Here is a 57,671-nt window from a genome sequence, read left to right on the forward strand (position 1 = left end):
CGTTAACGGAACTTTATGGGATTGCCAACCCCACTCAGCAACCGATGGCTGAGCTGTGGATGGGCGCGCATCCGAAAAGCAGTTCGCAGGTTCTGGACGCTAACGGCCAGACGGTCGCTCTGCGTGATGTCATCGAACACGATAAATCCGCACTGTTAGGCGATGCCGTTGCGAAACGCTTTGGTGAACTGCCTTTCCTGTTTAAAGTGCTGTGCGCCGCGCAACCTCTTTCGATTCAGGTTCATCCTAACAAGCACAACTCTGAAATCGGATTTGCCAAAGAAAACGCGGCGGGGATCCCGATGGATGCCGCCGAGCGCAATTACAAAGATCCTAACCACAAACCGGAACTGGTTTTTGCTTTGACACCGTTCCTGGCGATGAACGCATTCCGCGAGTTCTCTGACATTGTCGCATTGTTACAACCAGTGTCCGCCGCGCATCCGGCTATTGCGCATTTCCTGCAGGAACCGAGCGCGGAACGTCTGAGCTATCTTTTCGCCAGCTTGCTGAATATGCAGGATGAGGAGAAATCCCATGCGCTGGCGATCCTGAAATCGGCGCTGAACAGCCAGCAGGGTGAACCGTGGCAAACCATTCGCCTGATCGCCGATTTCTATCCGAATGACAGCGGGCTCTTCTCCCCGCTGCTGCTCAATGTGGTGAAACTCAATCCTGGCGAAGCGATGTTCTTATTTGCCGAAACCCCACACGCCTACCTGCAAGGTGTGGCGCTGGAGGTAATGGCTAACTCGGACAACGTGCTGCGCGCCGGACTGACGCCAAAATACATTGATATCCCGGAGCTGGTCGCCAACGTTAAGTTTGTCGCCAAGCCAGCCAATCAACTGCTGACCACGCCAGTTAAGACTGACAGCGAACTGGACTTCCCCATTCCGGTCGACGATTTCGCGTTCTCCTTGCATGAACTGACCGCCAATGGCGCAGATATCAACCAGCAAAGTGCGGCCATTTTGTTCTGCATCGAAGGTGAAGCCGTGCTGAGCAAGGGCGAGCAGCGTCTGGTGCTGCAGCCGGGTGAGTCGGCCTTTATTAGCGCGAATGAATCGCCGGTAAACGTCAGCGGCACGGGCCGTTTAGCTCGGGTTTATAACAAGCTGTAGCAAGATACTGATATTTTTAACAACTCTTGCTAAGCTGTAGTGAGTTAAAGACATGTCACTCCTCCAGGCGTCTTCAAACGCCTGGTTTTATTTTATGGATATCAAAATGAAAAAATCGCTGGTAGCTGCGGGTGTGGTGGTTGCACTGGGTATCGTCTGGACGGGCGGCGCTTGGTACACAGGAAAGAAACTCGAAACGCATCTCGCCGAGATGGTGACGCAGGCAAACGATCAGTTAAAACGCTACTCCCCAGAGGCGGGCATTGAACTGAGTTATCAAAACTACCAGCGCGGCGTGTTCAATAGCCAACTGCAGTTGGTGGTGAAACCTGTTGCCGGGCAGGCAGATTCCTGGCTGAAACCGGGACAAAGCATCGTCCTGAATGAAACCGTGGATCACGGTCCTTTCCCGCTGGCTCAGCTGAAATCACTGAATCTTGTTCCGGCAATGGCCTCCGTGAAAACGACGCTGGTCAATAACGACGTGACGAAGCCGCTGTTTGATATTGCCAAAGGTGAGACGCCATTCATCATTAATTCCCGTATTGGCTACAGTGGGGATACCCGTTCCGATCTCTCCCTCAAACCGCTGAACTACGAGAAAGGCGACGAAAAAGTGGCCTTTAGCGGCGGGGAGTTCCAGTTTACGGCAGATAAGGATGGTAATGCGGTGTCGCTGACTGGCGAGGCGCAAAGTGGCTTGGTTAATGCCGTCAATGAGTATGATCAGAAAGTACAAGTTACTTTCAATAACCTGAAAACTGAAGGTTCCAGCAGTATTGCAAGCTTTGGTGAGCGCATCGGCGATCAGAAATTGTCCCTCGAAAAACTGTCGATTTCAGTCGAGGGCAAAGAGCTGGCGGTGCTGGAAGGCATGGGTATCGATGGCAAATCCGATCTGATTAACGATGGCAAAACCGTCAACAGCCAGTTGGATTACACCCTGAACAGCCTTAAATTGCAGGGTCAGGATATGGGGAGCGGTAAGCTGACGTTGAAAGTTGGCCAGATTGACGGTGAAGCACTGCACCAGTTCAGCCAGCAGTACAGCGCCCAAACCAAAGCGCTGATGGCGCAGATTGATGTGGTCCAAAATCCTGAGCTTTATCAGCAGAAAGTCACCGAAGCCTTCTTTAATGCGCTACCGATTCTGATGAAAGGCGAACCGGTTGTCACCATTGCTCCACTGAGCTGGAAGAATGCAAAAGGTGAAACCACATTTAATCTGTCACTGCTGCTAAAAGATCCGACCGCAAACACGGTGGAGCCGCAAACGCTGGCCCAGGAAGTGGATCGTTCCGTCAAATCGCTGGATGCGAAACTGACCATCCCTGTCGATATGGCGACTGAGTTCATGACGCAAATTGCCAAACTGGAAGGATATCAGCAGGAAGAAGCGGCTGGTCTGGCGAAGCAACAGGTTAATGGCCTGGCGGCGATGGGGCAGATGTTCCGCATTACGACTTTGCAGGACAACGTTATCGGTACCAGCCTGCAATACGCAAACGGCCAGGTGACGCTGAACGGACAAAAAATGCCGCTGGATGAGTTTGTTGGTATGTTCGGTATGCCTTCTCTTACACAGCCGGATGCCCCTGCCATCCCGCAACAATAATCACTCGTCAGTGACAGGCCCGATAACAGTGTTTATCGGGCTTTTTTATTTCGCCGCCACCAGACGAGCGGAAAGCGTCAGATTGCGTGAATGACCTTCATCGTGGGCAATGCGTTGTAGCATACGTTCAGCAAGGGTGTATCCCATTTCACGCGCGGGCGAACAGGCCCAGGTAATCGGGATATCGTCCAACGCGTTTTCCGCCACATCAGCGAATCCGGCCAACGATATTTGCTGTTCGAAATAGCGATCGACACCAATTTCGCCACTCTGACGTCCTGCTCTCATCAAGCCAAACCAGGCGCCTATGGCGATTATTTCGTTGTAGCACACCACCGCGCTGATCGTGGGATTGCGGCGTAACAGCGCCGTTACCTCTTCTGCGGCCTGCTTCTGGCTGGATGAACACTCCAGCACCCAGTCGCTATGAAACGGTAAACCATATTTTAGTAAGGTTGCACAATAACCGCCGACGCGCTCTGCGCGAGTCAATGAAGAACTCTGCCCGCCCAGCCAGGCAATACGCTGGTGTCCGTGGCGGATAAGATGTTCAACCAGTAACTGTGCAGCCTGCATGTTATCGGGCCTGACGGTGTCTGCGTCATCCATGTAGCTGGCGCGTGATGCAAATACCACCGGGATCCCTTTATCAGCGGCCAACTGTTGCAGCGCATCACTGCTGCCAGCGGCCCCGGCAATGACCACGCCATCCACCCCCTGGTTGAGTAACATCGCGAAACGCTGCGCCAGCTGCTCCCCATCTTTACCGCCGTGCAGTAAGAAGACCATGCGCCCCTGCGCTTCTAACGCTTCCGTCAGACCCGCCGTCAGCTCGGCGTAAAACGGCGTTGAAAGATCGCGTACAATCAAACCAACTACTCCGCTCTGCCCGCCGCGCAGCGCTGATGCCTGGCGGTTACGCACAAACCCCAGTTGCTCAATAGCAGCATTCACCCGCTCCCCGGTCGCTGATGAAATTCGCCCTTTTCCACTGAGCACCAATGAGACGGTGCTGACCGAAACCCCCGCAGCCAGCGCAACATCATGGATGGTTATTTTTTTGGCTATAGCCATAAAAACAGAAAACTCCCTGATAACGTGACAGATAAAACGTTTTATCAATCACTTATATTTATACCCCCTATTATCGTTCGATAATGTGATTTATACCGCACTAAAATTAGGTAAAACGTTTTATCTTCTCGCCATCATTAGTCAGCTAGCCTTTACAAGGAGTCGTTTGATGACGGCGAGAACCACACCAAAAATAACGTTATGGGAATTTTTCCAGCAGTTGGGCAAAACCTTTATGCTGCCTGTAGCGCTGCTCTCATTTTGCGGGATCATGTTGGGGATCGGCAGCTCGTTGAGCAGCCATGATGTCTTAACGCTGATCCCGGCGTTGGGGAATCCGGTGCTTCAGGCCATCTTTACCTGGATGAGTAAAGTTGGCTCATTTGCGTTTAGCTTCCTGCCAGTCATGTTCTGTATTGCCATTCCTCTGGGCCTCGCGCGCGAGAACAAAGGCGTTGCGGCGTTTGCCGGTTTTGTTGGTTATGCGGTCATGAACCTCGCCGTCAATTTCTGGTTAACCGCCAAAGGTATCTTACCCACCACAGATGCGGCGATCCTGAAAGCCAACAACGTGCAAAACATTCTGGGGATCCAGTCGATCGACACCGGGATCCTCGGTGCCGTTATTGCCGGGATCATTGTCTGGATGCTGCATGAACGCTTCCACAACATTCGTCTGCCGGATGCGCTGGCGTTTTTCGGTGGTACGCGCTTTGTGCCTATCATCTCCTCGGTGGTGATGGGATTGGTCGGGCTGGTCATTCCCCTGATTTGGCCGGTTTTCGCCATGGGCATTACCGGACTCGGTCACATCATCAATAGCGCGGGGGAATTTGGTCCTATGCTGTTTGGTACCGGTGAGCGTCTGTTGCTGCCTTTTGGCCTGCACCATATTCTGGTGGCACTCATTCGCTTCACCGAAGCTGGCGGCACACAGGAAGTCTGCGGCCATAGCGTGAGCGGCGCACTGACTATTTTCCAGGCTCAACTGAGCTGCCCGACAACGCAAGGTTTCTCTGAAAGCGCAACACGCTTCCTGTCCCAGGGTAAAATGCCGGCGTTCCTCGGCGGTTTACCGGGTGCGGCATTAGCCATGTACCACTGCGCACGCCCTGAAAATCGTCATAAAATTAAAGGGTTATTAATTTCTGGCCTGATTGCCTGTGTCATCGGCGGTACAACTGAACCACTCGAGTTCTTATTCCTGTTCGTCGCTCCGGTTCTGTATGTAATCCACGCCCTGCTAACCGGTCTTGGCTTCACCGTGATGGCGGTGCTTGGCGTCACTATCGGTAACACTGACGGTAACCTGATTGACTTCGTGGTGTTCGGCATCCTGCACGGATTGTCCACCAAGTGGTACCTGGTCCCTGTTGTCGCGGCTATCTGGTTTGCGGTGTACTACGTGATCTTCCGCTTCGCCATCACGCGCTTCAATTTGAAGACGCCGGGCCGTGAAGTCGAAATTGCCAGCAATATCGAAAAAGTAATGGCCGGAGCGCCTGGTAAATCAGGTTACAACGTCCCTGCTATTCTGGCGGCGCTGGGCGGCGCGGAAAACATTGTCAGCCTGGATAATTGCATCACCCGTCTGCGCTTGTCAGTGAAAGATATGTCGCTTGTTAACGTACAGGCTCTGAAGGACAATCGTGCCATTGGCGTAGTACAACTCAATCAGCATAACCTTCAGGTCGTTATCGGTCCGCAGGTCCAGTCAGTGAAAGACGAGATCGCGGTTCTGATGAACACCGTACAGGCTTAAGGATAACAATATGTTTGATTTTTCAAAGGTTGTGGACAGGCACGGTACCTGGTGTACTCAGTGGGATTACGTTGCCGACCGTTTTGGTTCAGCCGATCTGCTGCCATTCACCATCTCCGATATGGATTTTGCCACCGCACCTTGCATTCTGGAGGCGCTGACTCAGCGCCTGTCACATGGCGTGTTGGGTTACAGCCGCTGGAAAAACGATGAGTTTCTGGCGGCGATAAGCCATTGGTTTCTTTCGCGACATAACACCCAGATAGATCCTCAGTCGCTGGTATACGGCCCCTCGGTCATCTATATGGTGTCGGAGTTGATCCGCCAGTGGTCATCCGTGGGCGATGCGGTGGTTATCCATACTCCGGCGTACGATGCGTTTTACAAAGCGATTGAAGGTAATCAGTGCCAGGTGTGCGCAGTCGGACTAGAAAAACGCGCCGACGGCTGGTTTTGCGACATGGTTGCGCTGGAGAAAGCCCTGTCTCGACCTGAAAGCAAAATTCTTCTGCTTTGCAGCCCACAAAACCCAACGGGCAAAGTGTGGACGCGCGACGAGCTGGAAACCATGGCAGAACTGTGTCAGCGCCATGGTGTAAAAGTCATCTCCGATGAGATTCATATGGATATGGTATGGTCAGACCGGCCGCACATCCCGTGGAGTAACGTCGCGCGTGGCAGTTGGGCACTGCTCACTTCCGGCTCAAAGAGTTTTAATATTCCGGCACTAACCGGGGCTTACGGACTCATTGAAGATGCTCAAAGCCGCAACGATTACCTCAGCGCGTTAAAAGGCCGCGATGGTCTTTCCTCGCCTGCGGTGCTGGCGCTTAGCGCACATATTGCCGCTTATGAACAGGGTGCAAGCTGGCTTGATGCGCTGCGCGATTATCTTGCCAGCAATCTGCATTACGTTGCGCGTGAGCTTAATGCCGCATTCCCCGAACTCAACTGGCAGATCCCGCAATCCACCTATCTGGCATGGATTGACCTGCGTCCGCTCAATATTGATGACCATGCCTTGCAGGATGTTCTCATCCACCAGCAGAAAGTCGCTATCATGCCGGGATACACCTACGGAGAAGAAGGTCGCGGTTTTGTACGCCTCAATGCCGGATGTCCAAGATCCAAGCTTGAAAAAGGCGTTCAGAGGCTGATTAACGCCATCCGTTCTGTACGCTAATTAAGTTTGCTCAATGAAATTATTCATTGCGCAACATAGCTTTTTATCCCGATTTTTTCATATAATACGACGCACTTTACCTAAATACACGAGTGCGACCATGATTGATACTTCCCTCCCCCTGACCGACGTCCATCGCCACCTTGATGGTAACATCCGTGCCCAAACGATCCTGGATCTGGGTCGTCAGTTCAATTTAACGCTTCCGGCACAAACGCTGGAAACGCTGATCCCTCATGTGCAAGTCACATCAACTGAGCCGGATTTAGTGAGCTTTTTATCCAAGCTCGACTGGGGCGTGAAGGTACTGGCCTCTCTGGATGCGTGTCGCCGCGTGGCATTTGAGAATATTGAGGATGCAGCACGTAACGGTCTGCACTATGTAGAATTACGTTTTTCACCCGGCTATATGGCGATGGCGCATCAGCTCCCGGTTGCGGGCGTGGTTGAAGCCGTCATTGCCGGCGTACGCGAGGGCTGCAAGACCTTTGGCGTCGAAGCTCGCTTAATTGGCATTATGAGCCGTACCTTCGGCGAAGCCGCCTGCCTGCAGGAACTGGATGCGCTGTTAGCCCACCGTGACCATATTACGGCACTGGATCTGGCTGGTGACGAATTGGGTTTCCCGGGCAGTCTGTTCCTGTCGCATTTCAATCAGGCGCGCGACGCCGGCTGGCGTATTACCGTACATGCGGGCGAAGCCGCGGGACCAGAAAGTATCTGGCAGGCCATTAATGAGCTGGGCGCAGAACGTATTGGTCACGGCGTTAAAGCCGTTGAAGACCGTGCGTTGATGGATTACCTCGCCGAACACCGTATCGGCATCGAATCCTGCCTGACATCGAACATTCAGACCAGCACCGTCGCCTCTCTGGCAACCCACCCGCTGAAAACATTCCTTGAGCATGGCGTTTTAGCCAGCTTGAATACGGACGATCCGGCGGTACAGGGTGTGGATATTATTCACGAGTACACCATTGCCGCGCCAGCGGCAGGACTCACGCGCGAACAGATCCGTCAGGCGCAAATCAACGGCCTTGAAATGGCATTTCTGAGTAACGAAGAAAAACGTGCCCTGCGCGAGAAAGTCGCGGCAGCGTGACGGTTAAAGTGCCGGATGAGATGCTGAGCATCGCCATCCGGCATTTGCCTAATCAGGCAAGGCACAGCGTCGAGCGATGTTTCGCCGATTCAAGACCCAGCTCAATCAGCTCCATGATTTGAATAGCTTGTCTCGCCGGTACCGGGTTTTCACCATGACCATTTAGCGCATCACGAATGCCAGCATAGTACGCCGGGTAATTACCCGGTACAGTCAGCCAGGTCTCTTCAACCTGCTCTTCGCCTTCTATTCGCGTCAACACGCCATCGCGCATGTCGTAACCCCAGTCTTCCTGAGGCAGTCGCTCGCCATTTTTCAGGCGCTCTTCCTGCGGGTCAAGACCATACTTCACATAGCTGCCACGCGATCCATGCACGATATAACGGGCCGACTCAGCGGCAGCGAGCATGGTGCCGTGCAGAATCACACGACGCTGCGGGTAAGTCAGGATGGCATGGAAGTAATCCGTCGCTTGCGCACCTGGGCGAAGCTGAGCCAGGTCTACCGTCATGCTGACGGGCAAACCAAACAGGTTAATCGCCTGATCCAGAAGATGCGGTGCTAAATCATACCAGATGCCGCTGCCCGGCCCCCCCTGTTCACGCCAGCGGTCACGAACCTGGGGGCGGAATCGATCGAAATGGGATTCGAAATACGCCACCTCCCCCAAAACGCCATCCGCCAGCAGGGCTTTCAACGTCAGAAAATCACTGTCCCAGCGGCGGTTATGGAAAACGGACAGCACGCGGCCAAGGCTACGCGCCAACGCATCCAGTTCGCGTGCTTGTGACAGTGTCACGGTAAAAGGCTTATCAACAACCACATGTTTGCCCGCTTCCAGTGCAGCCTTCGCTAACGGGAAGTGAGTGTCGTTAGGCGTGGGGATCACAATCAGGTCGATATTCGGATCGTTAAAAAGGTGTTTAGGCTCAGCAACAACCGCCACCGTTGGCCAGTCTGCCTTCACTTTTGCTTCATCACTACTGGAAACCGCAGCCAGTTCGAGGCCCGGTGTGCCCACAATCAGGGGGGCATGGAAGGTTTTACTGGCGTAACCATAGCCAATTAGCCCAACGCGGATGTTGTCACTCATGTTATAGCCTCTCAATTCAGGACTGACCTATTTCACACCATACCCTGCAACGTCTCAATAGTTTAATAACCATTGCGCTACAAAGGTTGTTTATTAACTTAAGTCAAACATATGCCACTTATGCTTAACTTGCAGCGAAAAAGAGGGAGAAATCGTTCCCAATTATCTTGCTGTATTATTGAGAGATTAGTAACATTTGCAGCCTGTGTTTATGGATAAATCAAAGCAAATGTCATCAGTAATGAATCGTCTTATTGAATTAGCAGGTTGGATTGTTCTCACCGTCTCTGTGATCCTGCTGGGTGTTGCCAATCATATTGACAATTACCAGCCACCGGAGCCCGTTGCTGCTGTGCAGAAGAAATAAGCATCTGCAGTCCCTTATAACCCGGCAATTAACATCGAGTAACGGCAGGGTTTGGCTGCAAAAGATCGAATTTTGTCAAAAAAAGAGAATAATGCTGCATCCCGCTCCGGTGCATATTGCCTGCTGTAGCGAAGCGCGTTACCCTTACCGCAGGTGCGCATAGCGCCTGCTTTTCCACAGGTATGAACACTCTTCTCACTTTTGCGCGTCAATCCGCTTTTACCTGTGCAGGTTGTTTATTATTTATATTTACTACTCCGTTGGTATTATTTTATTAATATGGATTTCCATTTATGACTGTTCAGGATTACTTATTAAAATTCCGCAAAATCAGTTCACTCGAAAGTCTGGAAAAACTGTTCGACCATCTTAACTACACGCTCACCGACGATAGCGACATTATCAATATGTATCGCGCTGCAGACCATCGCCGTGCGGAGCTTATCTCAGGAGGTCGTCTGTTTGATGTTGGTCAGGTACCCAAATCAGTCTGGCATTACGTGCAATAAAGAAGAAAGTAGCGCTCAACGTTAAAAGCTTTATAATAATTGCCCCAAAATGAATGGCATGTTTGATTGCGCGCGTAAACCTGGAGAAGAGATGACTACCACACCGGCACAACGTATCGGGGGCTGGCTACTTGGGCCACTGGCCTGGCTGTTAGTCGCATTGTTGAGCGCTTCGCTGGCGTTATTACTTTATGTCACTGCGCTGGCTACACCGCAAACCTTCCAAACGCTGGGTGCGCAAAGTACGGCAAATTTGCTGTTATGGGGCGTCTCTTTTATTACCGCGATTGCCATGTGGTATTACACGCTGTGGCTGACGATTGCGTTTTTCAAACGCAGAGCCTGTGTGCCTAAGCATTATATTCTATGGCTGCTGATCTCCGTGTTACTGGCGATTAAAGCGTTTGCGTTTTCACCGGTTCCGGACGCCTTTGCCGTGCGCCAACTGCTGTTCCCATTGCTGGCTGCAGCACTGTTGGTGCCCTATTTCAAACGCTCGCAACGCGTTAAATCGACGTTTGTGAATCCGTAATAACCCTACAGTTAACCTGTTGTCGCCTGTTGTAGATTGTCAGATAATAGGCGGCTTTTTTATTTCAGGCCGAAAAATGACTGATTACCTGCTGCTGTTTGTCGGAACTGTACTGGTCAATAACTTTGTACTGGTCAAGTTTCTGGGGCTCTGCCCGTTTATGGGCGTTTCCAAAAAACTGGAAACCGCAATGGGTATGGGCCTTGCCACGACGTTTGTCATGACACTGGCATCCATCTGCGCATGGCTGATTGATACCTGGATCCTTATTCCACTCAATCTCATCTATCTGCGCACGCTGGCTTTTATTCTGGTCATCGCCGTCGTCGTGCAATTTACCGAGATGGTTGTACGCAAAACCAGCCCTGCACTTTACCGCCTGCTGGGGATCTTCCTACCGCTGATCACCACTAACTGCGCGGTATTAGGCGTGGCGTTACTGAACATCAACCTCGGTCATAACTTTTTACAGTCGGCGCTATACGGTTTTTCCGCCGCCGTCGGCTTCTCACTGGTGATGGTACTGTTCGCCGCGATCCGCGAACGCCTCGCCGTGGCGGACGTGCCTGCACCGTTTCGCGGTAATGCGATTGCGCTGATTACCGCTGGTTTAATGTCATTGGCCTTTATGGGCTTTAGTGGTTTGGTGAAGTTGTAATGAATGCTATCTGGATTGCCGTTGCCGCAGTGAGTCTACTGGGTCTGGCGTTCGGCGCTATTTTGGGTTACGCCTCACGACGTTTTGCCGTCGAAGATGATCCTGTCGTGGAGAAAATTGATGAAATTCTCCCGCAAAGCCAGTGTGGACAATGCGGCTATCCGGGCTGTCATCCTTACGCTGAAGCGATCGGCTCTCAGGGCGAAAAAATCAACCGTTGCGCACCCGGTGGCGAAGCGGTGATGTTAAAAATTGCCGCCCTGCTGAACGTCGACCCGCAGCCGATTGATGGTGATGAACACGATGTTACCCCCGTGCGTATGCTGGCGGTCATTGATGAAAATAACTGTATCGGTTGTACAAAGTGCATTCAGGCCTGCCCGGTTGATGCGATCGTGGGCGCGACCCGCGCTATGCACACGGTGATGAGCGATCTCTGCACCGGGTGCAACCTGTGCGTTGATCCGTGCCCGACGCAATGTATCGAATTACGCCCGGTGGCCGAGACACCTGATAGCTGGAAATGGGATTTAAACACCATCCCTGTGCGCATCATTCCCGTGGAACAACATGTTTAAGTTATTCTCTGCATTCAGAAAAAACAAAATCTGGGACTTTGATGGCGGCATTCATCCACCAGAAATGAAGACCCAGTCGAACGGTACGCCGCTGCGACAGGTTCCGCTGGCGCCACGCTTTGTTATTCCGCTGAAACAACATATTGGCGCGGAGGGTGAGCTGTGCGTAAACGTAGGCGACACCGTGCTGCGTGGTCAGGCGTTAACCCTTGGGCGTGGTAAAATGCTTCCGGTACATGCGCCAACGTCAGGCACCGTTGTTGCTATTGCGCCGCATTCTATTGCACATCCATCGGCATTAGCTGAGCTGAGCGTTATTATTGATGCCGATGGCGAAGATCGCTGGATTGAGCGAGACGGCTGGGCCGATTACCGTTCCCGCAGCCGGGAAGAGCTGATCGCACGTATTCACCAGTTCGGCGTCGCCGGACTGGGTGGCGCGGGTTTTCCCACCGGCGTTAAGCTGCAGGGCGGCGGAGATAAAATTGAAACGCTGATAATTAACGCTGCTGAATGCGAGCCGTACATTACGGCTGATGACCGCCTGATGCAGGACTGCGCGGCGCAGGTCGTCGAAGGTATCCGCATCCTGGCGCATATTCTTCAGCCACGCGAAATTCTACTGGGCATTGAAGATAACAAGCCACAGGCAATTTCCATGCTGCGCGCGGTGCTGGCTGATTCACACGATATCAGCTTACGCGTGATCCCCACCAAGTACCCGTCAGGCGGGGCCAAACAGTTAACGCAAATCCTGACCGGCAAGCAGGTTCCCCACGGGGGACGCTCCTCAGATATCGGCGTGCTGATGCAAAACGTTGGAACCGCCTACGCGATTAAACGTGCGGTGATTGACGGAGAACCGATTACCGAGCGTGTCGTGACGCTGACCGGCGAAGCCGTCAGCCGTCCGGGCAACGTCTGGGCGCGTTTAGGCACGCCGGTTCGTCATCTGCTCAACGACGCGGGCTTCTGCCCTTCCGCCGACCAGATGGTGATTATGGGCGGGCCGCTGATGGGCTTTACGCTGCCGTGGCTGGATGTACCGGTGGTGAAGATAACCAACTGTCTTCTGGCGCCCTCTGCCAGTGAAATGGGAGAAACGCCGGAAGAGAAAGGCTGCATTCGCTGTAGCGCATGCGCCGATGCCTGTCCGGCCGATCTCCTGCCGCAACAGCTTTATTGGTTCAGTAAAGGGCAGCAGCACGACAAAGCAACGGCGCACAATATCGCGGACTGCATTGAATGCGGTGCCTGCGCCTGGGTATGCCCAAGCAATATTCCACTGGTGCAGTATTTCCGTCAGGAAAAAGCCGAGATTTATGCCATTAGTCTGGAAGAAAAACGTGCCGCTGAAGCGAAAGCGCGATTTGAAGCCCGACAGGCGCGACTCGAACGTGAAAAAGCAGCACGTCTTGAACGTCACAAAAGCGCTGCCGTTCAGCCTGCGGCTAAAGATCATGATGCCATTGCCGCCGCGCTGGCTCGCGTAAAAGAAAAGCAGGCTCAGGCAATGCAGCCGGTAGTCATTCAGGCTGGCGAAAAACCTGACAATAGTGCCGTGATTGCCGCACGCGAGGCGCGTAAGGCGCAAGCTCGCGCAACCCGGATGGAAAACCCTCCCCAAACAGGAGGCAGCAGTACAGAGGTCGATCCGCGTAAAGCTGCCGTGGAAGCGGCAATCGCTCGTGCCAAAGCCCGCAAGCTTGAGCAGGAAACCGTAACGGAAACAGCCGAACCGGTCGACCCGCGTAAAGCCGCCGTGGAAGCGGCTATCGCCCGCGCCAAAGCTCGCAAGCTTGAACAGGAAACCGTAACGGAAACAGCCGAACCGGTGGATCCGCGTAAAGCCGCCGTGGAAGCGGCTATCGCCCGCGCCAAAGCCCGCAAGCTCGAGCAGCAGGCGGTTACGGAAACAGCCGAACCGGTGGATCCGCGTAAAGCCGCCGTGGAAGCGGCTATCGCCCGCGCCAAAGCTCGCAAGCTCGAGCAGCAGACGGTTACGGAAACAGTCGAACCGGTGGATCCGCGTAAAGCCGCCGTCGCGGCCGCTATTGCACGCGCTCAGGCAAAGAAAGCCGCCCAGCAGCAGGTTGTAAACGAGGAATAAATGGTATTCAGAATAGCAAGCTCCCCTTATACCCATAACCAGCGCCAGACATCGCGTATCATGATGCTGGTATTACTGGCTGCATTGCCGGGGATCGCCGCTCAGCTGTGGTTTTTTGGCTGGGGTACGTTGTTCCAGATAGTTCTGGCCGCCATCAGCGCTATCGCCGCCGAAGCGGGCGTGCTTAAACTGCGCAAACAACCCATTGTCGCGATTTTACAAGACAACTCCGCATTGCTCACCGGGTTACTGCTGGCCGTGAGTATTCCCCCGCTCGCCCCGTGGTGGATGGTAGTTTTAGGCACGGTATTCGCCGTTATCATTGCTAAACAGCTGTATGGCGGCCTCGGTCAGAACCCGTTTAACCCCGCCATGATTGGTTACGTGGTGCTGCTGATTTCATTCCCGGTACAGATGACAAGCTGGCTGCCGCCGCATGAAATTGCGGCGACTGTGCCTGGTTTTTTTGACGCCCTGAACGTTATCTTTAGCGGACATACCGCCAGTGGCGGGGATATGAACACGCTGCGTATGGGTATTGATGGTATCAGTCAGGCAACGCCTCTCGATACCTTTAAGACTTCGCTGCATGCGGGACGTACTGTTGAGCAGGTGATGCAATACCCAATCTACAGCGGCATGCTTGCAGGCGCTGGCTGGCAGTGGGTTAACCTTGCCTGGCTGGTGGGCGGCGTCGTGTTGCTATGGCAGAAAGCGATTCGCTGGCATATCCCGGTTAGCTTCCTGCTGTCGCTCGCCGTTTGTGCCACTTTAGGCTGGATTTTCTCGCCAGATTCGCTGGCCTCGCCTCAGTTGCACCTACTTTCCGGCGCGACCATGCTGGGTGCATTCTTTATTCTTACCGATCCCGTTACAGCATCAACAACCAACCGTGGCCGCCTGATTTTTGGCGCACTTGCGGGCCTGTTAGTGTGGTTGATTCGCAGTTTTGGCGGTTATCCTGATGGCGTGGCTTTTGCCGTATTGCTGGCAAATATCACGGTTCCCCTGATTGATTATTACACCCGCCCTCGCGTGTACGGACATCGCTAAGGACTCCCTATGCTGAAAACGATTCGTAAACACGGTATTACTCTGGCGCTGTTTGCAGCGGGCTCGACGGGGTTAACCGCGGCAATCAATCAATTAACCAAGTCCACCATTGATGAACAAGCCGCGCTGCAGCAAAAAACGCTGTTCGATCAGGTTCTGCCAGGCGATCGCTACAATAATAACTTGTCCGAAAGTTGTTATCTGGTCGATGCGCAGGCGTTGGGCAAAGGTACTCACCGAGTGTATATTGCCCGCCAGGACGATCGTCCCGTTGCAGCAATTCTTGAAGCTACGGCGCCAGATGGTTATTCCGGGGCTATTCAACTGCTGGTTGGTGTCGATTTTTCGGGTACCGTGTTGGGTACGCGGGTGACCGAACATCATGAAACGCCAGGGCTGGGCGATAAAATCGAACTGCGACTGTCCGACTGGATCACCCACTTTAGCGGCAAAACGATCGCTGCGGGTAACGACGCTCACTGGGCGGTGAAAAAAGACGGCGGCGACTTTGACCAGTTTACTGGCGCAACCATTACGCCGCGTGCGGTAGTTAATGCAGTAAAACGCGCCGGTTTGTATGCGCAGACGCTGCCCGCGCAACTTCCTCAACTTAGCGCCTGTGGAGAATAAACCATGAGCGAAATTAAAGACGTTATTGTCCAAGGGTTATGGAAAAATAACTCCGCGCTTGTGCAGTTACTCGGGATGTGTCCGCTGTTGGCCGTCACCTCGACTGCCACTAACGCGCTGGGCCTGGGACTCGCGACTACGCTCGTCCTGACGCTGACGAATCTGACGATTTCTGCCCTTCGTCGCTGGACACCGCCTGAAATTCGTATTCCGATTTATGTCATGATCATCGCCTCCGTGGTGAGCGCGGTGCAAATGTTGATCAATGCCTACGCTTTTGGCCTGTATCAGTCTCTGGGCATCTTTATCCCGCTGATTGTGACCAACTGTATTGTTGTTGGCCGCGCTGAAGCCTTCGCAGCCAAAAAGGGCCCTGCGCTATCCGCACTCGATGGCTTTTCCATCGGCATGGGCGCAACTGGCGCCATGTTTGTTCTGGGCTCGCTACGTGAAATAATTGGTAACGGTACACTCTTTGATGGCGCAGACGGTTTGTTGGGTAGCTGGGCCAAAGTATTGCGCGTTGAGATCTTTCATACCGATACGCCGTTTCTGCTGGCCATGCTGCCACCAGGCGCGTTTATTGGCCTGGGTCTGATGCTGGCTGTTAAGTATCTGATTGATGAGAAAATGAAGAAACGTCGTGCCGAGGCGGCTGTCACGGACAGTCCGGCCGGTGAAACAGGGAATGTGTAATGAACAAAGCAAAACGGCTGGAAATACTGACGCGCCTGCGTGAGAACAATCCGCATCCGACAACCGAGCTAAATTTTACATCGCCGTTCGAACTGCTGATTTCAGTCTTGCTCTCCGCGCAGGCCACCGATGTCAGCGTCAATAAAGCGACGGCTAAGCTCTACCCCATCGCCAATACGCCAGCCGCGATGCTGGAGCTAGGCGTTGAAGGGGTTAAGTCCTACATCAAGACAATCGGTTTGTTTAACAGCAAAGCGGAGAACGTGATTAAAACCTGCCGCATTCTGCTGGAGCAACATAATGGTGAAGTGCCTGAAGACCGGGCCGCATTAGAAGCCCTGCCCGGGGTTGGGCGAAAGACGGCTAATGTGGTGTTAAATACCGCCTTTGGCTGGCCCACTATTGCCGTAGATACCCATATTTTTCGCGTTTGTAATCGTACCCAGTTCGCACCGGGTAAAAACGTAGAGCAGGTTGAAGAGAAGCTGCTGAAAGTCGTACCCAGTGAATTTAAAGTCGATTGCCATCACTGGTTAATTCTTCATGGCCGCTACACCTGCATAGCCAGAAAGCCACGCTGCGGTTCCTGCATTATCGAAGATCTTTGCGAATTCAAAGAGAAAGTCGATATCTGATGCTGCCGGGGCATACTGCTTGCCCCTCGCTAACATAACGATTAGTTATGCACTCCCCTGAGTTTATTTTCCCGACAATGATGCCGTTCAACCGCGCATATCTAATGCAATATTCTTGTTAATTAACACCTGAGCAGGTTAATCGTTTTTTTAGTAAAAGAAATTTCTATCTATACGTGATCCAGATCATCCAGATAACACAATGTTAAAAAATATTTATTTTTTAGTTAAAGTGACAATCAGATGACCTAACTGAACAGTTTCTAAACAAAACATTACACTGGCTATTTTTCAGATAATGGCCTATATCACTGGATTCAAGCGCAAATAGCAGAACATATCGCCACATTGCGGTTTTTACCCTGATTAAACAGTGTAAAAATCTGCCATTTTTCAAATGAAGAAATTTAACGCTAGATAACATTTCACAGTCCCGACGATTTCACCATTCATGATATATGTAACAGATTATTACAAACCACTTGTCTGAATGGTCAAGATAGTGAACATTACTTGCCGTTTCCCCTCCCACTATAACAATCGGACGGATGAACTTGACTCATCACGTGCCTGAACACCCCCGTTGATATGGGATGTAAAAAAAGAGGTAAAAGTGTCTACTGCAAACAATAAACCAACAGAAAGCGTGAGTTTAAACGCCTTCAAACAACCAAAAGCGTTCTATCTCATTTTCTCTATTGAGCTGTGGGAGCGTTTTGGTTATTACGGCCTGCAAGGAATTATGGCCGTCTACCTGGTTAAACAACTGGGTATGTCAGAAGCGGATTCCATCACCCTTTTCTCGTCCTTTAGCGCCCTGGTGTACGGTCTGGTTGCCATTGGCGGCTGGTTAGGTGATAAAGTTCTGGGTACAAAACGTGTCATTATGCTGGGTGCCGTTGTCCTGGCCATCGGTTATGCGTTGGTAGCATGGTCTGGTCACGATGCGGGCATCGTTTATATGGGCATGGCGGCCATCGCGGTCGGTAACGGCCTGTTTAAAGCAAACCCATCATCCCTGCTCTCTACCTGCTATGCCAAAGATGACCCGCGTCTTGATGGTGCATTTACCATGTACTACATGTCCGTCAACATCGGTTCATTCTTCTCTATGCTGGCAACACCGTGGTTAGCTGCGCATTACGGCTGGAGCACCGCGTTCGCTCTGAGCGTCGTGGGTATGCTGATTACCGTTGTTAACTTCGCATTCTGTCAGCGCTGGGTTAAACAGTACGGTTCTAAACCTGACTTTGAGCCGATCAACTTCCGTAACCTGTTGCTGACTATTGTTGGCGTCGTGGTGCTGATCGCGATTGCAACCTGGTTGCTGCACAACCAGCAGATCGCTCGTATGGTTCTGGGCGTCATTGCTCTGGGTATCGTGTTTATCTTCGGTAAAGAAGCATTCACCATGCACGGTGCTGCGCGTCGTAAAATGATCGTCGCCTTCATTCTGATGCTGGAAGCGATTATCTTCTTCGTGCTGTACAGCCAGATGCCGACCTCACTGAACTTCTTCGCGATTCGTAACGTTGAGCACTCTATTCTTGGCATTGCTTTCGAACCTGAGCAGTACCAGGCACTGAACCCGTTCTGGATCATCATTGGTAGCCCAATCCTCGCCGCTATCTATAACAAGATGGGCGATACCCTGCCGATGCCAACCAAGTTTGCGATTGGTATGGTGCTGTGTTCCGGTGCGTTCCTGATCCTGCCGCTGGGTGCTAAATTCGCTACCGATGCGGGCATCGTTTCCGTTAACTGGCTGATCATCTGCTACGGTCTGCAAAGTATCGGTGAACTGATGATCTCCGGTCTGGGTCTGGCAATGGTGGCTCAGTTGGTTCCGCAACGCCTGATGGGCTTCATCATGGGTAGCTGGTTCCTGACCACTGCAGGTGCAAACATCATCGGTGGTTACGTAGCCAACATGATGGCTGTACCAGAGAACGTCACTGACCCGCTGATGTCCCTTGAAGTCTACGGTCGTGTGTTCCTGCAGATTGGTGTTGCTACGGCTGTTATCGCTGTTCTGATGCTGCTGACGGCACCGAAACTGAATCGTATGACTCAGGACGATGACGTCAATGAGAAAGCCTCTAAGGCCGCGACAGCGTAATTCTCAGGGAAACTCTTTTTCAGGCCGCTAACTGGTGTTAGCGGCTTTTTTTTTGCCTGAGCTAGCACTACCATACGATATACCTCAGCCAAAAGGAGTTACCGATGAAACTGTTCTACAAACCGGGCGCTTGTTCTCTTGCTTCCCACATCACACTTCGTGAGAGCGGTAAAGATTTCACGCTGGATGGTGTTGATCTGATGAAGAAGCGTCTGGAAAACGGCGATGATTTTTTCGCGGTAAACCCAAAAGGGCAAGTTCCCGCGCTGCTGCTGGATGACGGTACGCTACTGACCGAAGGCGTCGCCATCATGCAATACCTGGCGGACACCGTTCCAGACCGTCAACTCCTTGCCCCGACCAGCAGCCTCTCCCGTTACAAAACCATTGAATGGCTTAACTACATTGCGACAGAACTGCATAAAGGCTTTACCCCACTGTTCCGTCCCGATACGCCGGAAGACTTCAAGCCAACCGTTCGCGCGCTGCTGGAGAAAAAAATGCAGTATGTGAACGACGCGCTGCAAGATAACCAATGGATCTGCGGTTCGCGCTTCAGCATTGCGGACGCCTATCTGTTCACCGTGCTGCGTTGGGCCTATGCGGTTAAGCTGAATATGGCAGGGTTAAGCAATATCGATGCGTATATGGCGCGTATGGCTGAACGTCCGGCGGTTGCCGCGGCGTTGAAAGCAGAAGGGTTAAATTAATTGTTGTTGCCGGGTAGCGCTTGCGCTTACCCGGCCTACAGCCAAACGCAGGCCCGATAAGCGTGAGCGCCATAGGGCATTGGTTATAGCTGCGTCGCGCTGAAGTAGTGTTCAGGCTTCGCGATACAATCCTGCGCAGCCACGACCTGCAGCTCATACTCGTGCATTTTTTTGGTAGCAATCATCACTTCGTACACCGCCGCCGTCACGTGCTCCAACGCCTGCTGTAAAGACGCGCCCTGCAGCAGTTTAACCAACAATAAGCCGCTGGTGACATCACCCACGCCAACCGGTTGACGAGCGCCAAAATCGACTAACGGTCGGCTGATATGCCATGCCTGTTCAGCAGTAACTAACAGCATCTCGAAACGATCTGCGCTGATACCCGCGCGAGCCAGGTGCTTCACCAGCACAATCTCTGGTCCCTGAGCGATGAGCTCACGCGCTGCCGCCACGGCCTCATTGACATTGTTCACCGCATGCTCGCACAGAATTTCGAGCTCAACCAAATTCGGGGCGATAATATCGCTGGCTGGAAGCGCATGGCGTACATGAAACTCCGCTACGCCCGGCGCGACGATACACCCTTTTTCCGGATGGCCCATCACCGGGTCACAAAAATATTTCGCCTGCGGATTGGCCGCTTTTACTTTGCGTACAATACCCAGAATATGCTCGCCCTGTTCAGCCGAGCCAAGATAGCCGCTCAGTACTGCGTCACAAGTCTGGAGTTTATCGATATCGGCAATGCCCTGGACAATGTCAGTCAGATGACTCGGCGGCATAACGCAACCGGTCCATTTGCCGTACTGTGTGTGGTTAGAAAACTGAACGGTATTCAGCGGCCAGACATTTGCGCCAAGACGACGCATTGGAAATTCTGCTGCACTGTTGCCCGCATGACCAAAAACAACGTGGGACTGGATGGCGAGGATATTCTTCATTTTACTTACCACAACCCTGAAAAAATAAAGGGGCGTAGTTTCCCACGCCCCTGCTAACTAAATCTTACTTCCAGCAAATCAGACAATAGTTCTTCTTGCCACGGCGCAGTAAGGTGTAGCGCCCGAACAGGATATCACTCTCCTGGAAGAAATATTCCGGATCGGATTGCTTCTCACCGTTGATGGTCACCGCATTAGACGCGATAGTCTTACGTGCCTGGCCGCGAGAAGGTTGCAGCTCGGAGTCCACCAGCGCCTGCATCAGATCGGCACCTTTGTCCATCTCGATCATCGGCACGCCATCCTGCGCCAGCTGTTCGAAATCCGCTTCGCTCAAGTCGCTCAGATTACCGTTGAACAAGCTTTCGGTAATACGTTTTGCCGCTACCAGACCTTCTTCGCCGTGAACCAGACGCGTTACTTGCTCAGCCAGAACATACTGGGCGCGCGGCGCTTTACCGCTATTTTTATCTTCTTCTTCCAGCGCATTGATCTCTTCAATGTCCATGAAGGTGAAGAATTTCAGGAAGCGATAAACATCCGCATCGGCGGTATTGATCCAGAACTGGTAGAATTTGTACGGACTGGTTTTCTTCGGATCCAGCCACACAGCGCCGCCTTCCGTCTTACCGAATTTCGTGCCGTCAGCTTTAGTGATCAACGGAACGGTCAGACCAAACACCTGGTTCTGGTGCAGGCGACGGGTCAAATCGATACCCGAAGTAATGTTGCCCCACTGGTCAGAACCGCCAATCTGCAGCGCAACACCGTGCAGTTTGTTCAGGCAGGCAAAGTCATAACCCTGCAGCAGGTTGTAAGAAAACTCGGTAAAAGAGATCCCCTGATCGTCACGGTTCAGACGCTGCTTCACCGCTTCTTTGTTGATCATCTGGTTAACGGAGAAGTGTTTGCCGATATCACGCAGGAAAGTCAGTACATTCATACTGCCAAACCAGTCATAGTTGTTCGCAGCAATCGCCGAGTTGTCGCCACAGTCGAAATCGAGGAACGGTGCAACCTGTTTGCGGATTTTATCCACCCACTCCTGCACGGTGTCTTCGGTATTCAGTTTACGCTCAGCGGCTTTAAAGCTCGGGTCACCAATCAGACCGGTTGCGCCGCCCACCAGTGCGACAGGTTTATGGCCTGCCTGCTGGAAGCGTTTCAGGCATAACAATGGAACCAGATGCCCCAAATGCAAGCTGTCAGCGGTAGGATCGAAGCCGCAATAGAGCGCGATCGGGCCTTGCGCCAGTCGCTCTGCTAACGCTTCCTCGTCCGTCACCTGGGCCACCAGCCCCCGCTCTTGCAATTGTTTAATCAAGTTACTGCTTGCCATCAAAATCTCCATGTATAAAACGACTGCACCTTAGCCGGTACACGACTTTTCGCCTGATGCGAAAGAAACATAGAATAAAGCGCCGGATTGTTCAGCACCAGCGCTTAAAACAAGAATTTTGCATCTTTAGGGGGCCAGGCGATCAATTTTCCACGCGTTATCTTCGCGTTGGTATAAAAAACGATCGTGCAGACGGTTTTCGCCACCCTGCCAGAACTCCATCTGCTCAATACTCACGCGAAAGCCTCCCCAGAAACTGGGCAGTGGAACGTCCCCTTGCTGAAACTTCTGCTTCAGTTCGAGGAATTTGCTTTCCAGAATACCGCGCGCGGAGATCCGACTGGATTGCTTAGAGACCCAGGCGCCAATCTGGCTATCACGTGGGCGACTGTGGAAGTATTTCACCACTTCCAGCGTGGACAGGCGCTCAGCCTTGCCGATCACCATCACCTGCCGTTCCAGCGTATGCCAGGGAAACAGGAGGCTGATGCGTGGGTTTTTCTCAATCTGATGTGCCTTACGGCTACCGAGGTTGGTATAGAAAACCAGCCCTTTATCATCATAATGTTTAAGCAACACGATACGCTGATAAGGCTGACCGTTTTCATCGACGGTAGCAACGACCATCGCAGTGGGATCGGCCAGTTTGGCGTCACAGGCTTGCCCCAGCCAGCGCTCGAACAGCGCAAGGGGCTCGGCGGGAAGATCGCGGCGGCGGAGACCGCCTTTCGTGTATTCACGGCGCAAATGCGCGATTTGCTGCAATTCGTCGTTATCAGACATGATGTTGGCTACGGATTGTCAGTGGGTGACGCTATTGTGCGCCGCCCAGGTGAAAATCTCAACGCTTCGGGTTCTGTAACTGACAGTTATTTAGCACAATTCTGTCTCGTTTATAGACCGTTGCCTCATCGCCTTTAGACCAGAAGACGTAAATACCATCGGTATAGCGAGCACCTGATGCCGACACGCCCTGTTTGAGGTTCAATAGCTGATTATCATAAACAAAACTCGCCATCTGACGGGTATTGTTCAGCTTCACGGTAAGCGGTTTTTCGTCACAGCGGTATTCAAGCGTATCCGTTTGCATACGCTCGACAAATTGGTTGTACACGCTGCACCCGCTAAGCAGTACCGGCAGACACACTAACAACAGTTTTTTCATAGCCATATCCTGAAGACTTTCCTGGTCCTGGAGGGTAATGGCACCCTCCCTAATATCCCTAGTTTATCGACATATGGCGCTGAATAATTTCAGTTAACTCTGAGTTCGTGGGTTAGCGGGATAAATCGCCCCTAAAACGCTCGGTTCTGATGCGCCGGTCACGGAAGGCAGATTTCCCGGTAATCCCGCCAGCGTTCGCCACGCCAGCCAGGCAAAAGCCAGGGCCTCCATATCATCGCCGCTGATCCCAGCCTCATCGGTTGAAGTGACCTCTGTCCCTGGCAATAATGCCGCCAGACGCATCATCAGCAGCGGATTACGGCTGCCGCCGCCGCATACCATTAGCCGTTCACAGCCTCCGCTTAGCAAGACCTGCTCGGAAATGGTCACGGCCGTCAGTTCGGCAAGCGTCGCCTGCACATCCCGCGGGCTTATTCCCGGGAACTGCGCCATATGACGTTCTATCCAGCCATAATTGAAATACTCGCGGCCAGTGCTTTTCGGCGCAGGCGCAGAAAAATAAGGATCGTTAAGCATATTTTGCAGTAAAGGCAGGATCACCGTTCCCGATGTGGCCCACTGCGCATCTTTGTCGTAGGGTTGGCCGCATTGCCGCCAGATCCAGGCATCCATCAGCATATTGCCCGGCCCGGTGTCGTAACCGCGAACGGGTTGCTGTGGGATAAGCAGAGACAGATTGGCAATTCCGCCGATGTTTAGCACCATCCGCCGCTCCGTTGGATGAGCCAACAGCGCCTGATGAAAAGCGGGAACCAACGGCGCGCCCTGCCCGCCGAGAGCGATATCGCGGCGACGAAAATCGCCGATCACCGTTATCCCGGTACGCGCGACGATTTGATTGTTGTCGCCAATTTGCAGCGTGTGCGGCGCGATTCCCGTCGGTTCATGCCACACGGTTTGCCCATGGCAGCCAATCGCAACGATCTCCTGCGGTTTCAATTTTTCCTGTGCCAACAGCGCATTCACCGCCTCGGCAAACAGATAACCGAGCTGTGCGTCAAGTTGGCCAAACTGCGATAGCGTAAGCTGCTGCCCCTGACAGATATCCAGGATCGCCTGCTTTATATGGAGAGGGATAGGCCAGGTCAGACTCGCCTGTTGCGCAACCATCGTTTCATCTATTGTCGCCAGCACAACATCGACACCATCAAGGCTGGTTCCAGACATTACACCGATAAAACGGCCCGATTTCATATGTCATCCTTTTAAGCAAATTAGCCTTGACACTCAACCATAAAGTGCCGACTAATGCCATGCTTCCTTAATGATTTTTGAGGGCTAATCATTACAATGGACGCTTTATTACATCAATTATATGAATGATTCGTTTATACTCGGTATATCCGATTTCGGTTAAGATTTTCATATTGTTCCAGTAGAACATGTGACCTTAGGCTCACAAGTGCCATATAATTTAGCCATGAAGGGTGCTTTATTAGCGTTTCGTGGTGTTAAAGGAGATTTGTAAATGATTAAACGTGTGCTGATTGTTGCATTAATGGGTGTGTCTTTGGCGGGCTGCGTTAACAATGATAGCCTTTCAGGCGACGTATACACCGCATCCGAAGCGAAACAAGTTCAGAACGTTACCTACGGTACAATTGTTCATGTTCGTCCGGTGCAAATCCAGGGTGGCGATGACGCAAACGTGATTGGCGCCATTGGTGGTGCGGTACTCGGCGGGTTCCTGGGTAACACCGTCGGCGGCGGTACGGGTCGTTCATTAGCCACGGCGGCTGGCGCAGTTGCCGGTGGCGTAGCGGGTCAAGGCGTACAAGGTGCGATGAATAAAACCCAGGGTGTAGAACTGGAAATCCGTAAGGACGACGGTAATACTATCATGGTGGTTCAGAAACAGGGTGCGACCAAGTTCTCAGCTGGCCAGCGCGTTGTTATGGCTAACAACGGCAGCCAGGTTACCGTGTCTCCACGTTAATCGAATTCACGTGTGGTCAGGCTCTGGCCACACGTCATCTTATCGTTTCAGCCCTGTGACTGCAGTTCAATAATATTGTGTTCCAGTCTGGCGACCAGTTTAATCAGCAGATCAATTTCCTCAGCTGAAATCCCTTCCAAAATTTCTCCACGCGTCTTGTTGATAACCGCTTCCATATCTGCAATCAGCGGCTCTGCTTTTTCTGTCAGTTTAATTCTCTTTGCCCGACGATCGCTGGCGCAAGTCTGTCGTGAAATGAGTCCCTTTTCTTCCAGCTGGTCAAGCGTGCGTACCAACGAAGGCTGCTCGATGCCAATCGCTTTAGCCAACTGAATCTGCGATTGATCAGGCGGCAATTGATGAATGTTGTGCAGCGTAACCCAATGCGTCTGCGTCAACTCCAGAGGTTTCAGGCGATGGTCAATCAGAGCACGCCAAATGCGCACCAACCGTGCCAGATCAGAACCTAATGGCGATTCCAATTTCATCTCCTTATAATTAGCTTGCTAAGTTATTATGCTGATTTTAGAATAGTGTGCAGCATTTGTATTCCCAAAACAAATGTATTGCCAAATTTGCTTACCGGCTGACATTTTTTCAGACATTATGCGTTACAGAGACTCATTGTCTCTTTTTTGCTAAACCTATAGCAATGCTCTCTTCCGCCAAGGATTTTGCCCGTGAAGTTTATGTTTAATGCAACAGGATTGCCCCTACAAGATTTAATGATCGGAGCATCTGTCTACTTCCCTCCTGTTTTCAAGGCGTTTGTAGCAGGATTTATTCTCTGGCTGGTTGTTCATCGCCTGCTACGCGACTGGATTTACTCCGGCGAAATCTGGCATCCCCTGTTAATGGATTTGTCACTCTTTACGCTTTGCGTATGTCTGGCCTTTGTAATGCTGATTGTGTGGTGATTATGTCGCTTAAAACCATTAAATACTTCTCCACCATTATAGTCGCTGCCATCGCAGTTTTCGCCGGATGGTGGATGTGGAATTACTATATGCAATCGCCCTGGACACGTGATGGCAAAGTGCGTGCTGAGCAGGTCAGCATCACGCCGCAGGTCTCAGGCAGCATTAGCGAACTCAATATAAAAGATAACCAGTTTGTGAACAAAGGCGATGTCCTTTTTATCATCGATAAGACGCCGTTTCACATTGCTGAACTAAATGCGCAAGCGCAGCTGGCGAAGGCACAGTCCGATCTGGCGAAAGCCAATAACGAAGCCAACCGCCGCCGTCATTTATCGCAAAATTATATCTCAGCCGAAGATCTGGATACTGCTAACCTCAACGTGAAAGCCATGCAGGCCAGCGTTGAAGCAGCCGAGGCCAGCCTGCGCCAGGCACAGTGGCAACTGACGCAGACGGTGGTCAAAGCGCCCGTAGCGGGCTGGGTCACCAACCTTTCAACTCGTACTGGAGACTACGCCTCAACCGGTAAGCCCCTGTTTGCCCTTGTCGACAGCCACTCTTTCTATGTGATGGGGTATTTTGAAGAAACCAAGTTGCGCCACATTCGTGAAGGTGCGCCTGCGGTTATCACGCTCTACAGCGGCAACATAAAGTTACAGGGTCACGTATCCAGTGTTGGTCGCGCCATCTACGACCAAAGTGTGGAAAGCGATTCCGGTCTGATTCCCGACATCAAACCCAATGTGCCGTGGGTGCGTCTGGCCCAACGCGTTCCGGTCCGCATCGAATTCGACGCTCTGCTGCAGGATGTCACCCTGGTTTCTGGTACGACCTGCAGCGTGTCTATCGGCCAGCGTAAATGAAACTGTCCCACCTGATGCCAGGCCATTGGCCGTGGTTTAAAGCCACGGTAGCGCAGTGGCGTTATGCGTTGCGAAATACCATTGCGATGTGTCTGGCGTTAACGTTCGCCTATTACCTGAATCTGGATGAGCCCTACTGGGCGATGACCTCGGCGGCAGTGGTCAGCTTTCCCACCGTCGGCGGGGTTATCAGCAAAAGTCTGGGTCGTGTTGCGGGTAGCTTGCTGGGTGCCACCGCCGCGTTGATTATTGCCGGTCATACCCTCAATGAGCCGTGGTTGTTTTTGCTGAGCATGTCAGTGTGGATCGGTTTTTGTACCTGGGCATGCGCGCATTTCACCAATAACGTCGCCTATGCCTTTCAACTGGCCGGTTATACGGCGGCGATCATTGCTTTTCCCATGGTCAATACCATAGAGATTACGCAGTTGTGGGATATCGCTCAGGCCCGCGTATGCGAGGTCATCGTCGGTATCCTGTGCGGCGGCATGATGATGATGATCCTCCCCAGCACCTCCGATGGCACTACGCTGCTTACCGCGCTGAAAAACATGCATTCGCGTTTACTGGAGCATGCCAGCTTACTCTGGCAACCGGAGACAACAGATGCGATTCGCACAGCTCATGAAGGTGTTATCGGTCAGATTCTTACCATGAACCTGCTGCGTATTCAGGCGTTCTGGAGTCACTATCGTTTTCGCCGTCAAAATGCGTTGCTCAATTCGCTGTTGCATCAGCAGTTACGTATGACCAGCGTGATCTCCAGTCTGCGCAGGATGCTCCTGAACTGGCCCAATCCCCCAGCTAATACCCGGGAAATCATCGAACAACTGCTCAGCGAGCTGGTCAAATCCAATACCGACACCTACACCGTCGCGCGTATTATCGTCCCCCTGCGTCCTCTCGATGCGCGCGACTATCGGCACGTCGCCTTCTGGCAACGACTGCGTTATTTTTGTCGGCTGTACTTACGCAGCAGTCATTATCTGCATTTACTGGAAAATGGCGTTACCGCCGAGCGTATTACTATCGCCCGCACGCCAGGACTTGCCCGTCATACCGATAATGCGGAAGCTCTCTGGAGCGGATTGCGTACGTTCTGTACACTGATGCTTATCGGCGCATGGAGCATTGGCGCGCAATGGGAATCAGGCTCTGGCGCACTAACGCTCGCGGCCATCAGCAGCGTGCTCTATTCCGCCGTAGCCACGCCGTTCAAGTCACTTTCTTTGCTGATGCGCACGTTGGTTCTGCTGTCGCTGTTTAGCTTTGTGGTTAAGTTTGGCCTGATGGTGCAAATCTCTGACCTCTGGCAATTCATTCTGTTTCTCTTCCCGTTGCTCGCTACCATGCAACTCCTGAAGCTACAAATGCCAGCGCTGGCGGGTCTTTGGGGACAGCTAATCGTGTTTATGGGATCGTTTATCGCGGTGACTAATCCGCCGGTTTATGATTTTGCTGATTTCCTGAATGACAATATGGCGAAAATCACCGGCGTGGCGCTATCGTGGCTGGCATTCGCCATTCTGCGGCCTGGATCGGATGCGCGGAAAGGCCGCCGCCATATTCGCGCCCTGCGCCGGGATTTTGTCGATCAGCTCAGCCGACATCCCTCGCTCAGCGAAAACGAATTTGAGTCGCTGACCTATCACCACGTCAGCCAGCTCAGCAACAGTCAGGATGCCCTGGCGCGACGCTGGCTATTGCGTTGGGGGGTTGTCTTGCTGAACTGCTCGCACGTGGTGTGGCAACTGCGCACCTGGGAGGTGCGTTCAGATCCTCTGGCTCACGTCAGAGACGTGTGTATTTCGTTGCTTCGCGACGTAATGAGTGAGCGCGGCGTCCAGCAACGACCGCTGAATGCCACGCTGAGTGAGCTACAGCGTATTTGCGACACGCTCGCCCACCATCATCAACCTGCGGCGCAGGAACTGTCGGCGCTTATCTGGCGACTACACTGCTCGCTTTCGCAGCTCGAACAGGCGCCTCCGCCGGGTACGCTAGGCAATTGATTATTTGATAACGCCACAGGCGTAGCGCGCTCCGCCACCGCCAAGCGGTTTTGGTTGATCGGACATATTATCGCCACCGACATGGATCATCAGCGCTTTGCCTTTAACCTCATCGAGCGTTTTCAGCCGCGGCGCAATGACCGGTGTTGTGGCGTTACCGTCGTTATTCACCACCAGCAGCGGCAGGTCACCCATGTGGCCTGCGCCTTCGGGGCCTTCGTGCTTGCCGGTTTGGTGCGGATCATAATGGCCTCCAGCCGATTCCGCGGCTGAGGCTTTTCCTTCTTTAATCGCCGGTTGGCAACTGCCATTCGCATGCACATGGAAGCCATGTTCACCCGGCGGCAGCGCTTTCAGATCGGGCGTAAACTCCAGCCCTTTCCCGGTTTCAGCAATAGTGACCGTACCAATCGCCTGGCCGACACCTTGCGACGTTACCAGATTCATCGTCACTTTTTCTTCACTGGCAGCCTGCGCACCTGCACAGGCGAGTAGAGTAATAATGGCCAAACTCAAACGCTTCATAAGACCTCCGTCCAAAAGGTGTCTGATTGATAAGTGTAAACCAGTGACACAAATTTGAACGGAGAAGCGTCAAAAACGCGATTACGGTACGTCGTAACCCAGCGCAGCTTTGCGAATACGGAACCACTGCTGGCGAGACATGTTCAATGACTCAGACTCAACGGCAGCGCGTACACGCTCTATCTTCCCTGAGCCAATAATCGGCAGCGGCTGAGACGGCAGACGTAAAATCCAGGCGTACACCACCTGCTCAATGGACTGCGCGTTTAACTCTTCTGCGATTGTGGCAAGTTCATTACGTAATGGCTGGAACGCATCGTCATTAAACAGACGACCACCGCCGAGGCAGGACCAGGCCATCGGACGAATGCGCAGTTGTTGCAGTTGATCTAAAGTACCATCCAGCAGGAGCGGCTGATGTACCGGTGAGATCTCAACCTGGTTAGTCGCCAGCGTGAACGGCAGACGCGATTGCAGCAGTGAGAACTGTGCCGGGGTGAAGTTAGATACGCCAAAGTGACGCACTTTTCCGCTATGGTGCAATTTTTTGAACGCGTCAGCGACGTCGTCCGCATCCATGAGCGGATCGGGACGGTGGATGAGCAGCAAATCAATATGATCGGTCGCCAGTAACTTCAACGATGCTTCCGCACTGGCAATGATATGCGCGCTGTCGGTGATGTAATGACCCAGCGCATTTTCCGTGCGCGCCGTCGTGGCGATCCCGCACTTGGTAACAATCTGCATTTTTTCACGCAGATGCGGGGCCAGCTTCAGTGCCTCACCAAACGCCGCTTCACACTGGTATCCGCCGTAAATATCGGCGTGATCGACGGTGGTAACGCCCAGATCCAGATGTTCTTCAATAAAGCTGACTAGCTGGCGCGCGGACATATTCCAGTCCATCAGGCGCCAATACCCCATTACAAAGCGAGAAAATTCCGGACCTTGCGGCGCAATAGTAATACGCTGAACCATAGCAGCTTCCTTATAAGTGAATGTGCATCGAGTATACGCAATTACGCTTTTAAAAGAGTGAAGGTTGTTGCGGTTCTTCCGAAGGGTTGGCTTTGTTTGCTCGTAATTTACGCATCAGGCGCTGACGACAAAGCCGTAGCACTTCCTGCTTTTCGGCATCGCTCATCTTTTGCCAGTTAAAACGCTCATCCCGACTGCGAAAACAGCCGCGGCAAAAACCGCGCTCGTCAGACTGACATATTCCACGGCATGGGCTCTGGACGGGGAAAAACTCCAGCTGTTCGGCCACATCCCCTCCTTTCGTAAGATTGATATACCTATTGAAGACGTTAACTGAATTTCTCGCAAGCGCTATTGCATTAGACCGACTGGTCTATTACACTCCTTCCCATGAACAAAATCACTGAACACGATACACGCGAACATCTGCTGGCGACGGGCGAACTGCTGTGTATGCAGCGCGGCTTCACCGGCATGGGCTTAAGCGAACTACTGAAAACCGCTGAAGTCCCCAAAGGTTCGTTTTATCACTATTTTCGCTCTAAAGAAGCGTTCGGTGTTGCGATGCTGGAACGCCACTATGCGGCCTATCATCAGCGACTGGCTACGCACTTTGATACGGGGGCAGGAAACTATCGCGACCGTATTCTGGCCTACTATCAGGAAACCCTGAACCAGTTTAGCCAGCACGGCATTATCAGCGGTTGTTTAACCGTAAAACTGTCTGCCGAAGTGTGCGATCTGTCAGAAGATATGCGCACGGCGATGGATAAAGGCGCGCGGCACATTATTGCGCTGTTAGCGCAGGCGCTGGAGAAAGGTCAGGCAAACCATTGTCTGTCCTTTGTTGGCGAGCCGTTACAGCAGGCGCAGGTATTGTATGCGCTGTGGCTGGGCGCCAACCTGCAGGCCAAGATTTCTCGTAGCGCCACCCCGCTGGAAAATGCGCTGGCGCACGTTAAAACCATCATTACTACGCCTGCCGTTTAACAGGCGTTTTTATTTCTTTTATTACTAGACGACCGGTCTATTCAGGAGTGCCATATGTCATCTGAAAAACTTTTTTCCCCACTGAAAGTGGGTGCTATTACGGCAGCAAACCGCGTATTCATGGCGCCACTGACGCGTCTGCGCAGCATTGAGCCTGGCGACATCCCTACTCCGCTGATGGCCGAGTATTACCGTCAACGCGCCAGCGCGGGTCTTATCATCAGTGAAGCTACACAGATTTCCGCGCAGGCGAAAGGCTATGCGGGGGCACCCGGCTTACACAGCGAAGCGCAAATTGCCGCATGGAAAAAAATCACCGCTGCCGTACATGCGGAGCAAGGTCATATTGCGGTCCAGTTGTGGCATACCGGGCGCATCTCTCACGCCAGTCTGCAGCCCAACGGTCAGGCACCGGTCGCACCTTACGCGATTAGCGCCGGAACCCGGACCTCGCTTCGTGATGAAAATGGTCTGGCAACGCGTGCGGATACCTCAATGCCGCGTGCGCTGGAAACTGAAGAAATTCCTGGCATCGTTAATGACTTCCGTCAGGCGATTGCCAACGCGCGCGAAGCGGGTTTCGACATGGTTGAACTGCACTCCGCTCACGGCTATCTGCTGCACCAGTTCCTGTCGCCAACGTCTAACCAGCGTACCGATCAATACGGCGGCAGCGTCGAAAATCGTGCACGTCTGGTGCTGGAAGTTGTCGATGCCGGTATTAAAGAATGGGGTGCCGATCGCATTGGTATTCGCGTATCTCCGATTGGCTCATTCCAGAACGTTGACAACGGGCCGAACGAAGAAGCCGATGCGCTGTATCTGATTGAACAACTGGGCAAGCGCGGAATCGCTTACCTGCATATGTCTGAGCCGGACTGGGCTGGCGGCGAGCCGTATTCCGATGCGTTTCGCGAAAAAGTTCGTGCACGTTTCCACGGTCCGATCATTGGTGCGGGTGCCTACACACCTGAAAAAGCAGAAGCACTGATCGAGAAGGGCCTGATCGACGCCGTTGCTTTTGGTCGCGCCTATATCGCTAACCCGGATCTGGTTGCGCGCCTGCAGCGTAAAGCGGAGCTGAATCCGCAACGTGCCGAAAGCTTCTACGGCGGCGGCGCGGAAGGTTACACCGATTATCCTACCCTCTAACGTCACAAACTCCGTTCTGCCATTGATAGCGGCGTAACAACGCCGCTATACTAAAACAACATTTTGAATGTATTAGCCATTTTCGAAGGGGAAAAAGATGCGTTTACTTCATACCATGCTGCGCGTGGGTGACCTGCAGCGTTCCATCGAGTTTTATACCAACGTGCTGGGCATGAAGCTGCTGCGTACCAGCGAAAACCCTGAATACAAATACTCCCTGGCCTTTGTCGGCTACGGCCCTGAAACCAGCGAAGCCGTGATCGAACTGACCTATAACTGGGGTGTCGACAAGTATGAGCTGGGCACTGCCTACGGCCATATCGCCCTGAGCGTAGACAACGCAGCCGAAGCCTGTGAACGTATTCGTCAGAATGGCGGTAACGTCACGCGTGAAGCCGGTCCGGTAAAAGGCGGCACCACCGTAATTGCGTTCGTTGAAGATCCAGACGGTTACAAAATTGAACTGATCGAAGAGAAAGACGCCGGGCGCGGCCTGGGCGACTAACCTCCCCACGGGCGCAGATCGTCTGTGCCCGTAGTTTTATACTCATCATTTTGCCATAATACGCGCTGCAATTTTCCCGTATTAAGAGACCCAGATGTCCGATAACGCTCAACTTTCCGGTCTGTGTGACCGTTTTCGTGGTTTTTATCCTGTCGTCATTGATGTCGAAACCGCAGGGTTCAATGCCAAAACCGATGCGCTGCTTGAGATCGCAGCCATCACACTGAAAATGGATGAACAAGGCTGGCTGATGCCGGACACGACGTTACATTTCCACGTAGAGCCATTTGAAGGCGCGAATTTGCAGCCGGAAGCCCTCGCCTTTAACGGAATTGACCCTAACAATCCGCTACGCGGCGCGGTCAGCGAATATGACGCTCTGCATGCCATCTTTAAAATGGTGCGTAAAGGCATTAAAGACAGCGGCTGCAATCGGGCGATCATGGTGGCGCATAACGCTACGTTCGACCACAGTTTTATGATGGCCGCAGCAGAACGCGCCTCGCTCAAACGTAATCCATTTCATCCGTTCGTCACCTTTGATACTGCGGCCTTAAGCGGCCTGTCTCTGGGGCAAACTGTGTTATCGAAAGCGTGCCTGGCGGCAGGAATGGAATTTGACGGGACTCAGGCGCACTCGGCGCTGTATGACACCGAACGGACGGCCGTGCTGTTTTGCGAAATTGTTAACCGCTGGAAACGTCTCGGCGGCTGGCCTCTTCCCGTGCCTGAAGAGGCATAGCGGACCGATAAAAAAAGCGACCATCACGAGGTCGCTTTTTTATTTACGCTGATATTATTCAGCGTCCGGCTCTTCGGTTTTGTATTTCGCCGCTGTTTCTTTAATCAGCTGCTGCAACTCACCGCGCTGGTACATTTCGATCAAAATGTCACAGCCGCCAACCAGCTCGCCATCAACCCACAGCTGCGGGAAGGTTGGCCAATTTGCGTATTTCGGCAGCTCGGCGCGAATATCCGGGTTCTGCAGAATATCAACATAAGCAAAGCGTTCACCACAGGCGGACAGCGCCTGCACAGCCTGAGCGGAGAAACCGCAGCTTGGCAGTTTAGGGGAACCTTTCATGTACAGGAGAATCGGGTTTTCAGCGATCTGGCGCTGGATTTTTTCGATAGTGGTGCTCATTATCTTGCTTCCTTAAACTTCTTTTACGGCAGTAGTCTGACATTGTAGCGGGTCAGACAGGCAACGGAAAATAACATTTTCATTACGCGTTATTATTTTATCCCCTGACGCCAAAAGTTGCATTCACAATCTCATTTATCCCCTTAAAGCCTGTGGATTTGATTATTCGTTCACCAACGCCAACTTTAATTGCTGATTTTTTTTGCGGTCGGTTACGAAACGTAGTTTTAAACAAAAAAGCTATTAACTTTCCCTCTTTCTATAGATTAGAATCATCAAGTTTTGAAAATCACACGCAGGCATGATAGACCTGCCTTACCAGAGGATTGCTCAGTGGCGCGGATAAACCGAATCTCGATCACGCTCTGTGCTTTACTTTTTACTACACTGCCCTTTACGCCCATGGCTCATGCTTCCAAGCAGGCCAGGACGACACCTACCCATTCCCACACCATCAAAACGGTAGATAAAAAGAAAAGCGCAACAACCAGCCAAAAAACAACAAAGACCAGCAAAAAAACGGCGACAAAAACCACCAGCAAAACCAGCACCAAAACCGCTTCCTCTTCTAAACATCGCACTGCCGCTCCAGCAAAGTCGACTAAAACGGCAAACCGTCGTGGTAAAAACACCGCAGCACAAACCGCTGCCGTTACCTGGACTGAAAAATGCACGCCGCGCAAAGGTCATAAGCCGCGCTGTGTAAAAGTGAAAACCACCGCACCAACGACGCTGGCTGACGCGCATAAAGTGAAAGTGCAGAAAGCCACTAAAACCGCCATGTCCACGCTGATGAACCAAATCGGCAAGCCTTATCGCTGGGGCGGCACCTCACCAAGAACCGGGTTTGACTGCAGCGGTCTGGTCTATTACGCCTATAAAGATCTGGTGAAATTCCGCATTCCACGCACTGCGAACGAAATGTATCATCTGCGCGATGCAGCGCCGATTGAACGTGGCGAACTGAAAAATGGCGATCTGGTATTTTTCCGTACCCAGGGGCGTGGAACTGCCGATCACGTTGGCGTTTATGTTGGCAACGGTAAGTTTATTCAGTCACCGCGCAGCGGTCAGGAAATTCAAATCACCTCTCTGAGTGAAGATTACTGGCAGCGCCACTATGTGGGCGCTCGTCGGGTAATGACGCCAAAAACAATTCGTTAAAAACTTACCCTACAGTACATGCTGTAGGGTAAGTTCTTCTTTTGCATAACCTTTCAATTTGCTACCCTATCCTTACTCACAATGAGGCTATTGTGTGTACTCAATATAAATAATAAGGAGAGAAGCAATGTCGTTTGAATTACCTGCATTACCGTATGCCAAAGATGCTCTGGCACCGCACATTTCTGCCGAAACGCTGGAATATCACTATGGCAAACACCATCAAACTTACGTGACTAATCTGAACAACCTGATTAAAGGCACGGCGTTTGAAGGCAAATCACTGGAAGAGATCGTACGTAGCTCTGAAGGCGGTGTATTCAATAACGCAGCACAGGTATGGAACCACACGTTCTACTGGAACTGCCTGGCACCGAACGCAGGTGGCGAACCTACCGGTAAACTGGCCGAAGCAATTGCCGCCTCCTTTGGCAGCTTTGCGGATTTCAAAGCGCAGTTCACCGATGCCGCTATTAAAAACTTCGGTTCTGGCTGGACCTGGCTGGTAAAAGGAACGGATGGCAAACTGGCTATCGTTTCCACCTCCAATGCAGGTACACCGCTGACCACCGACGCGACGCCGCTGATGACCGTTGACGTGTGGGAACACGCCTACTACATCGATTATCGCAATGCCCGTCCTGGCTACCTGGAAAACTTCTGGGCGCTGGTGAACTGGGAATTTGTTGCGAAGAACTTCGCAGCATAAAAAAGATGACGCAGAAGGAGAACCCTTCTGCGTTTTAGCATTAATTCGCGGAAGTGAAAGCCTCTTCAGGCTGTTTGCGCGCCGAGATAAAGACCAGCAGCAGCGCAAGTCCCGCCACAATTGCCCCCATCACCGGAACAAAGCTATAGCCCAACCCACCGGAAATCACCGCCCCACCGGCCGCGGCACCCAGAGCATTCCCCAGATTAAACGCGCCAATGTTGACTGACGATGATAATCCAGGCGCTTCGCTGGCAACGCGCATCACACGCATCTGCAACGGCGGAACGACCGCAAACGTCGCTGCCCCCCAGATGACCATACTAACTGCCGCACCCAGCTCATTACGCGCCAGGAAAGGAATGGCCAGCATAATAACCATCAGCAGCAGTAAAAAGCCTTTCAGCGTACCGTTGACGGAACGGTCAGCCAGTTTGCCACCAAGATAGTTACCGATTGAGAAGCCAACGCCAATCAGCACCAGCATACCGGTCACAAACGCCGGTGTGGCATGGGTGATCGTATGTAACACTGGCGAGATATAGGTATAAAGCGTGAACATCGCCCCGGCTCCCAGAACGGTCGTCAGCAGCGCCGACAGCACCTGCGGACGCATAAGTACCGCCAGTTCGCTACGGACATCCGGGCGCTCTCCCGCCCCACCTTTGGGTAATGAGAAGAACAGGCTGACCATGGCGATGACGCCCAGACCCGCCGTTGCCATAAACGACATACGCCAACCGATGGTTTCACCAAGCCAGGTCGCCGCAGGAACACCGCCGATATTGGCAATGGTCAACCCCATAAACATGGTTGCCACGGCGCTGGCCTGCCTATGTTTGGGTACTACGCTTGCAGCGACAATGGAGCCAAGACCAAAAAATGCTCCATGGTTCAGACTGGTCAAAATACGCGATAACATCAGGGTGGTGTAATCCGGCGAGATAGCCGAAAGCACGTTGCCCAGCGTGAAAATCGCCATCAGGAATATCAACGCATTACGTCGCGCACGATGAGACAGCAGTAATGTCATCAGCGGAGCACCCACCATCACCCCAACCGCATACGCGCTGATTAACATTCCGGCCGCGGGAATCGAGACATCCACACCTTTGGCAATGACGGGCAATAATCCCATTGGCGAAAATTCAGTGGTGCCAATGCCAAACGCGCCGATCGCCAGCGCCAGTAAAGGATAATTGAGTTTCATATTTCGACTCCGTAACGTCGAGTCGGGGCGCGACATAAAATAAGAGTCAAAAGCATGACATTGATCGCAAAATTAATAAAGTTAACAAAATTGCAAAAGACTTTTGCTTATTCGCAAACAATCGACGGGAAAGGCAAGCGGAAAGGATGAGGGAGAGCGAACTCCCTCGGGGGAAATCAATGCAGCGCTGCGGTCAGGCCACCCGCGACGATCAAACCCAGAACAATAATGGTAGTCACTAACGAAAATTTCAGATCGGTGCTCATCAAGTTTTCTCCTTTTTATTCCCACACAAAAAGTGATATTGCGCATTTTTACACACTTGAAAGCAAAAATCTCTCACGATTTATATTGATAACTGCTTTTAACTCTTCCCCTTTTCGTTAAGATCAGACAAAATTCCACGCTTACTTGATTAGCGTACCGGCCATTGACCCCTTCCTGACGTTCCGTGTCGTTTTCCCGGCGTGCCGCAACCCTTACGTTGCGCTAAGGGTGTGTTAAGGCAAACGTTTACCTGGAGTATTCTCAGGAGCTTAGGATATGGTCTGGAGTGAGATGTAATGGCAACAATTAAAGATGTAGCGAAGCGAGCAAACGTTTCCACTACAACCGTATCACACGTAATTAACAAGACGCGCTTTGTCGCGGAAGAAACGCGTAATGCTGTCTGGGCGGCGATCAAAGAGCTGCACTATTCTCCGAGCGCCGTGGCGCGCAGCCTGAAGGTGAATCACACCAAGTCTATTGGCTTGCTGGCCACCAGCAGCGAAGCGGCCTATTTCGCTGAAATTATCGAAGCCGTTGAGAAAAACTGTTTCCAGAAAGGCTATACCCTGATTCTGGGTAACGCATGGAACAGCCTCGAAAAACAGCAGGCTTATCTGTCAATGATGGCGCAAAAGCGCGTTGATGGTCTGCTGGTGATGTGTTCTGAGTATCCGGAGTCGCTGCTTTCGATGCTCGAAGAGTACCGCCATATTCCGATGGTCGTCATGGACTGGGGCGAAGCTAAAGCCGACTTTACCGATACGGTCATTGATAACGCCTTCGAAGGCGGTTATATGGCGGGTCGGTATCTGGTAGAACGCGGTCATCGTGAGATTGGCGTGATCCCAGGCCCAATGGAGCGTAATACCGGAGCCGGGCGTCTGGCAGGCTTTATGAAAGCGATGGAAGAAGCGCTGATTAAAGTTCCTGAAAACTGGATTGTGCAGGGCGATTTTGAGCCTGAATCGGGCTATCGCGCCATGCAGCAAATTCTGTCACAGTCGCATCGTCCGACCGCCGTCTTCTGCGGTGGCGATATCATGGCGATGGGTGCGCTGTGCGCCGCTGACGAGATGGGACTGCGCGTACCGCAGGATGTTTCGCTCATCGGTTACGACAACGTGCGCAACGCCCGCTTCTTCACGCCGGCTCTGACGACCATTCACCAGCCTAAAGATTCACTGGGGGAAACGGCCTTCAACATGCTGTTAGACCGTATCGTGAATAAACGTGAAGAGTCGCAGTCTATCGAGGTTCATCCGCGCCTGGTAGAACGCCGCTCCGTTGCCGACGGCCCGTTCCGCGATTACCGTCGTTAAGACTGTTGTGCGGGAGCCTCATCAGGCTCCCGCAACCATTCCTTATTCAGTGTTTCACTATCCCCTAAATAGTCCAGCAGCCAGCTCAATGCCGGCGACGTATCGTTCTGTTGCCATGTCAGGCAGCATGCGGCATCAGGAAATGGATTCTCCAGCTGTAGCGCGACCCATTTGCCGCTATCAATCCACGGTTTGGCAAAATGCGTCGGTACCATGCCCACGCACAAACCTGCAGATAAACAAGTAGCAGAAGATTCCCAGTCAGGCACCACAACGCGCTTTTGGTTATCCAGCAGCCAGGTAATACGCTTAGGAAGCGTACGCGACGTGTCTTCACGCACCAGCGACGGCCAGTTGCGCAACGTGTCGTCGCTTAGCGGTCCGGGCATTGACGCCAATGGATGATGGCTTGCCACCACGCAGCTCCAGCTCAGCATTCCCATGTCGCGGAAGGTATAGCGTCCCCCCACCGGAATCGCCTGCGTGGCGCCGATTGCCAGCTCAACGCGCCCATCGGACAGCGCATCCCAGACACCGTTAAACACCTCCTGGAAAACCAGCAGTTCGACATCATCAAAATGACGATAGAAATCCACGATCATCTGTCGGGTACGATCCGGGCGGACAATGTTATCTACCGCGATCGCCAACTGCCCGCGCCAGCCGTTGGCAATTTGCTGACATTGCTGGCGGGTGATCTGCATTTTTTTGATAACAGAGCGGCCTTCTTTGAGAAACCATGCACCGGCAGGCGTCAATTCCACATCCCGATGGCGTCGCTCAAAAAGCGGCACCGCCAGCCATTCTTCCAGTTGACGCACGGTGTAGCTTACCGCCGAGGGTACGCGGTGCAACTCCTGCGCGGCCGAACTAAAGCTACCGTTACGCGCAACCGCATCCACAACTTCAAGTGAATATTCCGACCACATATTCTGCCCACAAAAAATTTGAAATCAGTAAGCAAATATTAGCGTTTCACAGCAAGAATTACACTCACTACACTCAGCGGCATTGTTCTACTGCTAAAAAAAGAGAAATGATGATGCAACCTGGGAAAGGATTTTTAGTCTGGCTGGCGGGTCTTAGCGTACTCGGCTTTCTGGCAACGGATATGTATCTGCCCGCCTTCGCCGCAATTCAGTCCGATCTGCAGACACCTGCATCTGCCGTCAGCGCCAGCCTTAGCTTATTCTTAGCGGGTTTTGCCGTCGCGCAACTTCTGTGGGGGCCGCTCTCTGACCATTATGGCCGCAAGCCTGTTTTGCTGCTGGGTTTATCCATCTTCGCGCTGGGCAGTTTGGGCATGCTGTGGGTTGAAAATGCCACCGGTCTGCTGGTACTGCGCTTTGTTCAGGCCGTTGGCGTTTGTGCGGCATCGGTTATCTGGCAGGCGCTGGTCACCGATTATTATCCTTCACAAAAAGTAAACCGCATCTTTGCCACCATTATGCCGTTGGTCGGGTTATCCCCGGCATTAGCGCCATTATTAGGCAGTTGGATCCTGGTACATTTTTCCTGGCAGGCCATTTTCGCCACCCTGTTTGCCATTACTCTAATCCTGATGCTTCCGGCTCTGCGCTTAAAACCAACAGCTAAAGCACGCGACGACAGCCAGGATAAACTGACTTTCGCTACCCTGTTGCGCTCAAAAGTTTACCGCGGAAACGTGCTGATTTATGCCGCCTGCTCCGCGAGCTTCTTCGCGTGGCTGACGGGTTCCCCGTTCATCCTCAGCGAAATGGGCTACAGTCCGGCGGTGATTGGCCTGAGCTATGTTCCACAAACCATCGCTTTCTTAATTGGTGGTTACGGCTGCCGCGCTGCGCTGCAAAAATGGCAGGGCCGTCAGTTGCTGCCCTGGTTACTCATTCTGTATGCCTTTAGCGTAGTGGCCACCTGGGCAACCGGCTTTATTCACCATGTTGCGCTGGCTGAAATCCTCATCCCATTCTGCGTTATGGCGATTGCCAATGGAGCAATCTACCCTATTGTTGTGGCTCAGGCGTTACGTCCTTTCCCACAAGCTACGGGACGCGCAGCGGCATTGCAGAACACACTGCAACTGGGTTTATGCTTCCTGGCAAGCCTTGTGGTTTCCTGGTTGATCGCCACCCCGCTGCTCACCACCACCAGCGTGATGCTGACAACGGTGCTGCTGGCGGCCGCGGGTTACAAAATGCAATCGCAGAAGGCTAACGCCCCGCACACAGATGATCGGGCGCAAATTGCCCACGGTGAGTCTCACTAGTAATCACCCTTGATAATTGATTAGCCTGCTAATATTTATTGGTTGAATCGTCAAAAATTCAGGCCTATACTGATTTCCGGTTGTTAAAAAAACGATAATTGTTATGTGTTAACGGGGACAAGAACGTTCCCGTTTTCCCATGGATGGTCTTTTCGGCAAGGGTTCCTCCCTTCCTCTGTTCTACGTCGGATTATAGATTCGCGGATTAATTCCGTGAGAGTTCTCACAAAGCCCAAAAAAGCGTCTACGCTATTTTAAGGTTCTGATCACCGACCAGTGATGGAGAAGCTATGAGTTCATCGTGTATAGAAGACGTCAGCGTACCGGATGATGACTGGTACCGCATCACCAATGAATTATTAAGCCGTGCAGGTATTACCATTAATGGTCCGGCACCGGCAGATATTCGCGTAACGAACCCCGATTTTTTCAAACGCGTACTGCAGGAAGGATCGTTAGGGTTGGGCGAAAGTTATATGGATGGCTGGTGGGAATGCGACCGGCTGGACATGTTTTTTTGTAAAGTCCTGCGCGCCGGTCTTGAAAACCAACTCCCCCGCCACTTTAAAGATACGCTCCGTATCGCCACGGCTCGCCTGTTCAATTTACAGACCAAAAAACGTGCGTGGGTCGTCGGCAAAGAACACTACGATTTGGGCAACGATCTCTTTACCCGCATGCTGGACCCTTATATGCAGTATTCCTGCGCCTACTGGAAAGATGCCGATACCCTGGAATCTGCCCAACAGGCGAAGCTAAAAATGATTGCCGAAAAACTGCAGTTGAAGCCAGGCATGCGGGTGCTCGATATTGGCTGCGGCTGGGGCGGCTTATCCCAGTTTATGGCGTCACAATATGGCGTTAGCGTGGTGGGCGTGACCGTTTCGGCAGAACAGCAGAAAATGGCGCAGGCGCGTTGTGCGGGGCTGGATGTCACAATTTTGCTGCAGGATTATCGCGACCTTAACGACAAATTTGATCGCATTGTCTCCGTCGGCATGTTTGAGCATGTGGGGCCGAAGAACTACGCGACTTATTTTGAGGTGGTTGATCGTAATTTAAAACCCGACGGCCTCTTTTTGCTGCATAGCATCGGCTCTAAAAAGACCGACAATAACGTTGATCCGTGGATCAATAAATATATCTTCCCGAACGGCTGTTTACCGTCAGTTCGCCAGATTGCCAACGCCAGCGAGCCGCATTTTGTGATGGAAGACTGGCATAATTTTGGCGCGGATTACGATACAACGTTGATGGCCTGGCACGAGCGTTTCATGAGATCCTGGCCTGAAATCGCCGATAACTATACCGAACGCTTTAAACGGATGTTCAGCTATTACCTGAACGCCTGCGCCGGTGCGTTTCGTGCTCGCGACATTCAGCTGTGGCAGGTGGTTTTTTCCCGCGGCGTTGAACACGGCCTGCGCGTTCCCCGCTAATCGTTATCACCCCCGTGCCAACGGGGGTTTTACACTCTGGCTTAGGCTCCCGCCTCACCCGTTACGTTACTGATGGCGCTTTCACGCGCCGCCAGTACGCGCTCAACGGTATCAACCACCGCCTGGGTTTGAGGATCGATTTCGATATTGACCCGCGCGCCTAACTTTTTCTTACCCAGCGTCGTACGTTCCAGCGTTTCCGGGATCAAATGCACACAGAAACGCGTCGGTGTCACCTCGCCGACCGTCAGACTGATGCCATCAATTCCGATAAATCCTTTGTACAAGATGTATTTCATCAGCGACGGATCCTGAACTTTAAACCACACCTGGCGGTTGTTCTCCGAGGTCAGAATTTTCGACACTTCGGCGGTCGTCATAATATGGCCCGACATTAAATGTCCGCCAATTTCATCACTGAATTTTGCCGCTCTCTCAACGTTGACCAAATCCCCAACCTTCAGGTCACCCAGATTGGTGATACGCAGCGTTTCTTTCATCAGATCAAAGCTTATCTGGTTACCGTTGATTTCGGTTACCGTCAGGCAGCACCCATTGTGGGCAACCGATGCGCCGGTCTCCAGCGCATCCAACATATATTCAGGTAACTCCACAACATGCGTACGAAAATTTGGTTTTTCATCAATGGACACCAGTTTCGCGGTGCCCTGCACAATACCCGTAAACATACTTCTAACTCCTGAACTGAATTAAGACATCTCTGCACAGCACAATAGCAGGTGGAAATTCAGGTTGCCAGCAATGCGCCGCTACTGCCTGTTTTTTCACTGGAGAATTACGTATTCCTCGCTACAATAGACTGAAATTTCCCCTGCTTTTTCTCCTTGCTGCCATATAAGGCGGCTTTTTTAGTCTCTCAAATAACAACAATATAGTGGTGTACACGTGCAAAAGTATGTAAGTGAAGCGCGTCAGTTATTAGCTCTGGCAATTCCGGTGATTCTTGCGCAAATCGCTCAAACCGCAATGGGATTCGTTGATACCGTCATGGCGGGCGGATACAGCGCCACGGACATGGCGGCCGTCGCCATTGGCACATCTATCTGGCTGCCGGCCATTTTGTTTGGTCACGGACTGCTGCTGGCCTTGACGCCAGTGATTGCGCAACTCAATGGTTCCGGGCGCCGCGATCGTATCGCCCATCAAATACGCCAGGGTTTCTGGCTGGCGGGCAGCGTCTCCATTCTGATTATGATCGTGCTCTGGAACGCGGGATACATTATTCGCTCCATGCATAACATCGACCCGGCGCTGGCGGATAAAGCCGTCGGCTACCTGCGTGCGTTGCTGTGGGGCGCGCCGGGGTATTTGTTCTTCCAGGTAGCCCGTAACCAGTGTGAAGGTCTGGCCAAAACCAAACCGGCGATGGTGATGGGATTTCTCGGCCTGCTGGTGAACATTCCTGTTAACTATGTTTTCATTTATGGGCATTTTGGCATGCCGGAACTTGGCGGCGTGGGCTGCGGCGTGGCAACAGCGGCGGTTTACTGGGTGATGTTTATCGCCATGCTGTCATACGTTAAACGCGCACGCTCGATGCGTGATATCCGTAATGAGCGTGGTTTCCAGAAACCGGACACCGCCGTAATGAAGCGCCTGGTACAGCTGGGTTTACCTATCGCGCTGGCGTTATTTTTCGAAGTGACGCTGTTTGCTGTGGTGGCGCTACTGGTTTCCCCGCTGGGGATTGTCGACGTGGCCGGACACCAGATCGCGCTCAACTTCAGCTCGTTAATGTTCGTCCTGCCGATGTCTCTGGCTGCAGCCGTCACCATTCGAGTCGGTTATCGTCTGGGCCAGGGTTCCACGCTGGATGCGCAAACCGCAGCCAGAACAGGTCTGGGCGTCGGCGTCTGCATGGCGGTTGTGACGGCGATTTTCACCGTAACATTCCGTGAGCACATTGCCCTGCTCTACAACAATAACCCGGAAGTTGTCGCTCTGGCAGCGCAGCTCATGTTACTGGCCGCGGTGTATCAAATATCGGACTCTATCCAGGTTATTGGCAGCGGTATCCTACGTGGTTATAAAGACACGCGTTCCATTTTCTTTATTACCTTTACGGCATACTGGGTACTGGGTCTGCCGAGCGGTTATATTCTGGCGCTCACCGATCTGGTGGTTGACCGGATGGGACCGGCAGGATTCTGGATGGGCTTTATTATCGGCCTGACCTCTGCGGCAGTGTTGATGATGTTGCGGATGCGTTTTCTTCAGCGCCAGCCGTCAGCGGTTATTTTACAACGCGCTGCACGATAATCCCCAAATAGCCGCCATCTGGCGGCTTTTTTATATCCTCAAAACGGGCTGGCGTTTTGGGTCGTCATCCATTCCTGACTGACCGGATGCCTGAAATGCAGTTCACTGGCATGCAGCATCAGTCTCGACGTCCGTTCGGTGCCTGGCAGCAGACGCCCACCATATAAATCGCACCCCAAAATGGGATGCCCCAACTGCTGACAGTGGATCCGCAACTGGTGGGTACGCCCGGTTTCAGGTGTCAGCCGTACCCGCGTCAAAGCGAGTAACTCCCCATCTTGCTGGCGATGATGAAAACGCTCAATAACCTGATAGCGCGAGCGCGCGGGTTTACCGTTAATGGCGCAAATCGACATCAGTGGAAACAGCGCCGGGTCTTTGGCAATCGCTGCGTCTATAACGCCTTCATCGTTTTTCAGATGCCCGCACAACAACGCACTATACACCTTGCTTACCGCGCGCTGACTGAACTGCTGGCAAAGCGCGGCGTTGATAGCCTTGTTACGGGCAATCACCATCAGCCCTGACGTCCCAAAATCAAGCCGATGTACCAGCGTACAGCCGGGGTAAATCTGTACCAGCCGGTGATGTACCGAATCGAGATTCTGCGGGTTTTTCCCCGACAAACTAAGCAGTCCGGTGGGTTTATTGATAAGCACCAGATGCTCGTCCTGATGGAGGATCGCTATCTCCTCATGACAAGGCGGGGCAATAAAGGTATCGAGGATCGTAGACATGAGCGGCCAGGATGAAGTGTGGAAACGGATGATAGCGAATTTTTACCACACTGGCGAATCAGGGCGCTTAACCAATGACAATCATTGCATGATAGAGTGTGGGATATCCTGAGTGCGATGAGAGGGTTACACCGTGCAACAAATCGATTTCTACATGGTAGATGCCTTTACCACTACGACGTTTGGCGGTAATGCCGCAGCAGTATGCCCGCTCGATGACTGGTTGCCGGATGAAATATTATTAAAAATGTCGCAGCAGCATAACCAGTCGGAAACCGCTTTTTTTGTCGCCAATGAGAATGGCTTCGAGCTGCGTTGGTTTACCACGCAAGGCGAAATTAATCTGTGTGGGCATGCCACGCTTGCCGCCGCACATGTCATCTTTGAACATCTGGATTACCCGGAAGCGACCATCCATTTTGCCACCCGTTTTGTGGGTCCACTGACGGTCACGCGCAGCGGTGATTGGCTGACGCTTGATTTTCCTGCCTGGCAAAGCGAACCTGCCGAACCGCCCGCCTTACTGCTGGAAACATTGGGCATCACCGAATATAAAGAAGTGCGCGTCGCGCGCGATTACATGGTCGTGATGGAGAATCAACAGCAGGTTGAGGCTGTGCGCCCGAATATCCACGCCATGATTCCCCTCGGGAAAATGGTATGTATCACCGCGCCGGGTGACGGGGAATACGATTTCGTCAGCCGTTTCTTCTGCCCGGGTGAAGCAGTCGCGGAAGACCCGGTCACCGGTTCGACGCATAGCATGCTGATTCCTTACTGGGCTGCAAAACTGAATAAAACGCAGATGCTGGCGCGCCAGGTCTCTGAACGCGGCGGCGATTTACGCTGCCAACTGACAGGAACACGTGTTTATATCGGTGGACAAGCAGTAACTTATCTGACGGGTAAAGTGCTGTTACGCTAGCAGCCTTACCCGAATTAACCAATCCATGGAGGATTTATGGCGAACAAACTCGTGCAGATACACTTTGATTTTCCTGGGCCGTTTGGCGCTGAGATGTCACATCAGCTTGTTGAACTGGCCGAATCCATCAACCAGGAGCCGGGATTCATCTGGAAAATCTGGACCGAGAACGCAGCAAACCACGAAGCGGGTGGCATCTACCTGTTTCAGGATGAAGACAGCGCTCTGGCCTATATCAAAAAACACACGGCTCGCCTGAAGCACCTGGGTGTGGAAGACGTGACGTGCAAAATCTTCGATATCAATGAACCGTTAAGTAAGATTAACCACGGCCATATCGGCTAATTTTTGGCTTTAACGCCCCGCCCCGGGGCGCTTCTTCACTCCCCTGCTTTACCCTCATCAAAAGCGTTCCCCCTCTTTCACCGCGCCAGGATAGCTATATAACGTGGGTCACGTTTGCCATAGTTCACAAAATCATCACCTGTGAAAACTATCACTAGCCGAACGCGGTTTGAAAGCGTATAAAATAATACAAATAGTATTATTTTATACAAAATGAATTACCACTAACTACAGGAGATTCTCTTATGTCCGTGGACATTACATTGAACTCATCTGCAGGAGGTTTTCCGCCTGCAGGTCATTACTCACACAGTACAACGGCTGGCGGATTCGTCTTCATTTCTGGTCAGTTGCCGGTCACAAGTGATGGCGAAAAAAAAACCGAGGCCTCTTTTGAAGAACAGACGCGGCTGGTACTGCAGAATATTGATGCCTGCCTGGCTGGCGCAGGGGTTTCTCGACAGCACCTGGTGTCAGTACGCGTCTATGTAACAGATATCAACCAATGGCCAACGTTTAACAAAATCTATGGGGAGTGGATCGGTGATTTCCGGCCCTCCCGCGCGGTAGCGGGCGTTGCAGAGCTTCATTATGGTTTCGCGCTGGAAGTTGAAGCTATTGCCCTGGCCCCACAAGCATGACGTTTAACGACATACAGGTGAACAACAATGACTGAAATGACACTGCCTGATTATAACGATGTTGCCGCCGCGGCAGAGCGCATCGCCGACTATGCCAACAAAACGCCGGTGATGACCTCCCGAACGGTTAATGACGAATTTGGTGCTGAAGTTTTCTTCAAGTGCGAAAACTTCCAGAGAATGGGCGCGTTTAAATTTCGCGGAGCCATGAATGCGTTACGCCAGTTCACGCCAGAACAACGCGCTGCGGGCGTCGTCACCTTTTCGTCCGGCAACCATGCGCAGGCCATTGCCCTGTCGGCAAAATTGTTGGGGATCCCGGCGACGATTATCATGCCGCATGATGCCCCGGCGGCTAAAGTTGCAGCCACAAAAGGCTATGGTGGAAATGTGGTGATTTACGATCGCTATACCGAAGATCGTGAAAAAATCGGACGGGAGCTGGCAGAGAAACAAGGATTGACGCTGATCCCGCCATACGACCATCCGCACGTGATTGCGGGCCAGGGCACCGCCACAAAAGAGCTGATTGAAGAAGTGGGTCAGCTAGACGTTCTTTTCGTGTGTCTGGGCGGCGGCGGCCTGCTTTCGGGCTCCTCACTGGCAGCCAGACATCTGTCACCTGACTGCATCATCTATGGTGTCGAGCCAGAGGCAGGAAACGATGGTCAACAGTCGTTTCGCAGCGGAAAGATTGTTCATATCGATACGCCGAAAACCATTGCTGACGGTGCTCAGACCCAACATCTCGGGAATATTACGTTTCCGATTATCCAGCGAAATGTGCACGATATTCTGACTGTCTCAGACGATGAATTAGTCGCCTCGATGAAATTTATCGCTGAGCGAATGAAAATTGTCGTGGAGCCGACTGGCTGTCTGGGTTTTGCCGCCGCCAGAGCGCGCAAAACTGAACTTCGCGGCAAGAAAATCGGCATTATCATCAGCGGCGGGAACGTGGATATCAGCCGCTACAGTGAATTCCTTGCCGGGTAATCAAGAAGGTATCTGCCATGCGGATACCTTATTACCGTCTGAACACTCGCGTCTGGAAAAGCGAACCCTGCTCACTGTAAACTGCCCGCAATCATGGCAACAGGCATCACCGCAGGAGACTGGCATGCCAAAAACCGATAACAACTCACTTCTCAGCCAAATTGACACTATCGCCAGGGGCTTGAGCGAGACCTTCTCGCCGTTTTGCGAAGTGGTGGTTCATGATCTCAAAAATCCTGAACATGCCATTTTATCCATCCATAATAACCTGTCCGGGCGAGAACCCGGCCAACCGGCAACAGAACTGGGTCTGGCGCGAATCGCATCGCCTGAATTTCCCAGCATTATTGCCAACTACAGCAACCAGTTTGCCGATGGCCGCCCGGTGAAAAGTACCTCCATCGGCATCAAGGATGACGAAGGCAAATACGTAGCAGCACTCTGTCTGAACGTGGATATGACGCTGTTTCGTGGCATGCAGAGTGCCCTTGCGCGTTTTACTGAAACCGCGGACTCCCCCATTAATGAACATATCGATCCCGGCAGTAATGAAGTCATCCGCCAGCGTATCGATGACTTTGCCGCTAAATGCGCAACGACGGCCCGCGCCCTGAAACCTGAAGACCGTAAACGACTGATTCAACAATTACGTAAAGACGGTTTGCTGAACGTACGAAAATCTATGGACACTGTGGCGCAGCATCTGGGCGTCTCCAGAGCAACCGCGTATCTGTATGCCCGCCAGTCGGCTCAGGCTGGCGAATAAACCCGGTTATGCGGCGCTCAGCAAGGTATATCCGCCTGGCTCATGCAGCAAGCCAGCGCGGCATATTCCCCCAATCGCGGTGCATCCAGCCATTGATAAGTTCATTAAGTTGCTGACGATCCCGTAGGTGATTTTGCATATTTTGAATTCCTGATAATTGACTATTTTTGAACGTCTGCTACGCCTGTGTAATCTAATCCCGGGAATAGGCAAAAATTTGATTTATTCAACAAGGTTACCCGCCGATAAAACAACGATTCCCTGTCGCTGCACAAAAAAAATAAACCTTTATGATCGTGTGATTTTTTAACAACCACAGAGTGAGTGTTTTTTGTACAGACACAACAAAAATCACCGTCCGTTAATAACAGACTTCGCCTGATTTAATAAATATTCATAACCATTAAGCATGGCAACCCATTGATTTAAATGAATTAAAATACAAATAACTTCACATCATCAATAATAGACAGGCGGAATATATAAATAGCGTGATATCTAAATTATAATTCTTTTACATCCGGCTGATTGGTGAGGTTAGAATGCGGTTAATAGTCATGTTGGTAAGCGTTGTGCTCTCCACCCAGCTTTGGGCGGGTGAACTTTCCAGGCCCACCGGTAAAGTTCTTTTAACGTTATCCGGTAATATTGAAAATACAAATGAAGACGGGAAAGCGGTTTTTGATACCGCCAGCCTTGAGAAGCTGGGCATGGTAAGTTTTCAGACCACCTCCCCCTGGTATAATGGACGTACGACCTTTACGGGTATTCCACTACAAAAACTCATGGATTATGTTGGAGCGAGCGGCTCCGTTGTAAAGGTTACTGCGCTTAATGACTACACCACCGTTATCCCTCTCAGTGATTTCAAAAAATACAATGCCATCCTTGCTTTAAAAATCAACGGAAAATATATGCGCATCCGTGATAAGGGCCCATTATTCATTGTGTACCCCTATGACAGCATGCCGGAACTAAATAATCAGATTTATTATTCAAGGTCTGCATGGCAGGTCAGTAGTATGGATATTGAGTAAGCGTTCAGAGGAACATCATGAACAGAATACTGGCTGGCATCATCTTTTTTCTTTTTATATCGACCGGATATATCTCTTTCCTCGTACATGAAAGGCAACAAGAGCTACAGAAACTGACTCACTACACCGATTCCTGGTCTGCCGCTCAGTTGGTATCACAATATTACCGATTTGAATCGTTGCTTGGTCTTTACACTATCGATGATACGATGAATCTTGATGATGTACGCATGCGTCTCGACATTATGCTCAGCCAGAGTGATTTGATAAAAGAAGGTGATTTGGGGCGCTACATAGAAAGCAATATAGCCCACCGTGAGCTAGCGGTAACACTTGAAAATATCCTTAGTTATCTGGATGATAATCTCGAGAAAATGAACCGTCCAGCACTCCAGGCGTATCTGAAAAAAATGCATACCCTGGATGCACAACTTGGGCGTCTTTCATCCGGCGCATTAAACAAAGATGTTAACTCGATTAATAACGCCAACCAAAAAATTCAAACGCTGTACTATATTTACTCAACGACATCTGTACTGCTAATAATACTGAGTGCGATTCTGGGTGTGCTCATTTTTTATCAAAACAGAAATATTCTGCGAGCGCACCTTCAGGTCAAGAGTCTTGCCGAAGAACTGCAAAAATCGAAGGAAAAGCTACAAATTCAGAATGCCAAACTGGAATATGACGTCTACCATGACTCGCTCACCGAGATGAATAACCGCCAGTTATTCTGGAGCGATTTAAATAAAACAATCGAAATGGCAGAGAAAAATAACGATGCTGTGACTGTGATGTTGTTTGATTTAGATCGATTCAAAGAGGTCAATGATACATATGGTCATGATGCCGGTGATATGTTACTGCGCCAGATATCGGATCGTCTGATTTCGACAAGCCTTACGTCGGATACGCTGTATCGCTTAGGCGGAGATGAGTTTGCGTTTCTCTCAAGTGGTCTGACAGAAAGTCGGGCCGTTTCGCGAGCCCAGAAAATATGTGAGTTTATCAGCCAGCCCTACACTATTTACAACACAATTATCAACATAACCACCTGTGTTGGGCGTTGTTGCTCAAATCAGGGAACTATCCCGCAGTTTGGTGATCTGATCTCTTAGGTTCACCACCGGGAGCGCCAGATGGGCAAGTCCAAGCACAAGATCAGCAACTGGAAACAGTACAACCAAGCCTTGGTGCAACGTGGTTCGTTGACCGTCTGGATGGATGAGCAAGCCATCCAGCAGTGGCATTGCCAAACCCATCATGGCCGCCGAGGGCGAGGCTTCCATTACAGCGACTCCGCCATTGAAACCGCGCTGATGCTCAAGGCGGTATTCAAGCTACCGCTGCGTGCCTTGGAAGGCTTCATCAACTCGCTGTTCAAGCTGATGAAGGTGCCCTTACAGTCGCCGGACTACAGCTGTATCAGCAAGCGCGCCAAGACGGTCGAAATCAAGTACCGCCTACCGAGCCATGGCCCAGTGGCTCACCTGGTCATCGATGCCACCGGACTCAAGGTCTATGGCGAAGGCGAATGGAAAATTCGCAAGCACGGCAAGGAGAAACGCCGCGTCTGGCGCAAGCTTCACCTGGCCGTAGATGCGGCGACCCATGCCATCGTTGCAGCCGAAGTCAGCCTGGAAACGGTGGGCGATAACGAGGTGTTGCCCACGCTGCTCAACCCCTTGCGCCGCAAGATAGAACAAGTCAGCGCCGATGGTGCCTATGACACCAGAGCCTGTTATGCCCTACTGCAAAAGAAGGGCGCCAAGGCCACCATACCGCCGAGAAAAAATGCGGCATTCTGGAAGACAGGCCATCCACGCAACGAGGCGGTTGCCGCGCTCAAGGCAGGAGAACTGGAGCAATGGAAAAAGGACTCTGGCTATCATCAGCGCTCGATAGCTGAGACCGCCATGTATCGCTTCAAGCAGCTCATCGGTCCGAAACTGAGTCTGCGGAGCTACAACGCCCAGGTGGGTGAGATCCTGGCCGGGGTGAAAGTCATGAACAAGGTCATAGGGCTTGGTATGCCTATTCGGCAGGCTGTCAACTAAGCCCGCCCGGCGGGTTGGGGAGCGACCATCCAACTTTGGATTTGATCAACAAGGCCCCTGTGTTGGCATTGTTATCTCAGAAAATGAGCGTCGCTCTGACTATCTTTATAAATTTGCCGATCTGGCCCTTTATGAAGCCAAAAATGAAGGCTCTGGCAAGATAAAAGTCTTCCGGCAACGAATGTTAGAAAAATTGCAGGAAAGCAGCACGCTTGAGCATGATATGGCATTAGCAATAGTCAACAAAGAGTTCGTGGTGTATTACCAGCCTATTGTCGATTCTTTCAGTCAGAAAATATACAGCTATGAGGCGCTAATTCGTTGGATCCATCCTCTCAAGGGCCTCCTGTCGCCGGATAGCTTTATTCCTGTTGCTGAAAAAACAGGGATGATTAATGAGATGGGGAAAGCGGTGCTGGAAATTGCCTGCAGGGAAGCCGCGGGTTGGGCGGTTCCGGCTAAAATTTCAGTCAATGTCTCCCCTGTCCAGCTAAGCAGCAAGGCCTTTGCAGGAATCGTGTTAACCATTCTGAAAGAAACTGGACTTCCACCTGACCGCCTCGAACTGGAAGTGACTGAATCCTCTCTCTTTACCGAGAGTGCTACACCGATAAATACGCTTAATAAGCTCCGGGCCCTGGGGGTAAAAATCTCCATCGATGATTTTGGTACCGGATACTCTTCTCTTTCGCGCCTCAGCAGACTTGCCTTCGATAAAATCAAAATAGACAAGTCCTTTGTGCATTCGATATCTACGCAGGAAGACGCCCTGACTATCATCAAACTGATCACGGGTATGGCGAAATCTCTCAATATGAAGGCTGTTGCAGAAGGTGTTGAAACGCAGGAGCAACTGGCAAGACTTCAGGCTCTGGGCTGCGATTTCGCGCAAGGATATCTGTTTGGCAAACCTCAGCCTTGTATCGATGAGGAAATCAGAAACGGTTAAATCGCGGCCGGCACATTTGCCCGTGGGTGCAGGGCCGCATTTTTATCATCGATTACACACCGTGAAAATTATCCCTGCTTAAACGCATCAGAAAACGGCAGGGATAACCTTCGCGAACAACGGATATTTCTGCCCCAGATTTACTCGCTATCAGGCTAATTAATCATTAACCGTAGGGCTAAATCCTTCGGATAAGGATCAAAATAGTTCTGGGTAAGTAAATAGCTATCTGGGTATTCAGCAAGGTAGTGCTTGAGCAGAGTCAGTGGCGCTAATATTGGCAGCAGTCCGCCGCTATAGTTGAGGATAACGTCACGCAACTCTCCGCGCTGGCGGGTGTTCAACCGATCGCGGAAGTAGCCCTGAATATGCATCAGTACGTTGGTATGATTTTTCCGTGAGGCGGGCTTTTTGAGGATCGCCATTAGCTTTTCGCGATATACCACGAAAAAAGCGTCCAAATCATCCCACTGATGGAGCGAGGCGACAAAAGGGCCAATATCCCGGTAACCCGCCTGGTGATGAGCCAAAAGCTGGAGCTTATAGCGACTGTGGAAGTTGAGTAAACCGTGGCGAGTAAGACCAGAGGCTCGCAGCATATTAAGCTCATGTAACGCGAACACTCGCTCGACAAAGTTCTCCCTCAGCACCGGATCGTGCAAGCGGCCATCTTCTTCGACCGGCAACCACGGGTAGGTTTCCATTAAGGTGCCGGTAAACAGACCGGTTCCCTCTTTTCGCCCGCGATTTCCCTTTTCGTCATACAGCCTCACTCTCTCCATTCCGCAGCTCGGTGATTTAGCACAGACGATAAAACCCGACAGACCGCCAAGCCCATTGATATACGAAGCGGTGAAATCGGACATTTTATCGGTTACATCCTCACCAGGCGCATGGCTAAAACACATGCGGATATTCCCCTGGGCGGTTTGAACCAAACGCAACGCGGGGCGTGGTACAGGCAAACCGATGGACATCTCCGGGCAGACAGGTTTAAAAGTCACCCACTGAGCCAGCTCGTCCATCACAAATCCCATCCGTTTATGCCCACCGTCAAATCGCACGGCTGAGCCGGTTAAACATCCACTAATCCCGATGACAGGTTGAGTGTTCATAACGCCCCCTCTTTTTTGACGCCCTTTTTCGGGAAGAAAAGTATGACTGTTTCACTAATAAATCATAGCGTACGTTATTTATCTGTCGCAGGCTCCCTACGAAAAACAGGTTAACCAATTTAAGTAAATATGCGCAGCGAAAGTTGGTAATTCCCCTGAACGGTTCTATAGTCGGGACTGCTTCTCATTACAGGGTTCACTAATGCGATTTAACGGACTGACTAAAGGTTTCTTCATTTTCATACTTGCCCTTGTGACCTGGGCGTTCTTCGATGTGTTGTCTCCCTATTTCTCTGCCATTTTGTGGGCCGCAATCTTAACCACCATCTTTAACCCGGTGAAAAACAGACTGCGCAGCGCGCTTGGCGAACGTAACGGGCTGGCGTCACTGCTCACCATCGGCATCATCTGTCTGATTGTTTTTATCCCACTGATGGTGATCTTCTCCTCGTTGGCTATTGAGCTGAACGTGGTGTATGCCAAATTACAACAAAACGACACTCAGTTCCCGGAAGTGGTCACCGCCATTATTTCGTATCTTCCTGACTGGGCCAGAGGATTCCTCGCAGAACATAATCTGGATAACGTCGCGCAGATCCAGAAAAAACTGTCCGACGTTGTACTGCAGGGTGGACAGTACCTCGCCGGCAGCGCGTTCCTGATTGGTAAAGGGACATTCGGCTTTGCTATTAGCTTTGGCATCATGCTGTATCTGCTGTTTTTCTTACTGAAGGACGGGCCGTACCTGGTGCGCCAGATTCTGGACTCATTACCGCTTTCTGATTTTGCTAAACAGCACCTGTTTGCCAAATTCGTCGGCGTGACGCGGGCAACGGTCAAGGGCACAGCGGTCGTGGCGTTGGTTCAGGGTATTCTTGGCGGCATCGCGTTTGCAATTGTCGACATCGACGGCAGCGTCCTGTGGGGCGCGCTGATGGCGTTTCTCTCCCTCGTGCCCGCGGTCGGCTCAGCGATCGTCTGGGTACCTGCGGCAATATTCCTCTTCGCCACGCACCAGCTGTGGCAAGGGCTGTTTATCGTTGGCTTCTTCGTGATTATCGTCGGGCTGGTGGACAATATCCTGCGCCCGCTGCTGGTGGGTAAAGACACCAAAATGCCGGATTATCTGATTCTGATTTCCACTCTCGGCGGAATGGAGGTCTACGGCATTAACGGCTTTGTGATTGGCCCCCTGATTGCCGCACTGTTCATTACCTGCTGGAACCTGTTTTCCGGGCGCGATCATGAAGGTAACGTGGAAGGAATCGACGAAGCCTTTATGGAAGAAGGAAAAAATCCTCCAGATTTATGATGGCAGGACGATAACAGAAGGCGGTCCTGAGACCGCCTTTTTTATTTTCACGCAAAATCATACGTTTCCTATAATTTCAATCATGCTTATTCATTAATCGTCGCAGAAGGAACTAATCAGTGCGAATTGCCACAATCACCAACTGGGCCTACAGCGCGACGGTGTGTCTGACCATTGCCTCCGGCGTTGTCATGTTGATGGCCTCCAGCGCCGATAACACCGAACGCCAGGTGGTGGAGCAGCGTTATCAATTCGATCAACTGACCGAAGAAGTCGAGCTCGATGCCTGGTCGCTGTCCAGTCTGGCACGCGAATATGTTATTGCAAAAGACCCGGAAGCGCTTAACGCCTACCGCCAGAAAGAAGCGTCGCTGAAAGCCGTTGAACAGCGGCTGTCGAAACTAAAAGACATTGGGGCGACGGATGAAGAGCTGGCGCTATTGCATGAAGGGCTGCAGATTGTTGATACCCTGCAGGATGAGCAAGCTGCGGCGCTTGCCAGCGTCGCGCGCGGAGAAGAGTCGCAGGCCATCGCCCTGCTGTATGGCAAATCCTATGAACAGGAACTGGAGCGAGCCCAGGACCGGATAGATCATTTCCGTCAGTTACTCGACAGCCGCGTACGCAACACCATTGAAGATGCCACTCAGACATCGCGCACGCTACGTACGGCTTCGGAAGTGATGGTCGGGCTGACGGCGCTGCTATTTTTGTTCGTTCTAGGCTTTATTTTAAAACGCCGCGTACTGCGTCCCGTGGTGCGTTTGAGCGATGTGGTTAACCGTCTGGCATCGCAGGATTACGCCGTTGAGACACCCAGCTTTAATCAGATCGATGAAATCGGCGATATGGCACAGGCGATCCGCATTTTTCGCGAGAACGGTCTGGCACGTCAGCGACTGGAGAAAGAACGAGACGCCGACTGGGCAATCCGCGAGCTGCTCGCACGTATGACTCAACGTTTGCAAGGCTGCGAGAATTTTGCCGATGTCATTAATGTGGCAGAGCTGTTTGCGCCGAATGTTGCTCCCGGTATTGCCGGGCGGCTTTACATACTGGATCGAGAGCCCTGGCAAATGCGCTGCGTTGCGCAATGGCTTTCACCGCAGGGCAAAGCGGATGCTTTCCACCCGGACGAGTGCTGGGCAGTGCGCCGCGGTCAGAGTCATCCACCGGTGCAAGGCGAACCCGATATCGCCTGCTACCATCTACCGGAATCATGCCAGCAGCATACCCTGTGCGTGCCACTGATTGCCCAGGGTGAAGCCATCGGCCTGCTCTCATTCCAGAACCTCAGCAATGATTCCGCTCCCTCTCGCGCGTATCTTGAACTGATGGCGGAAGCACTCGGTCTGGCGTTAGCCAACCAGCGCCTGCGTGATGCGCTGCTGGAGAAAGCGCTCTACGACCCGCTAACCGGCCTGCGCAACCGTCATCATCTGGAAGATACGCTACGCACCCAGATGAGCCAGGCAGTGCGTAACAAAGAGCCTATCAGTTGCCTGATGATCGATATCGATCATTTCAAAAATATTAACGACCGCTTTGGCCATGAGGCGGGCGATAGCGTGATAAAAAGTATCGCCACTACTATTCAGCGCGTTGTCCATGACAGCGGCATGGCCTTCCGCTACGGCGGTGAAGAGTTTCTGGTGTTGCTGGCCAATACGGATGAGCAGGCCGCCAACCGCTTTGCGACAGATATTTATAATGGTGTACGCGAACTGTCGCTGCGCTTTGGACTCTCAGAGATTGGTCACGTTGATGTCTCTATCGGCGTTGCCAGCTATCCGCAGCACGCCCAAAGCGACAATCTTCTGCGCGCCGCAGACGTGGCGCTGTATCGCGCGAAAGAGTTAGGCCGTTCGCGCATCGTGAGCTTTGGCATGCTGGAAGCGAGCTAAGATACGTCAGTACGCCGCGCATTGCTTTACCTCTGCGCCAGGCGGTGATATGTTGACTGGATGAACACAAAATACGATATCACCGCGTTTAATCACAACCTGTGGTGGCTGCCTTCTTAAAGGCGGTCAGAATGTGTTTTCCCCATTTTAAATAACCGCCGAAAGGCGGTTATTTGCATTTAAAGACCCCTTTCGGTTTTTTGA

57 protein-coding genes and 3 pseudogenes (1 of these 60 running past the window's edge) are annotated in these 57,671 nt (G+C 52.0%); 42 read left to right on the forward strand and 18 right to left on the reverse strand.

From position 1 onward, the window contains the following. Both manA and HV334_RS12980 read left to right on the forward strand, forming a co-directional pair. Positions 1-1,124: the 3' portion of a mannose-6-phosphate isomerase gene (gene manA, locus HV334_RS12975; RefSeq protein ID WP_049268629.1), read on the forward strand. It extends 52 nt beyond the left edge of the window; the window shows 1,124 of its 1,176 coding nt (coding positions 53-1,176); its start codon lies off the left edge, out of view; the stop codon is at positions 1,122-1,124. A gap of 106 nt (positions 1,125-1,230) precedes the next feature. Continuing rightward, complete coding sequence (locus HV334_RS12980) at positions 1,231-2,739, forward strand: YdgA family protein (RefSeq protein ID WP_029139531.1); 1,509 nt, start codon at positions 1,231-1,233, stop codon at positions 2,737-2,739. 45 nt (positions 2,740-2,784) lie between these two features. Here the strand turns inward: HV334_RS12980 and HV334_RS12985 are convergent, their stop codons facing one another. Then, on the reverse strand, positions 2,785-3,813 hold the full coding sequence (locus HV334_RS12985; RefSeq protein WP_016153014.1) for a Mal regulon transcriptional regulator MalI: 1,029 nt from the start codon (positions 3,811-3,813) through the stop codon (positions 2,785-2,787). Between the two features lie 169 nt (positions 3,814-3,982). On the opposite strand from HV334_RS12985, the gene malX reads away from it, so the two are divergent. From malX to add, 3 genes are all read left to right on the forward strand, one after another. Then, on the forward strand, positions 3,983-5,575 hold the full coding sequence (gene malX / locus HV334_RS12990) for a maltose/glucose-specific PTS transporter subunit IIBC (RefSeq protein WP_016153013.1): 1,593 nt from the start codon (positions 3,983-3,985) through the stop codon (positions 5,573-5,575). Between the two features lie 10 nt (positions 5,576-5,585). Continuing rightward, complete coding sequence (locus HV334_RS12995; protein ID WP_181220463.1) at positions 5,586-6,758, forward strand: MalY/PatB family protein; 1,173 nt, start codon at positions 5,586-5,588, stop codon at positions 6,756-6,758. A 100-nt stretch (positions 6,759-6,858) separates the two neighbouring features. Then, positions 6,859-7,860 carry an adenosine deaminase gene (gene add, locus HV334_RS13000; RefSeq protein WP_181220464.1) on the forward strand — a complete coding sequence of 334 codons (1,002 nt, stop codon included), beginning with the start codon at positions 6,859-6,861 and terminating at the stop codon, positions 7,858-7,860. 52 nt (positions 7,861-7,912) lie between these two features. On the opposite strand, the gene HV334_RS13005 is transcribed toward add, so the two are convergent. Then, on the reverse strand, positions 7,913-8,953 hold the full coding sequence (locus HV334_RS13005; RefSeq protein ID WP_016153010.1) for an oxidoreductase: 1,041 nt from the start codon (positions 8,951-8,953) through the stop codon (positions 7,913-7,915). A 241-nt stretch (positions 8,954-9,194) separates the two neighbouring features. On the opposite strand from HV334_RS13005, the gene blr reads away from it, so the two are divergent. The 12 genes from blr (at position 9,195) to gstA (ending at position 19,550) form a co-directional block, all read left to right on the forward strand. Beyond that, positions 9,195-9,320, forward strand: a complete 126-nt coding sequence (blr, locus tag HV334_RS13010; protein WP_019076739.1) for a division septum protein Blr — start codon at positions 9,195-9,197, stop codon at positions 9,318-9,320. Positions 9,321-9,613: 293 nt separating this feature from the next. Next, entirely contained in the window at positions 9,614-9,829 is a 216-nt protein-coding gene (gene ydgT, locus HV334_RS13015) for a transcription modulator YdgT (RefSeq protein WP_003832804.1), read from the forward strand. 91 nt (positions 9,830-9,920) lie between these two features. Continuing rightward, positions 9,921-10,361 carry a DUF2569 domain-containing protein gene (locus HV334_RS13020; protein WP_016153009.1) on the forward strand — a complete coding sequence of 147 codons (441 nt, stop codon included), beginning with the start codon at positions 9,921-9,923 and terminating at the stop codon, positions 10,359-10,361. A 76-nt stretch (positions 10,362-10,437) separates the two neighbouring features. Continuing rightward, positions 10,438-11,019: an electron transport complex subunit RsxA gene (rsxA, locus tag HV334_RS13025; protein ID WP_003029144.1), complete on the forward strand. Its 582-nt coding sequence runs from the start codon at positions 10,438-10,440 to the stop codon at positions 11,017-11,019. Further along, positions 11,019-11,597, forward strand: coding sequence for an electron transport complex subunit RsxB (rsxB, locus tag HV334_RS13030; protein ID WP_006684670.1), 579 nt, complete (start codon positions 11,019-11,021; stop codon positions 11,595-11,597). Before rsxA ends, rsxB begins: the two co-directional genes overlap by 1 nt. Then, on the forward strand, positions 11,590-13,707 hold the full coding sequence (gene rsxC / locus HV334_RS13035; protein WP_181220465.1) for an electron transport complex subunit RsxC: 2,118 nt from the start codon (positions 11,590-11,592) through the stop codon (positions 13,705-13,707). The genes rsxB and rsxC overlap by 8 nt, the downstream gene beginning before the upstream one ends. Then, positions 13,708-14,760: an electron transport complex subunit RsxD gene (gene rsxD / locus HV334_RS13040; protein ID WP_137397051.1), complete on the forward strand. Its 1,053-nt coding sequence runs from the start codon at positions 13,708-13,710 to the stop codon at positions 14,758-14,760. 9 nt (positions 14,761-14,769) lie between these two features. Beyond that, positions 14,770-15,390 carry an electron transport complex subunit RsxG gene (gene rsxG, locus HV334_RS13045; protein WP_016153006.1) on the forward strand — a complete coding sequence of 207 codons (621 nt, stop codon included), beginning with the start codon at positions 14,770-14,772 and terminating at the stop codon, positions 15,388-15,390. A 3-nt stretch (positions 15,391-15,393) separates the two neighbouring features. Beyond that, positions 15,394-16,086 (forward strand): electron transport complex subunit E, encoded by a 693-nt coding sequence (locus tag HV334_RS13050; RefSeq protein ID WP_016153005.1) that lies wholly within the window; start codon positions 15,394-15,396, stop codon positions 16,084-16,086. Then, entirely contained in the window at positions 16,086-16,721 is a 636-nt protein-coding gene (gene nth, locus HV334_RS13055) for an endonuclease III (RefSeq protein WP_016153004.1), read from the forward strand. Before HV334_RS13050 ends, nth begins: the two co-directional genes overlap by 1 nt. Positions 16,722-17,334: 613 nt before the next feature. Continuing rightward, positions 17,335-18,840, forward strand: coding sequence for a dipeptide/tripeptide permease DtpA (gene dtpA / locus HV334_RS13060; protein WP_016153003.1), 1,506 nt, complete (start codon positions 17,335-17,337; stop codon positions 18,838-18,840). 104 nt (positions 18,841-18,944) lie between these two features. Further along, complete coding sequence (gene gstA / locus HV334_RS13065) at positions 18,945-19,550, forward strand: glutathione transferase GstA (protein WP_016153002.1); 606 nt, start codon at positions 18,945-18,947, stop codon at positions 19,548-19,550. An 83-nt stretch (positions 19,551-19,633) separates the two neighbouring features. Here the strand turns inward: gstA and pdxY are convergent, their stop codons facing one another. From pdxY to anmK, 5 genes are all read right to left on the reverse strand, one after another. Then, the gene (gene pdxY / locus HV334_RS13070) at positions 19,634-20,494 is read right to left on the reverse strand and encodes a pyridoxal kinase PdxY (protein ID WP_019076734.1); all 861 of its coding nucleotides are present in this window, start codon (positions 20,492-20,494) and stop codon (positions 19,634-19,636) included. A 64-nt stretch (positions 20,495-20,558) separates the two neighbouring features. Further along, entirely contained in the window at positions 20,559-21,833 is a 1,275-nt protein-coding gene (gene tyrS / locus HV334_RS13075; protein ID WP_003836431.1) for a tyrosine--tRNA ligase, read from the reverse strand. Between the two features lie 126 nt (positions 21,834-21,959). After that, on the reverse strand, positions 21,960-22,616 hold the full coding sequence (gene pdxH, locus HV334_RS13080; RefSeq protein ID WP_047500532.1) for a pyridoxamine 5'-phosphate oxidase: 657 nt from the start codon (positions 22,614-22,616) through the stop codon (positions 21,960-21,962). Between the two features lie 58 nt (positions 22,617-22,674). Then, complete coding sequence (gene mliC / locus HV334_RS13085; protein WP_085951051.1) at positions 22,675-23,004, reverse strand: C-type lysozyme inhibitor; 330 nt, start codon at positions 23,002-23,004, stop codon at positions 22,675-22,677. Between the two features lie 87 nt (positions 23,005-23,091). Then, positions 23,092-24,213 (reverse strand): anhydro-N-acetylmuramic acid kinase, encoded by a 1,122-nt coding sequence (gene anmK / locus HV334_RS13090; protein ID WP_016152999.1) that lies wholly within the window; start codon positions 24,211-24,213, stop codon positions 23,092-23,094. A 274-nt stretch (positions 24,214-24,487) separates the two neighbouring features. Between anmK and slyB the strand changes: the two genes are divergently transcribed. Continuing rightward, complete coding sequence (gene slyB / locus HV334_RS13095) at positions 24,488-24,955, forward strand: outer membrane lipoprotein SlyB (protein ID WP_046276343.1); 468 nt, start codon at positions 24,488-24,490, stop codon at positions 24,953-24,955. 47 nt (positions 24,956-25,002) lie between these two features. On the opposite strand, the gene slyA is transcribed toward slyB, so the two are convergent. Next, on the reverse strand, positions 25,003-25,443 hold the full coding sequence (gene slyA, locus HV334_RS13100) for a transcriptional regulator SlyA (protein WP_019076732.1): 441 nt from the start codon (positions 25,441-25,443) through the stop codon (positions 25,003-25,005). Positions 25,444-25,635: 192 nt separating this feature from the next. On the opposite strand from slyA, the gene HV334_RS13105 reads away from it, so the two are divergent. From HV334_RS13105 to HV334_RS13115, 3 genes and pseudogenes are all read left to right on the forward strand, one after another. After that, a complete protein-coding gene (locus HV334_RS13105) occupies positions 25,636-25,872 on the forward strand; it encodes a DUF1656 domain-containing protein (protein ID WP_016156432.1) in 237 nt (78 codons plus the stop codon). 2 nt (positions 25,873-25,874) lie between these two features. Beyond that, positions 25,875-26,738 (forward strand): HlyD family secretion protein, encoded by an 864-nt coding sequence (locus HV334_RS13110; protein WP_219916534.1) that lies wholly within the window; start codon positions 25,875-25,877, stop codon positions 26,736-26,738. Next, positions 26,735-28,775: pseudogene (locus HV334_RS13115) on the forward strand (FUSC family protein). The gene HV334_RS13110 and the pseudogene HV334_RS13115 overlap by 4 nt, the downstream one beginning before the upstream one ends. On the opposite strand, the gene sodC reads toward HV334_RS13115, so the two are convergent. The 3 genes from sodC to HV334_RS13130 form a co-directional block, all read right to left on the reverse strand. Then, positions 28,751-29,275, reverse strand: a complete 525-nt coding sequence (gene sodC / locus HV334_RS13120) for a superoxide dismutase [Cu-Zn] SodC (RefSeq protein ID WP_016156429.1) — start codon at positions 29,273-29,275, stop codon at positions 28,751-28,753. The pseudogene HV334_RS13115 and the gene sodC sit on opposite strands and share 25 nt — an antisense overlap. A gap of 81 nt (positions 29,276-29,356) precedes the next feature. Next, complete coding sequence (locus HV334_RS13125) at positions 29,357-30,253, reverse strand: aldo/keto reductase family oxidoreductase (protein ID WP_016152993.1); 897 nt, start codon at positions 30,251-30,253, stop codon at positions 29,357-29,359. Positions 30,254-30,302: 49 nt separating this feature from the next. Continuing rightward, positions 30,303-30,542 (reverse strand): DUF1289 domain-containing protein, encoded by a 240-nt coding sequence (locus tag HV334_RS13130; protein ID WP_016156428.1) that lies wholly within the window; start codon positions 30,540-30,542, stop codon positions 30,303-30,305. A 101-nt stretch (positions 30,543-30,643) separates the two neighbouring features. Here HV334_RS13130 and HV334_RS13135 point away from each other — a divergent pair, with 101 nt between their 5' ends. From HV334_RS13135 to rnt, 4 genes are all read left to right on the forward strand, one after another. After that, positions 30,644-31,243 carry a TetR/AcrR family transcriptional regulator gene (locus HV334_RS13135; protein WP_016152991.1) on the forward strand — a complete coding sequence of 200 codons (600 nt, stop codon included), beginning with the start codon at positions 30,644-30,646 and terminating at the stop codon, positions 31,241-31,243. 54 nt (positions 31,244-31,297) lie between these two features. Further along, the gene (locus tag HV334_RS13140) at positions 31,298-32,395 is read left to right on the forward strand and encodes an alkene reductase (RefSeq protein WP_181220468.1); all 1,098 of its coding nucleotides are present in this window, start codon (positions 31,298-31,300) and stop codon (positions 32,393-32,395) included. A 97-nt stretch (positions 32,396-32,492) separates the two neighbouring features. Then, positions 32,493-32,900, forward strand: coding sequence for a lactoylglutathione lyase (gene gloA, locus HV334_RS13145; RefSeq protein ID WP_003029198.1), 408 nt, complete (start codon positions 32,493-32,495; stop codon positions 32,898-32,900). A gap of 94 nt (positions 32,901-32,994) precedes the next feature. Next, positions 32,995-33,642 carry a ribonuclease T gene (gene rnt / locus HV334_RS13150; RefSeq protein ID WP_016152990.1) on the forward strand — a complete coding sequence of 216 codons (648 nt, stop codon included), beginning with the start codon at positions 32,995-32,997 and terminating at the stop codon, positions 33,640-33,642. A gap of 54 nt (positions 33,643-33,696) precedes the next feature. Here the strand turns inward: rnt and grxD are convergent, their stop codons facing one another. After that, positions 33,697-34,044, reverse strand: coding sequence for a monothiol glutaredoxin 4 (gene grxD, locus HV334_RS13155; protein WP_003832760.1), 348 nt, complete (start codon positions 34,042-34,044; stop codon positions 33,697-33,699). A 333-nt stretch (positions 34,045-34,377) separates the two neighbouring features. Between grxD and HV334_RS13160 the strand changes: the two genes are divergently transcribed. Then, a complete protein-coding gene (locus HV334_RS13160) occupies positions 34,378-35,208 on the forward strand; it encodes a C40 family peptidase (protein ID WP_019076728.1) in 831 nt (276 codons plus the stop codon). 127 nt (positions 35,209-35,335) lie between these two features. Then, positions 35,336-35,917: a superoxide dismutase [Fe] gene (gene sodB, locus HV334_RS13165; protein WP_016152988.1), complete on the forward strand. Its 582-nt coding sequence runs from the start codon at positions 35,336-35,338 to the stop codon at positions 35,915-35,917. A gap of 40 nt (positions 35,918-35,957) precedes the next feature. Here the strand turns inward: sodB and HV334_RS13170 are convergent, their stop codons facing one another. Together HV334_RS13170 and cydH are read right to left on the reverse strand one after the other, a co-directional pair. Further along, positions 35,958-37,127, reverse strand: coding sequence for an MFS transporter (locus HV334_RS13170; RefSeq protein WP_181220469.1), 1,170 nt, complete (start codon positions 37,125-37,127; stop codon positions 35,958-35,960). Between the two features lie 176 nt (positions 37,128-37,303). Continuing rightward, positions 37,304-37,393 (reverse strand): cytochrome bd-I accessory subunit CydH, encoded by a 90-nt coding sequence (gene cydH, locus HV334_RS13175; RefSeq protein WP_003029209.1) that lies wholly within the window; start codon positions 37,391-37,393, stop codon positions 37,304-37,306. 297 nt (positions 37,394-37,690) lie between these two features. Between cydH and purR the strand changes: the two genes are divergently transcribed. Then, positions 37,691-38,716 (forward strand): HTH-type transcriptional repressor PurR, encoded by a 1,026-nt coding sequence (gene purR / locus HV334_RS13180; RefSeq protein WP_003832757.1) that lies wholly within the window; start codon positions 37,691-37,693, stop codon positions 38,714-38,716. On the opposite strand, the gene punR is transcribed toward purR, so the two are convergent. Beyond that, positions 38,713-39,645 (reverse strand): DNA-binding transcriptional activator PunR, encoded by a 933-nt coding sequence (gene punR / locus HV334_RS13185; RefSeq protein WP_019076726.1) that lies wholly within the window; start codon positions 39,643-39,645, stop codon positions 38,713-38,715. The two genes, purR and punR, sit on opposite strands and share 4 nt — an antisense overlap. Before the next feature lie 113 nt (positions 39,646-39,758). Here punR and punC point away from each other — a divergent pair, with 113 nt between their 5' ends. Both punC and cfa read left to right on the forward strand, forming a co-directional pair. Next, entirely contained in the window at positions 39,759-40,964 is a 1,206-nt protein-coding gene (gene punC / locus HV334_RS13190) for a purine nucleoside transporter PunC (protein ID WP_016156423.1), read from the forward strand. A 290-nt stretch (positions 40,965-41,254) separates the two neighbouring features. Further along, positions 41,255-42,403, forward strand: a complete 1,149-nt coding sequence (cfa, locus tag HV334_RS13195) for a cyclopropane fatty acyl phospholipid synthase (RefSeq protein ID WP_016152983.1) — start codon at positions 41,255-41,257, stop codon at positions 42,401-42,403. Between the two features lie 41 nt (positions 42,404-42,444). Here cfa and HV334_RS13200 read toward each other — a convergent pair whose 3' ends face one another. Further along, complete coding sequence (locus tag HV334_RS13200) at positions 42,445-43,092, reverse strand: riboflavin synthase (protein WP_016152982.1); 648 nt, start codon at positions 43,090-43,092, stop codon at positions 42,445-42,447. 217 nt (positions 43,093-43,309) lie between these two features. On the opposite strand from HV334_RS13200, the gene mdtK reads away from it, so the two are divergent. Next, positions 43,310-44,683: a multidrug efflux MATE transporter MdtK gene (gene mdtK, locus HV334_RS13205; RefSeq protein WP_016152981.1), complete on the forward strand. Its 1,374-nt coding sequence runs from the start codon at positions 43,310-43,312 to the stop codon at positions 44,681-44,683. A gap of 38 nt (positions 44,684-44,721) precedes the next feature. Here mdtK and HV334_RS13210 read toward each other — a convergent pair whose 3' ends face one another. Beyond that, positions 44,722-45,420, reverse strand: a complete 699-nt coding sequence (locus HV334_RS13210; RefSeq protein WP_181220470.1) for an RluA family pseudouridine synthase — start codon at positions 45,418-45,420, stop codon at positions 44,722-44,724. A 133-nt stretch (positions 45,421-45,553) separates the two neighbouring features. Between HV334_RS13210 and HV334_RS13215 the strand changes: the two genes are divergently transcribed. From HV334_RS13215 to HV334_RS13255, 9 genes and pseudogenes are all read left to right on the forward strand, one after another. Next, the gene (locus tag HV334_RS13215) at positions 45,554-46,345 is read left to right on the forward strand and encodes a PhzF family phenazine biosynthesis protein (protein ID WP_115190613.1); all 792 of its coding nucleotides are present in this window, start codon (positions 45,554-45,556) and stop codon (positions 46,343-46,345) included. A 36-nt stretch (positions 46,346-46,381) separates the two neighbouring features. Beyond that, a complete protein-coding gene (locus HV334_RS13220) occupies positions 46,382-46,690 on the forward strand; it encodes a monooxygenase (RefSeq protein ID WP_016152978.1) in 309 nt (102 codons plus the stop codon). Positions 46,691-46,935: 245 nt separating this feature from the next. After that, complete coding sequence (locus HV334_RS13225) at positions 46,936-47,331, forward strand: RidA family protein (RefSeq protein ID WP_019076721.1); 396 nt, start codon at positions 46,936-46,938, stop codon at positions 47,329-47,331. A gap of 27 nt (positions 47,332-47,358) precedes the next feature. Next, positions 47,359-48,327: a threo-3-hydroxy-L-aspartate ammonia-lyase gene (locus HV334_RS13230; RefSeq protein ID WP_181220471.1), complete on the forward strand. Its 969-nt coding sequence runs from the start codon at positions 47,359-47,361 to the stop codon at positions 48,325-48,327. 124 nt (positions 48,328-48,451) lie between these two features. Then, positions 48,452-49,093: a PAS domain-containing protein gene (locus HV334_RS13235; protein WP_181220472.1), complete on the forward strand. Its 642-nt coding sequence runs from the start codon at positions 48,452-48,454 to the stop codon at positions 49,091-49,093. A 542-nt stretch (positions 49,094-49,635) separates the two neighbouring features. After that, complete coding sequence (locus tag HV334_RS13240) at positions 49,636-50,130, forward strand: molybdopterin-dependent oxidoreductase (RefSeq protein ID WP_016152974.1); 495 nt, start codon at positions 49,636-49,638, stop codon at positions 50,128-50,130. 17 nt (positions 50,131-50,147) lie between these two features. After that, positions 50,148-51,194: pseudogene (locus HV334_RS13245) on the forward strand (GGDEF domain-containing protein); the annotation flags it as partial. A gap of 75 nt (positions 51,195-51,269) precedes the next feature. Further along, positions 51,270-52,187, forward strand: a complete 918-nt coding sequence (locus HV334_RS13250) for an IS5-like element ISEc35 family transposase (protein WP_028016400.1) — start codon at positions 51,270-51,272, stop codon at positions 52,185-52,187. Positions 52,188-52,245: 58 nt separating this feature from the next. After that, positions 52,246-53,136: pseudogene (locus HV334_RS13255) on the forward strand (GGDEF domain-containing phosphodiesterase); the annotation flags it as partial. 155 nt (positions 53,137-53,291) lie between these two features. Here HV334_RS13255 and HV334_RS13260 read toward each other — a convergent pair. Then, the gene (locus tag HV334_RS13260) at positions 53,292-54,251 is read right to left on the reverse strand and encodes a DUF523 and DUF1722 domain-containing protein (protein WP_016156416.1); all 960 of its coding nucleotides are present in this window, start codon (positions 54,249-54,251) and stop codon (positions 53,292-53,294) included. A gap of 202 nt (positions 54,252-54,453) precedes the next feature. Here HV334_RS13260 and HV334_RS13265 point away from each other — a divergent pair, with 202 nt between their 5' ends. Next, entirely contained in the window at positions 54,454-55,563 is a 1,110-nt protein-coding gene (locus tag HV334_RS13265; RefSeq protein WP_181220473.1) for an AI-2E family transporter, read from the forward strand. Between the two features lie 119 nt (positions 55,564-55,682). Further along, positions 55,683-57,467 carry a diguanylate cyclase gene (locus HV334_RS13270; RefSeq protein ID WP_047500554.1) on the forward strand — a complete coding sequence of 595 codons (1,785 nt, stop codon included), beginning with the start codon at positions 55,683-55,685 and terminating at the stop codon, positions 57,465-57,467. Positions 57,468-57,671: the final 204 nt, after the last annotated feature.

It is taken from the genome of Citrobacter sp. RHBSTW-00944 (assembly GCF_013615435.1).
GTDB classification, from domain to species: domain Bacteria; phylum Pseudomonadota; class Gammaproteobacteria; order Enterobacterales; family Enterobacteriaceae; genus Citrobacter; species Citrobacter braakii.

Coding starts and splice junctions, on each gene's coding strand:
- HV334_RS12980 (WP_029139531.1), top strand. CDS start 1,231: ATGAAAAAATCGCTGGTAGCTGCGGGTGTGGTGGTTGCACTGGGTATC.
- HV334_RS12985 (WP_016153014.1), bottom strand. CDS start 3,813: ATGGCTATAGCCAAAAAAATAACCATCCATGATGTTGCGCTGGCTGCG.
- malX (WP_016153013.1), top strand. CDS start 3,983: ATGACGGCGAGAACCACACCAAAAATAACGTTATGGGAATTTTTCCAG.
- HV334_RS12995 (WP_181220463.1), top strand. CDS start 5,586: ATGTTTGATTTTTCAAAGGTTGTGGACAGGCACGGTACCTGGTGTACT.
- add (WP_181220464.1), top strand. CDS start 6,859: ATGATTGATACTTCCCTCCCCCTGACCGACGTCCATCGCCACCTTGAT.
- HV334_RS13005 (WP_016153010.1), bottom strand. CDS start 8,953: ATGAGTGACAACATCCGCGTTGGGCTAATTGGCTATGGTTACGCCAGT.
- blr (WP_019076739.1), top strand. CDS start 9,195: ATGAATCGTCTTATTGAATTAGCAGGTTGGATTGTTCTCACCGTCTCT.
- ydgT (WP_003832804.1), top strand. CDS start 9,614: ATGACTGTTCAGGATTACTTATTAAAATTCCGCAAAATCAGTTCACTC.
- HV334_RS13020 (WP_016153009.1), top strand. CDS start 9,921: ATGACTACCACACCGGCACAACGTATCGGGGGCTGGCTACTTGGGCCA.
- rsxA (WP_003029144.1), top strand. CDS start 10,438: ATGACTGATTACCTGCTGCTGTTTGTCGGAACTGTACTGGTCAATAAC.
- rsxB (WP_006684670.1), top strand. CDS start 11,019: ATGAATGCTATCTGGATTGCCGTTGCCGCAGTGAGTCTACTGGGTCTG.
- rsxC (WP_181220465.1), top strand. CDS start 11,590: ATGTTTAAGTTATTCTCTGCATTCAGAAAAAACAAAATCTGGGACTTT.
- rsxD (WP_137397051.1), top strand. CDS start 13,708: ATGGTATTCAGAATAGCAAGCTCCCCTTATACCCATAACCAGCGCCAG.
- rsxG (WP_016153006.1), top strand. CDS start 14,770: ATGCTGAAAACGATTCGTAAACACGGTATTACTCTGGCGCTGTTTGCA.
- HV334_RS13050 (WP_016153005.1), top strand. CDS start 15,394: ATGAGCGAAATTAAAGACGTTATTGTCCAAGGGTTATGGAAAAATAAC.
- nth (WP_016153004.1), top strand. CDS start 16,086: ATGAACAAAGCAAAACGGCTGGAAATACTGACGCGCCTGCGTGAGAAC.
- gstA (WP_016153002.1), top strand. CDS start 18,945: ATGAAACTGTTCTACAAACCGGGCGCTTGTTCTCTTGCTTCCCACATC.
- pdxY (WP_019076734.1), bottom strand. CDS start 20,494: ATGAAGAATATCCTCGCCATCCAGTCCCACGTTGTTTTTGGTCATGCG.
- tyrS (WP_003836431.1), bottom strand. CDS start 21,833: ATGGCAAGCAGTAACTTGATTAAACAATTGCAAGAGCGGGGGCTGGTG.
- pdxH (WP_047500532.1), bottom strand. CDS start 22,616: ATGTCTGATAACGACGAATTGCAGCAAATCGCGCATTTGCGCCGTGAA.
- mliC (WP_085951051.1), bottom strand. CDS start 23,004: ATGGCTATGAAAAAACTGTTGTTAGTGTGTCTGCCGGTACTGCTTAGC.
- anmK (WP_016152999.1), bottom strand. CDS start 24,213: ATGAAATCGGGCCGTTTTATCGGTGTAATGTCTGGAACCAGCCTTGAT.
- slyB (WP_046276343.1), top strand. CDS start 24,488: ATGATTAAACGTGTGCTGATTGTTGCATTAATGGGTGTGTCTTTGGCG.
- slyA (WP_019076732.1), bottom strand. CDS start 25,443: ATGAAATTGGAATCGCCATTAGGTTCTGATCTGGCACGGTTGGTGCGC.
- HV334_RS13110 (WP_219916534.1), top strand. CDS start 25,875: ATGTCGCTTAAAACCATTAAATACTTCTCCACCATTATAGTCGCTGCC.
- sodC (WP_016156429.1), bottom strand. CDS start 29,275: ATGAAGCGTTTGAGTTTGGCCATTATTACTCTACTCGCCTGTGCAGGT.
- HV334_RS13125 (WP_016152993.1), bottom strand. CDS start 30,253: ATGGTTCAGCGTATTACTATTGCGCCGCAAGGTCCGGAATTTTCTCGC.
- HV334_RS13135 (WP_016152991.1), top strand. CDS start 30,644: ATGAACAAAATCACTGAACACGATACACGCGAACATCTGCTGGCGACG.
- HV334_RS13140 (WP_181220468.1), top strand. CDS start 31,298: ATGTCATCTGAAAAACTTTTTTCCCCACTGAAAGTGGGTGCTATTACG.
- gloA (WP_003029198.1), top strand. CDS start 32,493: ATGCGTTTACTTCATACCATGCTGCGCGTGGGTGACCTGCAGCGTTCC.
- rnt (WP_016152990.1), top strand. CDS start 32,995: ATGTCCGATAACGCTCAACTTTCCGGTCTGTGTGACCGTTTTCGTGGT.
- grxD (WP_003832760.1), bottom strand. CDS start 34,044: ATGAGCACCACTATCGAAAAAATCCAGCGCCAGATCGCTGAAAACCCG.
- sodB (WP_016152988.1), top strand. CDS start 35,336: ATGTCGTTTGAATTACCTGCATTACCGTATGCCAAAGATGCTCTGGCA.
- HV334_RS13170 (WP_181220469.1), bottom strand. CDS start 37,127: ATGAAACTCAATTATCCTTTACTGGCGCTGGCGATCGGCGCGTTTGGC.
- cydH (WP_003029209.1), bottom strand. CDS start 37,393: ATGAGCACCGATCTGAAATTTTCGTTAGTGACTACCATTATTGTTCTG.
- purR (WP_003832757.1), top strand. CDS start 37,691: ATGGCAACAATTAAAGATGTAGCGAAGCGAGCAAACGTTTCCACTACA.
- punR (WP_019076726.1), bottom strand. CDS start 39,645: ATGTGGTCGGAATATTCACTTGAAGTTGTGGATGCGGTTGCGCGTAAC.
- punC (WP_016156423.1), top strand. CDS start 39,759: ATGCAACCTGGGAAAGGATTTTTAGTCTGGCTGGCGGGTCTTAGCGTA.
- cfa (WP_016152983.1), top strand. CDS start 41,255: ATGAGTTCATCGTGTATAGAAGACGTCAGCGTACCGGATGATGACTGG.
- HV334_RS13200 (WP_016152982.1), bottom strand. CDS start 43,092: ATGTTTACGGGTATTGTGCAGGGCACCGCGAAACTGGTGTCCATTGAT.
- HV334_RS13210 (WP_181220470.1), bottom strand. CDS start 45,420: ATGTCTACGATCCTCGATACCTTTATTGCCCCGCCTTGTCATGAGGAG.
- HV334_RS13220 (WP_016152978.1), top strand. CDS start 46,382: ATGGCGAACAAACTCGTGCAGATACACTTTGATTTTCCTGGGCCGTTT.
- HV334_RS13225 (WP_019076721.1), top strand. CDS start 46,936: ATGTCCGTGGACATTACATTGAACTCATCTGCAGGAGGTTTTCCGCCT.
- HV334_RS13230 (WP_181220471.1), top strand. CDS start 47,359: ATGACTGAAATGACACTGCCTGATTATAACGATGTTGCCGCCGCGGCA.
- HV334_RS13235 (WP_181220472.1), top strand. CDS start 48,452: ATGCCAAAAACCGATAACAACTCACTTCTCAGCCAAATTGACACTATC.
- HV334_RS13240 (WP_016152974.1), top strand. CDS start 49,636: ATGCGGTTAATAGTCATGTTGGTAAGCGTTGTGCTCTCCACCCAGCTT.
- HV334_RS13250 (WP_028016400.1), top strand. CDS start 51,270: ATGGGCAAGTCCAAGCACAAGATCAGCAACTGGAAACAGTACAACCAA.
- HV334_RS13260 (WP_016156416.1), bottom strand. CDS start 54,251: ATGAACACTCAACCTGTCATCGGGATTAGTGGATGTTTAACCGGCTCA.
- HV334_RS13265 (WP_181220473.1), top strand. CDS start 54,454: ATGCGATTTAACGGACTGACTAAAGGTTTCTTCATTTTCATACTTGCC.